The organism is Deinococcus ficus, from assembly GCF_003444775.1.
Taxonomy (GTDB): domain Bacteria; phylum Deinococcota; class Deinococci; order Deinococcales; family Deinococcaceae; genus Deinococcus; species Deinococcus ficus.
The window spans coordinates 1809310-1863323 of record NZ_CP021081.1; the positions used below are offsets into that span (position 1 = coordinate 1809310).

A 54014-nucleotide genomic window follows, 5' to 3' on the forward strand; every position below is an offset into this window, starting at 1 on the left:
CCTCTGCCCCTCTCTCCGCTTCTCGCGGCCGACCCGCATCACGGGTTCAGGCGCGATTTCCGCCCGGCTGGAGGCGGGGCCCGCTTCACCCCCGGTCAGAACTGGAGGGCGTACTTCACGCCGGTCTGGTCGGTGCACTCGCCGATGCCGCGCCCGGCGGAGTCCACGGTCAGGGTGCAGGTGAGCGTGCGGGTGGGCATGCTGGCGGTGCGGGCAATCAGGTTCCCGGTCTTGAGGGTGGCCTGAGGCGGGGCGGGTTTGGGGCCGTAACCGACGTTCCAGCCGACGCCGCTGCCCTGCGTGCCGGTGCTGCCGCCGAACGCGACGCTGAAGCCGTAGGGTTGCGGGGCGGTGCTGCCCGCGTCCAGCAGGACGGTGCGGCCGGTGTACGTGTCGGCGCCGATGGTGATGACGACGTTGTCCGGGCCGGTGGCGCCGGCGGCCTGGGGGGTGAGGCTGCCGGGGAGGAACTGCACGGTGCCTTCCTGGCCGGTGGTGGTGTTCACGATGCGGCCGGGGTGAGACGCGGTAAGGGTGGGGGCGCAGGCGCTGAGGAGGGCGAGGAGCGCCGTGCCGAGCAGCAGCGGGGCGGGTTTCATGGTGGGGTCAGTGTACGCGCGCGGGGCGGCGGGCAGATGGGAGGCGCGGTGCGGGTCGCTTTATGCGGGCCGGGCCCGGCGGGCTGGTAGGCTGCCGGGCATGACGGTGTTGCCGGTGGTCGGGGTGTACAGGGGGGCGTTCGTGCGGATGCAGCAGGTGTCCATGGTGGTGCTGCTGGGCCTGACGGTGGTGGCACTGTGGCTGTCCCTGTCCGGGCAGACGGAGGGCCTGGTGAGCTGGGTGGTGCTGGGCGCGGCGCTGTACCTGCCGTACGTGGTGTGGGTGGGCCGGGCCATGCTGGGCACGCCGCCGCTGGTGCGGGCGGAAGGGCTGCGCTTTTTCCATTCGGACCCGCAGGTGTTCTCGGGCCGGGAGATGCAGCTGGCCTGGGAGGAGATCCGGGAGATCGAGGCGGAGGACGGCACGGCGGACCGGCGGCGGGGGCTGGCCTTCACGCTGGTGAACGGGAAGAAGGCGCTGCTGCTCACGGCCCCGCTGGAGAACGAGGCGGAGGTCGTGGGGGCGATCCGGGCGGCGTGGGGAGCGCGGGCAGGTGCCGGTGGGCCCACGGCCATGCTGAACTGACGTCCGGTACAGGAACGGGCCCCGCCGGAGCGGGGCCTTCTTCGTTTCCGGGTGGGCTCAGGGGAGGTTGCGCAGGTAGTTGACGGTGTCCACGAAGCGCGGGTTGCCGGACTTGGCCTTGTAGTCCGCGGGCCAGGCCTGCGGCTCGACCTTGATGCCGGCGGCGGTCATGGCGTCGAGCACGGTGAAGTAGGCGGTGTGGGCCTGTTTCACGGCGCCGGCGTAGTTCATGCCGGCGTACGCGCTGAGGGCGCTGGCGGCGGCGGTGTCGGCGGTGGTCAGGGCGGCGGTGAGGCTGCCGGCCTTGCTGCTGCTGGCCAGCTTGGCGAGCAGGTTGTTCGCCTGGTTCAGGTACACGCTGGTCAGGTAGCGGTTCATGTTGTCGCGGTCGAACTGGCTGAAGTCCCAGTTCAGGTCGATGTAGCTCATCATGCTGTTGGATTCGTCGGCGACGTTCGCGTAGGTGAATTCGTCGTACCCACCGTAGTCGAGGCCGGTCTCGCTGTCGTAGCCGTCGTGGGGGTGGGACATGCCGAGGTGGTGGCCGACCTCGTGGATCAGGGTGGTGGTCAGGCCGTAGCGCTGACGGGTGGCGGCGTTGTCAGCGCCCCACACATAACTCTGGGTGCCGTCGGCGTAGTTGTCGTCCGCGATGCCCAGGAAGGGGATGTCCAGCTCACCGGCGTGGTAGGCGAAGATGGGCAGTTCGTAGTCGCCGTCGCCTTCGAGGTACTGCGTGATGCGGCTATTGTGGTACTTGAACAGGTCCCCGTACCCGGCCTTGCTGATGGCGTTCCCGTAGCAGGAGCTGCCTTCCAGGTAGCACTTGTACACCTCCAGCAGCCGGCCGTCGAAGGGGGCACTGTCCACGTCCACGCTGAACTGCGTGTTCGGCTGGAGGTCCTGCAGTTCGGCCCTGAACAGGTCCGGTTTGAGCAGGGTGGTGGCGTCGAATCCGGCCTCGCCCTGGAAGATGGTCACGTCCAGGTCGATGTGGCGGGGCAGGGCGGGCGGGGAGATGGCGGGGCTGTACAGGGGGCTGGCGGTGAACAGCAGGTTGATGGCGGCGTAGCGGGTGACCTTGCCCAGGTCGCCGGACAGGTCGGTGAAGGGCCGGTAGGTGGCCTTGGTGCTGCCGTACTCCCACACGGGCGGCAGGCGGTAGTCGGCGACGTCGTTGACGTCCACGTCAGTGTTCGTGATGTCCCAGTTGCTGGTCCAGCTTTCGGGCCCGGCGGAGAGGTCGTGGAACCACACGCGGGCGTTCGCTTTCTGCCCGGCTCCGGTTTCCTCGTCGTCGCTGGGCGTGCCGCCCCAGGCGATCAGCTTGCGGGAGTTCAGCAGCCCGAAGTCGAAGCCGGTGTCCGGGTCGGGTTCGCCGGTCTTGGTGTACACGTGGTCCTGGTAGTCGCTGCGGCCGTACCAGTTGATGAAGTACACGGTGTACTGGGTGGTGTCCACGCCGGCCGGGGCGTTGTTCGCCAGCCATTTCTCGGTGCTGGGCGCGTCGATGGCGACCGTGTCGGTGATGGTGCGGGCGATGTTCGTGGCGTCCGGATCGGTGGCTTCGGGGGGGTAGACCTGTTTGTTGTACGCCTCCTGGAAGAGGGTCAGGGGAGCGGGCGTGGCGCTGGTCTTCAGGAAGTCGAAGAAGCGGTCCTCGTAGGTCTGGTCGGCGTACACGACGTTGTAGTCGTACGTGAAGTTGATGCCCATGTCGGCCGGCAGGCCGTAGAAGGCCGGGTAGCGGCGCACGGTGCGGTAACTCTGGGGGAGCTGCGTCTTGAAGGTGTCGGTGTTGATCTGCTGGGGGCCGCTGCCCTGCTCGTACCCGACGAACACGACGTTCACCCTGAGGTTCTGGTTCAGCTCCTGGCGTTTGCCGGGGGCCAGGGTGCCCAGCGTGGGGAGGGTGCTGCCCCGCGCCTGGGCGGTCATGGTCTCGGTGGGCGCGGCGGGCTGGCCGCAGGCGGCGAGGGTGAGGCCCAGACCGATCAGAAGGGTGAAGCGGGCATGGTGCTGTTTCATGCGTGACCTCTCGGAACAGGAGAAGGGCGGGCCACGGGCCATCCCGTGGCAGGAAACAGGCCGCTGCCCGGAGCGCAGGTGCCGGGGGCAGGCGGGAATGTCTGGTGGTTTGAACCTAACAGTTTTCTTACAGGCCTTCAATTAAAGGAGGGCCGCCTGTGAGCGGGGAGGTGAGAACCCGCGTTCCAGGGACAAAAAAAGACCCACCCCCCTGAATGGGGGGCAGGCCCGGCCAGCGTTCAGCGGCGGGTCAGGCGGTCCTCGAAGTCGTGCAGGAACTGTACCTGAGCCGCGTTCTCCAGGGCGCTGGGGTGCCGCGTGGCGCGCACGAGGTCGGTGGCGGCGTCGGCCGGCATCCCCGCCTGCACCAGCAGGCACGCGGCGACCAGACCGGCGCGGCCCACCCCGCCCCGGCAGTGCAGGACCAGGTTCCGGCCGTCGAGCAGCTGGTCCATCAGTTCGTCCACATAGGCGGCGAAGGCGGTCTGGTCGTCGGGGACGCTGCCGTTCTGGATGGGGCAGGGGGCGACGGTCAGGGAGCGCGCCTCTGCCTGGGCGTGGTAGTCGTTCATGCCCAGCCGGCTGAATTCCTCGTCCAGAAGCAGCGGGGCCAGGATGTTCGTGCCCTCGCGGGCCAGGGCGGCCATGTCGGCCGCCATGTCCCGGCCGGGCTGTCCGGGCGCCTGCGTGAGGCCCAGCCGGCCGGGCCACAGCGCGGTGGGAATCCAGTCGATGTGCAGGGGGTCGGGCACGGTGCTCATGCGCGGTCCTCCCGGAGCCAGCGGGCGGCGTCCAGCGCGTGGTAGGTGATGATCGCGTCCGCGCCGGCCCGGCGGATGCTGGTCAGGGTTTCCAGGACGGTGCGGCGCTCGTCCATGAACCCGAGCTGCGCGGCGGCCTTGATCAGGCTGTACTCGCCGCTGACGTTGTACGCGATGACGGGCAGGTCGAACTCGTCGCGCAGGACCTTCAGGACGTCCAGGTAGGCCAGCGCGGGTTTGACCATCAGGGTGTCGGCGCCCTGCTGCACGTCCAGGCGCGCTTCTCTCAGGGCTTCGCGGTGCCCGCCGGCGGGGTCCATCTGGTAGGTGGCGCGGTTGCCGACGCTGGGGGTGCTGCCGGCGGCGTCGCGGAAGGGGCCGTAGTAGGCGCTGGCATACTTCACGGCGTAGCTCATGATCGGCGTGTGCGTGAAACCGGCCTCGTCCAGCGCGGCGCGGATGGCGCCGACCATGCCGTCCATCATGGTGCTGGGGGCGACCACGTCGGCGCCCGCGCGGGCCTGGGAGACCGCGGTGCGCGCCAGGAGGTCCAGGGTGGGGTCGTTGTCCACGGTCCAGGCGTCCGGGCCCTGCACGTGCGGGATCTCGCACAGGGGGCCGCAGTGGCCGTGGTCGGTGTACTCGCACAGGCAGGTGTCGGTGATGACGGTCACGCCGGGCACCTCGGCCTTGATGGCGCGGGTGGCGCGCTGGATGATTCCGTCGTCGGCGTAGGCCTGGGTGCCCAGGGCGTCCTTGTGGTCGGGAATGCCGAAGAGGATCACGCTGGGAATGCCCAGTGCGAGTGCCGTGCGGGCCTGCTGCACGGCCCCGGCGATGCTGTGGCGGCTCACGCCGGGCATGGTGGCGATCGGGGTCTCCCCTTCCTGCTCGTGCACGAAGATGGGGTGGATGAACTGTTCGGGGTGGAGCCGGACCTCGCGGGTCAGGGCGCGCAGGGCGGGCGTGCGGCGCAGGCGACGGGGGCGGTCTTGCATGGGGAGTACGCTAGCCCATCTGCGGCCGGGGATGGTCCCGGCGGGCACGAATGCGGCACGCCCCCAGGTCAGGAGCGCGCCGGGGAGCCGGAGGGGCTTCAGTCTTCGCCGAGCTGTTTGCGGGCGGTGAAGCGCACGCGGCCCAGGTTGCTGACCTCGTCGAACGCCACGAGCAGCACCTGATCGCCGTGCGGGAGCAGCAGCATGGGCCCGCTTTCGAGGTCGAGGAGCAGTTCGTTCCAGCGTTCGCCGCCCACGGCGGTTTTCAGGCTGCCGATCACGGCCCGCGCGGCAGACACCAGGCCCTGCACGTCCGGGTCGCTGAGAACGCCGTTGCCGCTGCTGGTCAGCACCTCGCCGCTGGCGCTGACCAGGGCGACGTGGTGCACGCCGCGCACGGCCAGGAGGGGCGCGATCACGCGTCGTTCCTGGGCAGGTCGCGCAGGTCGAGGGCGATGCGCGCCAGGGCCTGCTGGGTGGCGCGGGTGTCGCTGCCGCGCAGCATGGCGGCGCCGAGCAGGAACTGCCCGCTGGTCACGGCGACGACCTCCACACGTTCGCTGGTGAAAGCGATGCGGGTGACCTCGCCGGCGCCGAGGCGGCGGCCGGTGCGGTCCAGGGTGGTGCGCAGGCTGGCGAGTTCGGCGGCGAGCACGTCGCCCCCCTCACCGTGGCTGTCGAGGGCGAGGCCGTCGGGGCCGACGAGGGCGGCGGCGATGACGCCGGGCAAGGAGCGCAGGGCGTCGATTCTCACAGGAACGCCTCCAGTTTGCGGGCGGCGGCGCGGCCGTACAGCCTGGCCTGCCCGAGGTTGCTGCGGGCGTCCAGGGCGATCAGGATGAAGAAGTTGGGGTTGATGGGCTGCAGGTACACGCTGAGGCGTTCGCCGCGCAGGTACAGTTCACGCGTGTCGCCGCCGGTGAGGGTGTGGGTGTAGGCGTGCTGGGCGGCGCGCAGGAGCCCGGCGTGCTCGGCGACGAGGAGGTTGAGGTCCTCGCCGGTCTGGGTGTGGCCTTCGACAAGCAGGCCGTCGACGCCGCCGATGGCGGTGGCCCAGGCGCCGTCGACGTCCGCGAGGAGTTGGGTCAGGTGTTCCAGCATCAGGTCTGATGATACGGCGCGCCGGGGGCCTTGGGGGGGCGGATGCACCCGTCGGGTGTGGCGGCCGGGGGCCGGGGGCCGTGTGCGGGCAGGCAAATGGCGTGCTGGGGCGGGATTTGAGGTATACTGTACGGGTTGAGCAGAGCGTACCCATTACGCTAGGAACATAATTTGTGATAGGCTGAAGGCCACCCTGGCACCCCTGCCAGACGCCCGCGAAAACCTCTCACAGACTGGAGCCATATGACCGGAATCCATCCCGTTGACATCACCAGCGAAGTCAAGACCAACTTCATCAATTACGCCATGAACGTGATCGTGGACCGGGCCCTGCCCGACGTCCGCGACGGCCTGAAACCCGTGCAGCGCCGCATCATGTACGCCATGCAGCTCGAAGGGCTGTACAGCAACCAGAAACACGCCAAGTCGGCTTCCGTCGTCGGCGAGGTCATGAAGAAGTACCACCCGCACGGCGACAGCAGCATCTACGACGCCATGGTCCGGCTCGGGCAGTGGTGGAACATGCGCTACCCGATGGTGCATCCCCAGGGGAACTTCGGCAGCATCGACGGCGACCCGCCCGCCGCCATGCGCTACACCGAAGCGCGCATGACCAAGGTCGCCGAGGAAGTCCTCGCCGACCTGGAAAAAGAAACGGTGGACCTCAAGCCCAACTACGACGAGACCACCGTGGAACCCAGCGTGCTGCCCTCGGCCGTGCCGAACCTGCTGATCAACGGCGCCTCGGGCATCGCAGTGGGCATGGCGACCAACATCCCGCCCCACAACCTCACGGAGATCTGCAACGGCCTGCTGGCCGTGATCGACAAGCCCGACATCACGCTGGACGAGATGCTCGTGCACGTGCAGGGCCCGGACTTCCCCACCGGGGGCCGCATCAGCAAGGCCGGCATCCGCGAGGCGTACGCGACCGGGCACGGCGGCCTGAAGGTGCGCGGCAAGGCCCGCATCGAGGAGAAGAACGGCCGCAACCAGATCATCATCAGCGAGATCCCGTATCAGGTGAACAAGACCAACCTGATCCAGACCATCAGCGCGATGTACAAGGCCGGGAAGATCCCCGACATCAGCGCCCTGCGTGACGAGTCCGACCGCAAGGACCCGGTACGCATCGTGGTGGAACTCAAGCGCGGCGCGATTCCCACCCTGGTCCTGAACCAGCTGTACAAGTACACCCAGCTGCAGGGCACCTTCACGATCATCAACCTCAGCATCGTGAACGGCGAGCCGCGCGTGCTGCCCCTGATCGACACCATGCGCTACTTCCTGGATCACCGCCAGGACGTGGTGACCCGCCGCACCCGCTACGACCTGCGCAAGGCCGAGGAACGCGCCCACGTCCTGGAAGGTCTGCTCAAGGCGCTGGACTACATCGACGAGGTCATCGCCCTGATCCGCGCCAGCAACACCGGCGCCGAGGCCCGCGACGGCCTGATGGCCCGCTTCGGGCTGTCGGAGATTCAGGCGCAGGCGATCCTGGACATGCGCCTGCAGCGCCTGGTGGGCCTGGAACGCGACCGCCTGCAGAGCGAGTACGACGAGCTGCAGAAGCAGATCAGCTTCCTGCGCAGCATCCTCGGGGACGAGAACCTGCTGTGGAAGGAGATCAAGAAGGAAATCCGCCACATCCGCGACCAGTACGGCGACGAGCGCCGCAGCCAGATCAGCGTGCTGGAAGAGGACATCGGCAAGGAAGACCTGATCGCCGTGGAGGACATGGTGATCACCATGACCAAGGCCGGGTACCTCAAGCGCACCAACCTGGACGCCTACCGCGCGCAGTCGCGCGGCGGCCGGGGCGCGTCGGGCGGGAAACTGCGCGAGGAGGACATCAACACCCGCGTGTTCGTCGGATCCACGCACGACTACCTGCTGTTCTTCACGGACGGCGGCCGGGTCTTTCACGAGAAGATCTACGACCTGCCGGAAGCGGGCCGGGACGCCAAGGGCACGCACATCCGCAACCTGCTGCCCAGCCTGCGTGAGCAGGAGAACATTGCCAGCGTGCTGAGCGTGAAGGGCTTCGAGGAGGAGGGCTGCTTCATCTTCGCCACGAAGAACGGCGTGGTGAAAAAGACCCTGATCACCGAGTACGGCAACATCACGTCCGCCGGCCTGATCGCCATCAACCTGCAGGACGGCGACGAGCTGATCGGCGTCGGGATCGTGCAGGACGGGGACCACGTGGTCCTGGCGACCCGCAACGGCAAGGCCATGCGCTTCGAGTCGCAGGAGGTCCGCGCGACCGGCCGCGCCACGCAGGGCGTGATCGGCATCCGCCTGCGCGAGAACGAGGGGGACGAGGTCGTGAGCATGGCGCTGGTGCCCGGCAGCGACGCGGACAGTGAGCTGCTGGCCGTGAGCGAGTGCGGGCTGGGCAAGCGCACGCCCGTGAGCGACTACCCCGCCAAGGGCCGCGGCGGCATGGGCGTGATCACGCTGGACGTGACCGAGAAGACCGGGAAGCTGGTGACGCTGGCCCGCGTGGCCGGAAATGAGGAGCTGATGGTCCTGACCGAGAAGGGCACTGTGATCCGCACCCGCGTGGAGGAGGTCCGTGTGACGGGCCGCAACGCGCAGGGCGTGAAGGTGATCAACATTGCCGACCGTGACAGCGTGATCGACGCCTTCCCGATCCGCCGTGAGGACGAACTCTGAGCGTGACCGAACAGTAAGATCGCTGACAGTTCGGACGTGAAAGAACGGTGGCGCCTCTCTCCGGGGAGGCGCCTTCGCCTATCGTTTGAGGTTGAACGATCAGGGACCGGTAATGAGGCAGCAGTGAGGTGCATGGAGGCCCGAAAGGATGAGATTTCAGCGTCCCCAAGGCCATTTCCACGCCGGATTGCCCAGGCCGCCCTTTGTGATCTAAACGGTTATTAAAGAAACAAAACTGTTTACAAAAAACGCCATCTCCGTTACACTGTGATTCAAGTCAGGAACTCCCTGACCCCCTCTTCACCAGCACCCGCCCCTCCATTCCAAACGCCAGGAGGCGACCCAAATGACCCAGCCCATCACCGCTCCGGCCCGCACCTACGTGGACACCGTGACCTACCGCCCCGGCGCCGTCATCCTCTACCCCGGCAAGAGCGACATGCTCTACCGCGTGAACACCGGCCTGATCCGCGTTCACACCATGGACGACGACGGCAACGGCCTCACCCTGCGCTACGTCAAACCCGGCGAGTACTTCGGGGAAGAAGCCCTGGCCGGCGTGAACCGCGCCTACTTCGCCGAGGCCGTCACCGACAGCGCCGTGGACGTCATCAACCCCGCCCTGATGACCAGCGAGGACAACCTCGTCGTCACCACGCACCTCGTGCGCACCCTTGAGCGCGCCTACGAGAGCATCTACCGCCTGGTCGGCAAGCGCCTGCGCGCCCGCATCGCCGCCGAACTGCTGGAACTCAAGGACACCGCCCTGGCCACCCAGCTCGACAGCGGCGAGACCATGATCTACGCCACCCACGACGAACTGGCCGCCGCGGTCGGCAGCGTCCGCGAGACCGTCACCAAGGTCGTCGGGGAACTGAGCCGCGAAGGCGTGATCAGCGCCGGCTACGGCAAGATCACCCTGAAGAACGAACGCGCCCTGACCGACATCGCCGCCGCGTAACCCAAGCCGCGCCGCACTGCCCGCCCCCACCCGGGGCGGGTTTTTTTGACCCCGTCCCCGTCCAGTCCACATGTCCGCCGCGCGCCGGCACTCGGTAGACTGCAGGGATGACGAGCCCCACCTCCACCGACAGCAGCACCGAACCGCGGCCCCTGCGGGTCGCCGTGATCGGCAGCGGCCCCAGCGGCATCTACGCCGCCGAAGCCATCCTCAAAGGCGACCTGCCCGCCGAGATCGACGTGTTCGACCGCCTGCCCACGCCCTACGGGCTGGTGCGCTACGGCGTGGCGCCCGACCACCTCACCATCAAGAGCGTCACCAAGGGCTTCGAAAAGACCTTCCAGGACCCCCGGGTGCGCTTCCTGGGCAACGTGGAATTCGGCACGGACCTCACCCACGCCGACGTGAAGGCCCACTACGACGCCGTGGTGTACACCGTCGGCGCCAGCAGCGACCGCCGGCTGGGCATTCCCGGCGAGGACCTGCGCGGCAGCATGAGCGCCACCGAGTTCGTCGCCTGGTACAACGGCCACCCGGACGCCGCCGCCCGTGAGATGGTCCTGACCGCCCAGGGCGTCGCCGTGGTCGGGGTGGGGAACGTGGCCCTGGACGTCGCCCGGATCCTGGTCAAGACGCCGGAGGAACTGCACGGGTCCGACATCGCCGCGCACGCCCTGAGCGCCCTGGAACACAGCCCCGTGAAGGACGTGTGGATCCTGGGCCGCCGCGGCCCCGCGCAGGCGGCCTTCACCACCAAGGAACTGCGCGAGTTCGGTGAACTGGACGCCAGCGAACCGGTCGTGAACTCCGCCGAGATCGCCCTGACCGAGGCCGAGGAAGCCGCCATCACCGACAACGTGAAGAAGAAGAACGTGGAGGTCCTGCGCGATTTCGCCGCCCGCGAGCCGGAGGGCAAGGACCGGCGCGTGCACCTGCGCTTCCTGGTCTCCCCCGTGGAGATCCTGGACGACGGGCAGGGCAACGTGGCCGGCGTGCGCGTGGAACGCAACCGCCTGGACGACCGGGGCAACGCGGTCGGCACCGGCGAGTACGAGACGCTGCCGGTGCAGATGGTGCTGCGCAGCGTCGGGTACCGCGGCGTGGCCCTGCCGGACGTGCCCTTCGACGAGAAGCGCGGCGTGATCGCGAACACTGACGGCCGCGTGGACGGCCGGCCCGGCGAGTACACCGCCGGCTGGATCAAGCGCGGCCCCAGCGGCGTGGTTGGCACGAACCGCAAGTGCGCGGCCGACACCGTGGCCCTGCTGCTCCAGGACGCCCGGGACGGCAGGCTGCCGACCGCGCCGCACGGAACCCGCGCGGAAGTGGACGCCCTGCTCCGCGCCCGGGGTGTGGACGTGTACACCTTCGCCGACTGGCAGGCCATGGACGCCCACGAGGTGAGCACCGGGCAGGCACAGGGCCGCCCCCGAGCGAAGGTCGTGCACCGCGAGGAGATGCTGACCCACCGCGCGAAGTAAGGACAGGAAGGAGGCCCCGGCAGTGCACTGCCGGGGCCTCCTCTATTGCATGGCGGAACTCAGGCGCGGCCGCGCGCCTCCACCACCCCGGCCAGCACCCGGGCGATCTCGTGGATCTCGGCCTCGTCCTGGCCCTCCACCATCACGCGGATCAGGTTCTCGGTGCCGCTGGGGCGCAGGTTCACGCGGCCCCGCCCGGACAGTTCCAGCTCGGCGTTCGCCACGGCCTCCTGCACCTGCGGGTCGGCGGCGATGGCCTTCTTGTCGTTCACGCGGACGTTCACGAGCGTCTGCGGGTACATGGCCAGGTCGTCGTGCAGCTCGTCCAGGGTGGTGCTCAGCTTCTTCATGCTGGCCAGGGTGAGGAGTGCGGTCAGCACGCCGTCCCCGGTGGGCGACACGTCCAGGAACAGCACGTGCCCGCTCTGCTCGCCGCCCAGCGCCAGGCCCTGCTCGTGCAGGCGCTCGTGCACGTAGCGGTCCCCGACCTGGGTGCGTTCCAGCGGGATGCCGGCCTCGCCAAGTTTGGCTTCCAGGGCCATGTTGGTCATGATCGTGGCGACCACGCGCGTCTCGCCGCGGGCGCGGGCGTTGAGCAGCAGCATGTGGTCCCCGTGCACCACGTTCCCGCGGGAGTCCACGAACAGGGCGCGGTCGGCGTCCCCGTCGAAGGCCACGCCCAGGTCGTACTCGCCCTCGCGGACGATCAGGCGCAGGTGGTCCATGTGCGTGCTGCCGCACCCGCGGTTGATGTTCCGGCCGTCCGGGGTGGTGTACACCGCGAAGACGTCCGCGCCCGCCGCCTGGAACACCTTCGGGGCGATGCGGTACGCGGCCCCGTTGGCGCAGTCCAGCGCGATCTTCAGACCCGTCAGGTCCGGCGCGTGCGCCTTGAGGAAGTTCAGGTACACCCGCTCGGCTTCCTGGTAGTTCGTGACGTTGCCCATGTCGGTGCCCGTGACCGGGGGGAGGTTCGGCACGTCATCGATGGCGGCCTCGATCTGCAACTCGGTGGTGTCGCTGAGTTTCTGGCCGTCGGCGCCGAAGAACTTGATGCCGTTGTCCTCGTACGGGTTGTGCGAGGCGCTGATCACCACGCCGGCATCGGCCTTCAGCTGCCGGGTCAGGTAACTCACGCCCGGGGTGGGCAGCACGCCCAGGTGGATGACGTTCACGCCGCGGCTGGTGAGGCCGGCGGCCAGGGCCGCTTCGAGCATGTCGCCGCTCTGGCGGGTGTCCTTGCCGATCACGACGCTGGCGCGGGGGTTGGCGCGTTTGAGGACCTCGCCGGCTGCCGCCCCGAGGTGCATCACCCAGGCGGCCGTGAGGGGAAACTGGCCGGCCACCGAACGGACGCCGTCGGTGCCGAAGTACTTGCGTTCACTCATGATGGCCGCATCATACGCTGCGGCCTCAGGTGAGTACATGACGGTTCGCCCGCCCCCGGTCGGGTGGGAACGGCCCGGCCCCGGGTCGCGTACCCTGGGGCATGAGTGGATTTTCCGGTGGCGGGTTCTCCTTCAGTCGCAGCGGCCGTGGGCACGGCGGGTTCATGGGGCACAGCCGCAGCAGCGGCCGGGGCTTCGGGCTGGGCGGCCTGATGGGCCACAGCCACAGCAGCGGGCACCGCGGCCATTACGCCAGGCGCGGGCATTACCGGCAGGTGCGGCGCCGCAGCGGGTGCCTGGGTGCGGTGGTGGTCGCCGCGGGCCTGGCGGGCGGCAGCGTGGTCGGCCTGGTGAGCCTGTTCGCCTGAACCGGGCCCGGGTGCTGGCCGCCGATCTGCGCGCCGCCGCGCAGGGGCGCGGCCCGGCCGTGTCCTCCCGCGCGTGGCCGCGGGAGCTGCGCGCCGCGTTTCCCGGCCGGCAGCGGCGGCTGGAAGCCTGGGTGGGTGAGGGCGCCGCCTTCGCCCGGTACGGCGGCCCGCAGGGGCCGCTGTTCCTGAAGTACCTGCCGGCCGGCTGGGCGGACGCCCGCGCGTACCGGCGGCTGGCGCGGGAGGTCGCGTTCCTGCGGGACCTGGCGCCGCACATGCCGGTGCCGCACGCTCCGCTGCTGCACGCCGGCCTGGACGCCTCGCGGGTCAAGGCGCACCTGCTCACCCGCGACCTGACCGACTGCACGAGCGGGTGGGGTGCCTTCACCACCGACGAGCAGCGCGAGCGGGCGCTGCACGACCTGCTGCGTCTTGCCGCGCGGTTCCACGCCTTCTGGCACGGCCAGGGGCGGCGGCGGCTGACCCCCGAGTGGACCTGGGACCCGGCAGTGATGGTGCAGCAGGCCGAGGCACTGACTGCAAGGCGGCCGCAGCACGCCCCCCACCGGGACGCCGTGGCGGATGCCGCCCGGCAGCTCCCGGACCTGCTGGCCCGCGCGCACCGGCCCACGGTGGTGCACGGGGACCTGCATTCCGGGCAGGTGCTGTGGGGCGCGGACGGGCAGGGCATCCTGATCGATTACGGGCAGACGCACGCGTCCATTCCCGGCGAGGACCTCGCGCACGTGCTCGCCGTGCGGCTGGCCGCGCCGGACCGCGCCCGGCTTCAGGCTGAACTGCTGGAGAGTTACCGGGACGCGCTCGGGCAGGCCGGGCTGGTCCTGAGTGCCGCCGAGGTGCAGGCGCAGTACCGGGCGGGCGTGGCGATCAACCTGCTTTCCACGGCGCGGCAGGCGGCCCGCACGCCCGGCAGCGGCGTGCAGGAGGCGCTGGACTCCGTGGCGACCGCCTGGGCCGAGGAAAACTGAGCCCTCAGGCCTCCAGCCCAAGGAAAGCGCGGTAACGGTCCAGTTCAGCGTTCATGGCGCGGTCCAGCGCCGCAGTGCGCCGCACCCCTGGGAGGAAGCCCAGGTCGGCCTTCAGCTCGCCGTCCTGCACGCTGAGGTTCGCCCAGCCGACCGCCCGCTCCGCCTGAAAGACCGGCAGCGCGTAATAGCCCAGGGTGCGCTTTGCGGGCGGGGTGTACGCCTCGAACCGGTACGTCCAGCCGTGCAGGTGCGTAAAGCGGCGGCGGTCCCACACCAGCGGATCGAAAGGCCCCACGATCCGCACACCGCGCGGTATGGGCGCCTCCAGGGCCCAGCCGGCGGGCCACACGTACCGCACGCCGTCCACCCGGGCGCTGCCCAGTTCCTCATTCAGCGCCTGCCGGAATGCCGCGCGCAGGGGCCCGTGCAGGTGAGGAAAGCCGAACCGCGACAGGCTGATCAGGTACCCCAGGCTCGCCTCCGGCAGCGGCCCGTACAGCCCGGCCAGCAGCTGCACCGCGCCGCGCAGCCGCTCCGCCTCCGGCAGCGGGGCCGCCCGCATTGCGGCGAGGTGCGGGGCCGGGCCGTACAACCGCACGCCCTTCTCCCGGCGGCTCACACGCGCCTCCCCGCGGTAGTGCAGGGCGTCCAGGGCGCGGGTGGTGGCGCTGCTCTGCCCGCCCCAGGCGTTCCCCACGCGGCCCCGCCCGATCAGGCGAGTGGCGTCCCGCGGGTGCAGTTCCCCGGTCTCGTGCAGCAGGGCCCGCACCTCCGCGAGGATCTCCGGGTGCTCCCGCTCGATCCGGGCGGGCGGGGCCTCGCGGGGGTGCAGCAGGGCCTGCACGCGCCGCGGCACGAACCCATAGTTGGGAATGATGTCCTCCTCGGCGTCCAGCGCCGCGTACCGGCGTTCCAGGTCCCCGGCACGGTACCCCCGCACGCGCTGCATCAGCGTGAGGTCCTGCGCGCGGGCGGGCGCGCGGATCGGGTCGGCCTGCACGAACCCAAGGGTGTTCAGCGCCGCCTGCAGGTCCGTGCGGGCACCGAAGGTCCGGAAGGCCAGGGCGCGCAGCTGCGCCGGAGAAAGGGAGGCGGACGTCATCGTGCCCCCAGCGTACAGGCGGCCCCCGGCGGGCAGGCTCTAGAGTGACGGCATGACCCAGCCCACCCTGTTCGAGCGGATCATCGCCCGGGAGATTCCCAGCGACATCGTGTACGAGGACGAGCGGTATATCGCCATCCGCGACATCGCGCCCAAGGCGCCGGTGCACGTGCTGGTGATTCCCAAGCAGGTCAGCACCCGCGTGGACGAGATCACAGGCGCCGCCGAGATGGGCGAACTGTGGCTGACCGCCGTGAAGGTCGCCCGCGGCCTCGCTCAGGACTACCGCCTGCTCGTGAACGTCGGACCGGGCGGCGGTCAGGTCGTGATGCACACGCACGTGCACATCCTCGCCGGGTGGGAGAACGGCCCGGACAGCGACACGTGAATACGCATAAAGAAAGCTCTTGGAACTTAGACGATCTCAGAGGTCGGTTGGCTGGACTTCAAGGAAGAAGTGTCCCAGGCCGGAGCGGTTACGAGAAGGCAGTGGCGCATATCTTAAATGGCACCCATGCAGGACAACGCGATTACGACATTGTAGTGGATGGATGGCAGATAGAGCTGAAGAAAACTAAACACGGTCACTACTGGATAGATGCGTCACGACTGCCAGAACAATTCGCAGTTCCGCATGTCCATGTCTTCCTAAAGACAGATTCCTCTGATGTCATCAAGAGTATGATTGTGATTGACTCGGAAGTACTAATTCACTTTCTCAAGGAGCAAGTAAACCTAAAAGCGTTAAGAGATATCAGAAACTCTTGTCAAACAGGTGGACTAATCCGATCTTGGAACATTCAGGCAAGGCTCCTACACTCCGAGTTAGCCCTACTGGAAGCAAATTATGCTCGTTAGTGGCGTGCTGTTCGACCTGGACGGCGTGCTGGTGGACACCGAGTCCCTGATCACCGAACTCTGGGCGGACATCTTCGAGGGGCACGGACTGGCCCTGACGCCCGCCGAGATCACGCGCCTCACCGCCGGGCAGCGGTTCGAGGGGGTGCTGCACGCCCTGGAGGAGCAGCGCGGGTGGAAGGCGCCGGAGGACTTCCTGCCCATGCTGGACGACCGCTTCAACGCCGCGTTCGGGCACGTGCCTCTGATCGAGGGGGCCGTGGAGACGCTGGAGGCCCTGAGTGCGGCTGGGATTCCGTTCGCGCTGGCCAGCAACAGCCAGCGCAACCGCCTGTTCATGAAACTGGACGGCGCCGGGCTCACCCACTGGTTCGGGCCGCACGCCTACGACCCCTCCTGCACCGGCGGGCGCGGCAAACCCGCCCCGGACCTGTACCTGCACGCCGCCGCGCAGCTGGGCGTGCCGGCTGCCGAGTGCGTGGTCGTGGAGGACAGTCTGCCCGGCGCCCAGGCCGGCATCCGCGCCGGGGCCAGCGTGTACGGCCTGCTGGCCGGCAGCCACCACCTTCCAGACGACGAGGCGAACCTGCTCGACCTGGGCGTGAAGCGCGTGGTGCACAGCCACGCGGATCTGAGGTCCGCGCTGGGCCTGCCCGGCTGATGAGATTCCGGTGGCTGCCTCCTGCGGCAGTCATCATGCCCACCCCCGTTTTGATGATGGTGACTTCAGCAGCCTGGCACTTTCATTGAGGGTGGGCCTGCTGGACTGTGCGGGCAACAAGGGAAAGGACAGCCGGGGTGCCGAACGGGGCGTGGACCCGCCACGCCCTCACCCTGCCCTGTCTCACCGACCCGACACCGTGGAGGTGTGGAGATGACCCGTTACCGCGACGACCGAAATCAGAACCGTGACTGGAACGACCGCCAGGGCCGGGACGACCGTGAGATGTTCGACCAGGGCCGGCCGCGGGACGACCGCAGCGGCATGGGGCGCTCATTCATGTCCGACGACATGCAGCGCGGCCAGTGGGACGACCGTTCCATGGGCCGCTCCGACATGGGACGCGGCGACCGCGGCCGGATGGGCGGAGGAGGCGACCGCTCCATGGACCGGGGTCCTGAGGGCGGCTGGTCATCCCCCGGCCCGGGGTACGGCATGGCGTCTGACGGACCATACGAGACCTCTGGGCGCGGACCGTCCTGGGACGACAGGTCCGGCAGGGGCCGTCAGGGCTGGGGCTCCGGCATGGGGCAGGGCCAGTCCTGGGGCGGCATGGGCCAATCAGGGATGGGCCGGGGCGACTCCGAGTGGGGCGGGATGCGCCACTCCGGCCAGGATGGCCAGGGCTACGGCATGGGTCAGATGGGCCAGGGTGCCGGGTCGCTGGGGTACGGCGCCCAGGGCTACGGCGGCCAGGGCTACGGCGGCCAGAGCTACGGCTCTCAGGGGTACGGCGGCCAGTGGAACGGGCAGGGCATGGGCGGCCAGCCCGGGGGATCAAGGGAGAGTTACCGGGGCCGCGGCCCGAGCGGGTACCGGCGCAGCGACGAGCGCATTCAGGAGCAGGTGAACGAGGCGCTGGAGGACGACGACCGCGTGGACGCCGAGCACATCAGCGTGCAGGTGCAGGGCGGCGAGGTGACCCTGACGGGCACCGTCCGTGACCGGTATCAGAAGCGCTGCGCCGAGGACTGCGTGGAGGCCGTGCGCGGCGTGAAGGACGTGCACAACCAGCTGCGCGTGCAGAGCGGCCAGGGCACGTCTGGAGAGATGTCGGGTCAGGCGGGCCGGCAGTCTGGAACAGGCAGCGTGAGCCTGGGCAGCACCGGTAGGTCGGAGATGGGCAGTACAACCAGCACCACGTCGGGAACGGGCGGGTCCTCCGCGACCGGCGCCCAGGGCACGACCGGCCGCACCGGCAACAGCTGACTTTAGGGACAGAGAGGGCACCCACCCGGCCGGAGCGCGGGTGGGTGCCCTGTGCTTCTCTGTACGGTCAGGCCATGGGGAGTTCGACCATGCCGCCGGGCAGGTCGCCGTCCTGTTTGCCTTCCATGCGGGCGGTGACGGCGAGGCCGGTGGGCGTCTGGGCGAGGCCGCCTTCGGCGGTTTCGCGCAGGGCAGCGGGCATCATGCGGCCCACGGAGGCCATGGCGCCGATCACCTCATCCGGGGGAATGAAGGATTCGAGTTGCGCCAGGGCGAGCTGGGCGGCGCTGACGGCGTGCACGGCGTAGAAGGCGTTGCGGCTGACACAGGGGACTTCCACGTACCCGCCGACGGGGTCGCAGACGAGGCCGATGGTGTTCATGAGGGCCATGCTGGCGGCGTGCACGGCGGCGCGGGGGGTGCCGCCCATGAGTTCGACGATGGCGGCGGCAGCCATGGCGGCGCTGCTGCCGATCTCGGCCTGGCAGCCGCCGGCGGCGCCGCTGATGAACATGCGCTTGGAGATGGCCTTGCCGATGCCCGCGGCGAGGATCATGGGGCCGACGAGCTGGTCGTCGGGGCGGCCGAGGTGGTCGGCGACGCCGATCAGGGCGCCGGGGATGGTGCCGGCGGACCCGGCGGTGGGGGCGGCGACGATGCGGCCCATGCGGGCGTTTTCCTCGTTGACGGCCATGGCGTAGGCCTGGACGCGCTTCAGGAGGGGGCTCTGGAGGGTGTCCGGGGCGTCCCAGAGGCCCTTGGCGTTCCAGCCGACCATGCCGGTGATGCTTTTGGCGTCGCTTTCCAGGCCGCGGCGGATGCTCTGGCGCATCTCGCCGATGCGGCGGAGCATCTCGGCGCGGATGTCGTCGGGGTTCAGGCCGGTTTCCTGGCAGTCCTGGTCGAGCACCCAGGCGCTGGCGGGAGCGGGGGCCTGCATCAGTTCTTCCAGGGTCATGGCCTTGTCCTCATGGGTTGGGGGAGTGTACCGCGTGGGGGTGTGCGCGCCCGGACCTGGTTCACGTTTTGTCCGGGGAGGGCAGACGGGAACGCCAGGGGCAGGACTGGCGTATCTGAGTTCAAAGTGATATCACTTTGATAGGAAACAGGAGGCACCATGAGCGAACTCAGCAAACGTCCCCCCACCGTCGGCCCCCAGGGCGGCATCTCCCCCGACCCCCGCGTCGCCAGCGTGGAAAGCCGCGCCTTCGGGCTGCCCGGCATCCCCTTCTTCCTCGTGTGCGTCGCCCTGGCCCTGCTGGCCGTGTGGCTGCTCATCGCCGAGCGCTTCTCGCTGGGCACGCCGCTGGCCGTGATCACCGCCTTCCTGGCCGGCGGGTTCTACATCGTCCAGCCCAACCAGGCGAAGATTCTCACCCTGTTCGGCCGGTACGTGGGCACCGAGCGGCGCAACGGCGTGTACTGGACCAACCCCCTGACCATCCGCAAGAACGTCTCCCTGCGTATCCGCAACTTCAACAGCGAACGCCTCAAGGTGAACGACCAGATGGGCAACCCCATCGAGATCGCCGCCGTGATCGTGTGGCGCGTCGTGGACACCGCCCGCGCCGTGTTCGACGTCGAGGACTACGCACAGTTCGTGGCGATCCAGTCCGAAACCGCCCTGCGTCACCTCGCCGCGCAGTACCCGTACGACGACTACCACGAGGGCACCCTGAGCCTGCGCGGCAACCCGGACGAGGTTGCCGAGGCGCTTGGCCGCGAACTGGCCGCCCGGCTCGGCCACGCGGGGGTGGAGGTCCTGGAAGCGCGCCTCTCGCACCTGGCGTACAGCCCGGAGATCGCCGGCGCGATGCTGCAGCGCCAGCAGGCGAGTGCCATCATCGCCGCGCGGCAGCAGATCGTGCAGGGCGCGGTGGGCATGGTGGACATGGCCCTGCGGGAGCTCAGCGAGAACAACATCGTTCAGCTGGACGAGGAACGCAAGGCGCAGATGGTCAGCAACCTGCTGGTCGTCCTGACCAGCGAGCGGGGCACGCAGCCGGTCGTGAACGCGGGAAGCCTGTACTGACCGTGAAGGTCCGGAGGCCCGTCCATGCCGCCCCGTAAGAACTACCCCCTGCGCCTGAACCCGGAGCTGTACGCCGCGCTGGAACGCTGGGCCGCCGACGACCTGCGCAGCGTGAACGCCCAGATCGAGTACCTGCTGGCCCAGGCGGTGAAACAGGCCGGGCGCCTGAAAGCCAAAGACCCCCCACCCCAGGAAGAACCCAAGGAATAACGGGAGGCCGGAGCAGTCGCTCCGGCCTCCTGGCGTGCGGCGCCTGCGCGATTAAGCGTCCTGCGCCACGCGCAGCAGCTCGCCGGACTTCACCATCTCCACGATCCGGATCAGGTCCGGGCGGTAGTAGCGGTCCTGCGTCATGTTCGGAATGTGGCGGCGCAGGTACTCCCAGGCGGCCTGCACGCCCCGCCCGGCGCGCAGCTGCTGGAAGTCCAGGGCCTGCGCGGCGCACATCAGCTCGATGCCCAGGACGTTCTGCACGTTCTCCAGCACGGCGCGCAGCTGCCGTGCCCCGTGCGCGCCCATGGACACGTGGTCCTCCTGGTTGGCGCTGGTGGGAATGGTGTCCACGCTGGCCGGGTGCGCCAGGACCTTGTTCTCGCTGACCAGCGCGGCGGCCGTGTACTGCGCGATCATGAACCCGCTGTTCAGCCCGCCCTGCGGCGTCAGGAACCCCGGCAGGCCGCTCAGGGACGGGTTGAGCAGCTGCTCGCAGCGCCGTTCACTGATGCTGCCCAGTTCCGCCACCGCGACCTTCAGCGCGTCGATGGTCACCGCGAGCGGCTGCCCGTGAAAGTTCCCGCCGGACACCACGTCCCCGGTGTCCGGGAAGATCAGGGGGTTGTCGGTCACGGACGCGAACTCGGTGTCCAGCACCCGCGCGGCGTGCGTCAGGGCGTCGGCCGAGGCGCCGTGCACCTGCGGGGCGGCGCGCAGGCTGTAGGCGTCCTGCACCTTGCCGTCCCCGACGGCGTGGCTGGGCGCGATCTCCGAATCCCGCAGGAACTGCCGCAGCTCGGTCGCCACCGCCACCGCGCCCGGATGCGGGCGCAGGCCCACCACGTCCGGCTGAAAGGGGCGGTGCGAGCCGTACATGGCCTCCACCGTCATGGCCGCCGCGAGGTTCGCGGTGCCCAGCAGGGTCCGCGCGTCGTGCAGGGCCAGGGCCAGCAGGCTGCCCATCAGCTGCGTGCCGTTGATCAGCGCCAGGCCCTCTTTGGCTTGCAGTTGCAGGGGTGCGGCGCCCAGCGCGGCCAGCACGTCCGCGGCCGGCTGCACGCGGCCGCCGTGCTCCACCTCGCCCATCCCGATCAGGGCCAGCGCCAGGTGCGCGAGCGGCGCGAGGTCGCCGGACGCGCCCACGCTGCCCTGCGCCGGCACGACCGGGTGCGCCCCGGCGTTCAGCAGCGTGAGCAGCAGTTCCACGACCTCCACACGCACCCCGGAGTGCCCCAGCGCCAGGGACTGCGCACGCAGCAGCAGCATGCCGCGCACCACCTCCGCCGGGAGGGGTTCGCCCACGCCGATCGCGTGGGACATGATCAGGTTGTGCTGCAGCTGTTCCAGGTCCGCGCGGGGCACCTGCACGTTCGCGAACTTCCCGAAGCCGGTGTTCACGCCGTACACCGGGGTGTCGCCCTCCACGATCCGCTCGATCACGGCCCGCGCCCGCCCGATCCGGGTCCGCGCGGCGTCGGCCAGGGTGACGGCCTCCCCGCCGCGCACGACGGCGATGAACTGCTCCAGGGTGAGGTGCTGATCCAGAATCATGCGGGGGTTCCTCCGGTGAAGACGTCCCGGACGGGGTTGCCGCCGAGCGTGTAGGTCAGGTCGCGCCAGTCGGCGCTGTGCAGGGCCAGGAAGTCCGCCCGCTGGCCGGGTGCCAGGGCGCCGCGGTCCGTGAGGCCCAGGGCGTGCGCGGCGTTCACCGTGCCGGCCGTCAGCGCCTCGGCGGGGGTCAGGCCGTTCAGGCGCACCGCCAGGGCCAGGGCCAGCTGCGCGCTGAACAGCGGCGAGCTGCCCGGGTTCAGGTCGGTGCCGACCGCCAGGAGGGCGCCCGCGTCGATCAGCGCGCGGCCGGGCGCGGCCGGGAGGCCCAGGTGCAGGGTCACGCCCGGCAGGACGGTCGCCACGGTGTCCGAGGCGGCCAGGGCGGCAACCTGCGCCGCGCCGCTGGCTTCCAGGTGGTCCACGCTCAGGGCGCCCAGCTCGCAGGCGAGTTCGGTTCCGCCGAGTGTCTGGAACTGGTCGGCGTGCAGTTTCAGGTGCAGGCCGTGCGCCCGCGCCGCCGTGAAGATCCGGCGGGTTTCGGCCACGGTGAAGGCCTCCTTCTCGCAGAAGACGTCCACCGCCCCGGCCAGCCCCTCACGGGCCACCTGGGGAATCAGGTCCTCGCACACGCCCTGCACGTACTCGGCGCGGGCCTCGGTGGGCGGGACGTGAATGAGCAGGGTGGGCACCAGCCCGAACTCCGGCTGGAGGGCGCGGACGGCGGCCAGCATGCGCCGTTCGGCGCCAAAGTCCAGGCCGTAGCCGCTTTTCACCTCGGCGGTCGTGACGCCCGAGGCGCGCAGGGCCTGAAGGCGCGGGCGGGCCAGGGCGATCAGGTCCTCCACGCTGGCCGCCGCGGTCGCGCGCATGGTGCTGCGGATGCCGCCGCCCCGCGCCAGCATCTCCTCGTACGGCACGCCGGAAATCCGCGCCTCGAAGTCCGCGAGGCGGTCCCCGGCCCACACGGCGTGCGTGTGCGGGTCGGTCAGGCCCGGCACGACCGCCACGCCGCCCAGGTCGTGGGTGCGCGCGGCGGTGGGCGCGGCGGTCCTCTCCCCCACCCAGGCGATCACGCCGTCCCGCACGAGCAGCGCAGCGTCGGGAATCACCTGCAGGTCGCGCATGGCCGCGCCGCGCTGCGGGCCGGGCCGGGCGGTGACCAGCTGGGTGATGTTCGTGTAGAGCGTCTCAGTCACGGCGGCCCCCGTCCAGGCCGGCCTCGCACAGCGTCTCCATGATCAGGCGGGCCATCAGCAGTTCGCTGCGGCCGCTGGGGTCCAGGTTCGGGGCGAGTTCCACAAGGTCCAGGCCCACCACGGTGTTGCGCTGCGCGGCAGCCGCCAGGACCGCCATGGCCTGCGCGTACGTGAAGCCGTCCGGTTCGGGGCTGGACGTGCCGGGCAGCACAGCCGGGTCCAGTCCGTCCACGTCGATGCTGAGGTACACGTTCTTCCCGGTGGGCAGCGCGTCCAGCACCGCCCCCAGATCGCGGGTGACGTCCGTCATGGGAATCAGGGTGTGGCCGCGGGCCCGCGCGGCCGCCACGGCCTCCGGATCGAAGCGCAGGCCGCGCAGACCGACGGTCGTGATGTGGGTGAGGTTCGGCAGGGCCTCGCACGCCCGGCGGAAGGGGCTGCTGTTGCTGTAGCGCGTGTCGTTGCGCACGTCCGTGAAGTCCAGGTGCGCGTCGAGCTGCACGACGTGCAGGTCCGGCACGTCGTGGAAGGCGCGCAGCAGCGGAAAGCTCACGCTGTGGTCGCCGCCCAGGAACACCGGCAGGCGGCAGCGCGCCCGGACCTCCCGGGCGGCGGCGGTGGTGCGGTCGCGCATCAGTTCCGGTTCCAGGCTGGGCAGCACCACGTCCCCGGCGTCGGCGAAGGTCACGCCCGCGAGCCGCACCGTGCCGTCCAGGCCGCTGAAGGGCGGCACGCTGCGCAGGGACGCCTCACGCAGGGCGCGGGGCGCGAACCGTGCGCCCGGCCGGAAGCCCAGCGCGATGTCGAAGGGCACGCCCAGCACGCCCACGTCCGCCTGCCAGTCCCCGCCGGGCTGCACCTGCGGGGCGCGGGCGAACGTGGCGACGCCGCCGTACGGCAGGTGGGCAGGCGTGCTCATGCGTGGTCTTCGATGCCCAGGCTGGGCAGGTCGATGCCGCGCTCCCGGGCGACGTCCAGGGCGAGGTCGTACCCGGCGTCGGCGTGGCGGATGACGCCCATGCCCGGGTCGTTGGTGAGGGCCCGTTCCAGTTTCCGGGCGCTTTCGGGCGTGCCGTCGGCGACGATCACCAGGCCGGCGTGCTGGCTGAAGCCCAGGCCCACGCCGCCGCCGTGGTGGAAGCTCATCCAGCTGGCGCCCGACGCGATGCCGACCCCGAAGTTCAGCAGCGCCCAGTCGCTCACGGCGTCACTGCCGTCCTTCATGGCCTCCGTCTCGCGGTAGGGGCTGGCGACGCTGCCGGCGTCCAGGTGGTCGCGGCCGATCACGATGGGCGCCTTGACGCGGCCGTCGGCGACCATCTGGTTGAACAGCAGCCCCGCCTGGTGGCGTTCCTTGTAGCCCAGCCAGCAGATCCGGGCGGGCAGGCCCTGGAAGGCGATCTGGTCGGCGGCGTAGGTCAACCAGTTCTGCAGGCGTTCGTCGTGCGGGAAGAGTTCGAGCAGCGCCTGGTCGGTGGCGCGGATGTCCTCCGGGTCGCCGGAGAGCGCCACCCAGCGGAACGGCCCGCGGCCCTCGCAGAAGCTGTCGCGGATGAAGGCCGGCACGAACCCGGGGTAGTCGAAGGCGTCCTGCACGCCCCACTCGAAGGCCCGCTGGCGCAGGTTGTTGCCGTAATCGAAGGTCACGGCGCCGCGTTTCTGGAGTTCCAGCATGGCCCGGACGTGCGCGGCCATGGCGTCGTACGCCCGGCGGCGGTACTCGTCCGGGTGGTCGGCGCGGAGGGTGTTCGCGTCCTCGTCAGGGGTGAGCACCGGGATGTAGCCCCACATGGGGTCGTGGGCGCTGGTCTGGTCGGTGAGGAGGTCCGGGGTCCAGTTCAGGCTGACGAGCTGCGGGACCAGTTCGGCGGCATTGCCCTGCACGCCGATGGAGCGGGCCACGCCGGCTTTCTTGTACTGTTCGGCGCGGCGGATGGCGTCTTCCAGGCTGTCGGCGACCTCGTCCAGGTAACGGGTTTCCAGGCGCTTCTGGATGCGGGTGGGGTCGATCTCGATGTTGATGCTCACGCCGCCGGCGAGCTTCACTGCGAGGGGCTGCGCGCCGCCCATGCCGCCCAGGCCGGCGGTGACAGTGATGGTGTGTTTCAGGGTGCCGCCGAAGTGCTTGTTCGCGGCGCCCGCGAAGGTCTCGTAGGTGCCCTGCAGGATGCCCTGCGTGCCGATGTAGATCCAGGACCCGGCGGTCATCTGGCCGTACATCATCAGGCCGGCCTGGTCCAGCTTGTCGAAGGTTTCCCAGTTCGCCCAGTGCGGCACGAGGTTGCTGTTGGCGAGCAGCACGCGCGGCGCCCATTCGTTCGTCTTCAGCACCGCGACGGGCTTGCCGGACTGGATCAGCAGGGTCTCGTCGTCCGCGAGGCGGTCGAGGGTCTCCACGATCTTGTGGAAGGCCTCCCAGCTGCGGGCGGCCTTGCCGCGCCCGCCGTACACGACCAGGGTGTCGGGGTGCTCGGCCACCTCGGGGTCGAGGTTGTTCATCAGCATGCGCTTGGCGGCTTCCTGCACCCAGCCGCGGGCGGTTTTCTGGGCGCCGCGGGGAGCGCGGATCACGGGGGCGGTGTCGGTCTGGGTCATGGGGGTCCTCCCTGAGTGGTGCGGGGTTTGAATGTGCCCCCATGGTCCGGGTTGGCGGGTCGCCCCTCAAGGCATCTTTCCGGAATATTCGAAAAGCCGCTACAGTGCCCGCATGCCTCCCGCGCGCACCCGGTCCACCGTGCAGCACGCCGTGGCCCTGCTGGAACTGTTTGATGCCGACCACACCCAGTGGACGCTCAGTGCCCTGGCCCGACAGCTGAACCAGCCGGTGTCCAGCGTGCACGAACAGCTGCTCACCCTGACCCACAGCGGCCTTCTCACCAAACTGGGGCGCGGGCGCTACGGCCTGGGCTGGCGCCTGCTGAAACTCTCCAGCGCGCTGTACGGCAGCCTGCCCTGGTACCCGCACGCGCACGCCGCCATGGAACGCGTCGCGCGGCGCACCCACCATCTCACCTTCGTGAGCGTGCTGGACGGCCCGCGCGTGCTGTGCGTGGCCCGCAGCGTGCAGGGTCGCGACACGCCCGCCCGGTCCGGCGGGACCGTCATGGGCGAGACGCGGTTCGAGCTGCCCGCGCACGCCACCGCTGGCGGCAAACTGCTGCTCGCGCTGGCCGAGCAGCCTCTCCCCCCGGACGCTGAGGCATTCACGGACCGGACGGTCACCACCCCGGCCGCCTGGACCGCGGCCGCCCGGGAGATCCGCGCGGCCGGGTTCGCGCAGGCGGTGGACGAGTGGGCGCCGGGCACCAGCGCCCTGGCGGTGCCGGTCCGGTCGGACGCGGGCGTCATGGCGGCGCTGGGGGTCAGCCTGCCCACCGCGCGCCTGCGAGGCCGGGACGGCCTGCTGCGCATCCTGCAGGACGAGGCCGACCAGATCGGCTGGGCGCTCGGCAGCCGGCCCTAGGTGGCGGGCGCCGCGGCGCGGGGCTGGCCCCTGAGCAGGGCGCGCAGGACGAGAGGAGCGAGCAGGGTGGTGAGCAGCACCATCAGGATCACCTGGGCGTACTCGGTCTTGCCGATGATCCCGGCCCCGAGGCCGAGGCTGGCGACGATCAATCCGACCTCGCCGCGCGGGACCATGCCCAGGCCCACCAGCAGGGCGTCCCGGCCGCCCATGCTGCGCGCGCCGAGAACCCCGCCGAGCACCTTGCCGATCACGGCCAGGACCGTCAGGACGCTGCCGGCGATCAGCACCTGCACGCTGCCGAGGGCCGCCACGTCCAGTTGCAGGCCTACCACCACGAAGAACACCGGGGCCAGGAACGCCTCGATGGCGTGCACCTTCGACTCGAACTCCACCTGGTCCTTCACCTCGGCCAGAACCATGCCGGCCAGGAACGCGCCGATGATGGGGGCGAGCCCGGCCACGCTGCTCAGGGCGGCCACGCCCAGCCCGACGACGATGGCGACGTTGAAGGCCCGCGCCACGCTGATGCTCTGCAGTCGGCTCTGGAAGCGGCGGATCAGGGGAATGCCCACCGCCAGCACCAGCGCCACGAAACCCACGCTGAGGCCAAGGGTCACGGCGACCTGCGTGCCGGTGAGGCCCTGCCCGGCCCCGAGGCTGGCGACCACGGCCAGCAGGGTGAGGCCCAGGATGTCGTCGATGACGGCCGCGCCGAGGATCACCTGGGCGAAGCGGGCGTCCAGCACGCCGATCTCCTGGAGGACCTTGGCGGTGATGCCCACGGATGTGGCGACCAGGGCCGTGCCGACAAAGAGCGCGCTGACGTTCGACTGGTCCTGCCACAGCCCGAACCCGAAGCCCAGCGCGAGGGGGAACGCGATGCCCAGCACCGCGACCAGCAGCGCTTCCTTGCCCACGGCGAGCAGGTCCTTGAAGCGGGTTTCCAGGCCCACCATGAACAGCAGGAAGATCGCCCCGAGTTCCGCCAGGGTGAGGAAGAAGTCGCCGGGCTGCACGAGGTTCAGCAGGCTGGGGCCGATCACGATACCGGCCAGCACCTGCCCGACCACGGCGGGCACGCCCAGTCTGGAGGCGGCGGCGCCGAGCAGGGAGGCGGCCAGCACCACCCAGAAGAGACCGAACAGCAGCTCCCCGTGGCTGCTGCTGGCGGCCAGCGCGCTGCTGCCACCGAGGAGGGTCAGGGCGGTGAGCTGCCCTGGCGAGATCCTGACTGTTCCGTTCATCGTGTACCTCCAGACGTGTCCACAGCGAAACGGAGACAGGCCGCTTGACCTGTCTCCACCGTGGGCCGCCTGTGGGGGCGGCTCCCAGCCCCGCGTACGGCGGGGCTCAGCTGTCTGTGCTCATTCTACGGTCTGGGCGCTTTCCAGGCCTCCGACATCAAGGGCCGGTGAACGCCCGGGGCGGCTTACCCGGCCAGTTCGGCCAGCGCCTCGCGCATGATGCCCAGGCCCGTCTCGGCGTCCTCGCGGGTCAGGATCAGGGGCGGGCTGATGCGGATCACGGCCTCCCCGCAGTCCAGGTTCAGCAGGCCCTTCTCGAACATCCGCATGCTGGCCCGGTCCCGCAGGGCGCCGTCCGGGGTGCCGTCGGGCTGCACGAACTCCATCCCGATGAACAGGCCCTCGCCGCGCACGTCACCCAGGAAGGGGAACTCGGTCTGCATCTTCTTCAGCTCGGCCATGATGTACGCGCCGACCTGAGCGGCGTTCTCCATCAGGCTCGCGCCGCAGCCGGGGTGCTGCACCCGGCCTTCCAGCAGGTCCAGCGTGGCGTGCGCCGCCGCCGCCGCGACCGGGTTCCCGCCGTACGTGCTGCCGTGCGAGCCCACCGGCCAGGTCATCACGCTTTCCTTGGCGAGCAGCGCACCCAGCGGCATGCCGGAGGCGATGCCCTTGGCGGAGGTGATGATGTCCGGCTGGCAGTCCTGGCCGCCGTTCCCGAAGTGCTGGTAGCTGAACATCTTCCCGGTGCGGCCCATCCCGGCCTGCACCTCGTCGTAGATCAGCAGGATGCCGTGCTTGTCGCACAACTGGCGCAGTTTCGGGAGGAAGTCCGCAGGCGGCACGATGTACCCGCCCTCGCCCTGCATGGGCTCCACGATGATCGCCGCGACCTCGTCGGCCGGGAGGATGCCCACGAACAGCCCCTCGATGTGGTCGATGACGGCCTGACCGCAGGTTTCCGGCGTGCTGCCCAGCGGCGGGCGGAAAGGGTTGGGGTACGGCACGTGGCTCACGGCCGGCAGCAGCGGCCCGAAGCCGCGCTTGTACTTCGTCTTGCTGCCGGTCAGGGTGATCGCGCCGTACGTGCGGCCGTGGAAGGACCCCATGGTGGAGATGATGTGCTGCCGCCCGGTGTGGTTGCGGGCCAGCTTCACGGCCGCTTCCACGGCCTCCGCGCCGCTGTTGCTGAAGAACACGCGCCACTTCTCGGTGCTGCCGTCCGCCAGGGGCCGCTCCACGTGCTTCACGAGCCGCTCCGCGAGGCTGGTGGTGATCTCCTGAGGGTAGTCGGTCAGGCACACGTGCGTGAACTTCCCGATCTGCTCCTGCACGGCCTTCACGACGTGCGGGTGCGCATGCCCGGTGGTGCTCACGGCGATCCCCGCGAAGAAGTCCAGCATGGTGTTCCCGTCCACGTCGGTGAGCCACACGCCCTCGCCGTGGTCCGGCACGAAGGGGTAGGGGCGCATGTAGCTGGTGGACAGGTGCATCTTGTCGCGGGCCATGATGTCCTGCGAGCGGGGGCCGGGCAGGGCGGTCTTCAGTTCAGGCTGACGGGGTTTGGGCAGGGTGGTCATGACTCGGTCTCCATCGGGGTGAGGGCACTCGGGGATTCAGGGCAGGCGGTTCAGTCGCCGCTGACGGGCTGGGGCGTTTCGACCATGCCGTCGGGGGCGGTGTCACTTACGCCCGCGTCCATGTGGCCGGCGTGGTCGGTCTGCGCGCCGATGCCGTGCGCGGCCCACTTGTCCTCGCGGCTGTTCAGGCGGTGCTGCACGGAGCCGGGGCGGTGGCGGGACTCGCTGAACTCCTTGGGTTCGATGCTGATCCGCTCGCCTTCCATCAGGCCGTAGATGCCGCTCTGGCCGGGTTCCTTGCGGACCCAGTCCTCGGGGACGGCCATGTCCGGGCCGGTGTAATCGGTGGGTTCGCTGTACGCGGCGATGTAGCCCTCGAAGTTGCGCAGGATGAGTTTCTCGGGGCTGTGCGACAGGACGTAGTTGGGCGCGACGGGGATCTTGCCGCCGCCGCCGGGGGCGTCCACGACGTAGGTGGGCACGCTGTACCCGCTGGTGTGGCCGCGCAGGCTTTCCATGATCTCCAGGCCCTTGCTGACGGTGGTGCGCAGGTGGCCGGCGCCGTGCACGAGGTCACACTGGTAGATGTAGTAGGGGCGCACGCGGATCTTCACGAGTTCCCGCACGAGTTTCTGCATGATCACGGCGTGGTCGTTCACGCCGCGCAGCAGCACGCTCTGGTTGCCGAGGGGCACGCCGGCGCGGGTGAGGCGGTCGCAGGCGTCGGCGACTTCCGGGGTGATTTCCTTGGGGTGGTTCACGTGGATGTTCATCCACAGCGGGTGGTGTTCGGCCAGGGTGTCGCACAGTTCCTGCGTGACGCGCATGGGCATGAACACCGGGACGCGCGTGCCGATGCGGATGATCTCGATGTGGGGGATCTTGCGCAGTTCGGCGAGCAGGCGGCCCAGAACCTTGGGGGCCAGGGTGAGGGGGTCGCCGCCGGAGAGCAGCACGTCGCGCACCTGGGGGGTGTTGCGCAGGTAGTTCAGCTGCTGCTCGTACTCGGCGGGGTTGAAGGTCTCGGTGGGGTCGCCCACGATGCGGCTGCGGGTGCAGTAGCGGCAGTAGCTGGCGCACTGCGTGGTGACGAGCATCAGCACGCGGTCGGGATAGCGGTGCACCAGACCGGGCACGGGGCTGTGCTTGTCCTCGGCCAGGCTGTCTTCCATCATGGACGTGAACGGCTGGAGTTCTTCCTCGGTGGGAATCACCTGGCGGCGCACGGGGCAGGTGGGGTCCTCGCGGTCCATGAGGCTGGCGAAGTACGGGGTGATGTCCAGGCGGAAGATGCCCTCGGCGCTCGCGCCCTTGCGTTCACTTTCGGTGAGGACCAGCACTTCCTCGAGTTCGGCGACGCTGTTGATGCGGTTTTTCAGCTGCCACTTCCAGTCGTACCACTGCTCGTCGGGCACGTCCGCCCATTTGGCGGCGCGGTGGTTGCGCGGGAGCATCAGCTGACTGCGGATGGTGGCCTGCGGGTGCAGGGCGCGGTCGTCGGATCGGGACATGGTTCCTCCTGAGGCGTGAAACGGACGGGGTGAGAAGACGCGGGTGGACGGGATCTGGGCGCGCCGTGGGCGCCCGGGAGGGGGCGGGCCGCGGCGGGGGTGGGCACATGGGGATACGCCCCTTCAGGGGGAAGCGGCACGTTCGGGGGAAGAGCAGAACGCGGCGCGGAACGTGTGGGTGGAGACGCAGGACGTATCGCCCTTATTTTCCGGGCTGTCCGGGCCGCTTTGGAATGGCCGGAGCGGGTCGGGGGGTGGGGCCGGCGCCACCAGACACACTTCAAATGCCACGTCCCGCCTTTCAATTGATAAGATGCCTTCATTTAAGGGTCAGCCCGGCCCACGCCGCGTGCCCGCCCCCGCCCCCGGAGACGAATGAAACAGAACAGCCACCACCTCGACACCCTGGACCACCGCATCCTTCAGGAACTGCAGCAGGATTCCCGCCTGTCCATGCGGGAACTCGGCCGCCGTGTGGGCCTTTCCGCGCCCGCCGTGACCGAACGCGTGCGCCGCATGGAGGACGCCGGCGTGATTCTCGGGTACGGCGTGCGCGTCGCGCCCCGGCCGCTGGGCCGCAACATCACGGCGTTTATCGGCGTGCAGGACAGCGGCCGCAACGACCCGGCCCTGATCCGCTGGGCCGCGAAGCACGACGGGGTGCTCGAATGCCACAGCGTCACCGGGGACAACAGCTGCATCCTGAAAGTCGCGCTGCCGGACGTGGGCAGCCTGGAAACGCTGCTGGGCGAACTGATCGGCATGGGCTTTACCTGCGACACCAGCATCGTGCTCAGCACGCCGCTGGAAGGCAAGCTGCTGCTGCCCTTCAACTAGGGGGCAGTTGCGGGCCGCCGGGGTCTATGCTGCGGCATGCACCGTGACCTCGCGGCCCTGTTCGACCGAGACCTCACCAGCCTGATGAACGAGCTGCGCGCCTACCCGGACGAGGCGGGCCTGTGGCGGGTGCAGGGGGACATCGTGAACCCGGCGGGCACGCTGGCCCTGCACCTGACCGGCAACCTGCGCGCCCTGATCGGCGACGCGCTGGGCGGCGAGCCTTACCGCCGCGACCGGGACGCGGAGTTCGCCCGGCGGGACGTGCCACGCGCCGAGCTCCTGAGCGAACTGGAGCACACCCGGGACATCGTGGGGCGCACCCTGCGCAGCCTGGACGACGCGCGCCTGACCCTGCCGCACCCGCACCTGCCGCCCTCGTTCGCGCCGGACACCACCACCGGGGCGTTCCTGCTGCACCTGTACGGCCACCTGGGCTGGCACCTGGGGCAGGTGAACTACCACCGCCGGCTCACGGCGGCCCGCCCCGACCAGGGTTAAGCCGGGTCCGCGGCGCGGTGCGTGAAGGCCGCGTACCGCTGCAGCACGTCCCAGCCCTGCCCGCCGCGCATCACCTCGCGGGCCACCTCCACGCCCTCGCGGATGCTGCCCACCTGCCCCACCGTGCGCAGCGCCGCGCCGGCGTTCAGGGCCACGATGTCCTGCTGCGCGGGCGTGCCCTTCCCGGTCAGCAGGTCCCGGGTGATCTGCGCGTTCTCCTCGGGCGTGCCGCCCCGCACGGCGTCTTTCGGGTACACGCGCAGGCCCGCCTCCTCCGGGTGAATCACCCGGTCGATCAGCTCGCCGTCCCGCAGGCCGGTCACGGTGTTCGGGCCGCACACGGTGAACTCGTCCAGGCCGCTGCCGTTCACGACCGTCGCCCCCCGGGCGCCCAGGAGGCGCAGCACGTCCGCGATGGTGTGGGTCAGCTCCGGGCTGTACACGCCCACCAGCAGGTGCGTGGCGCCGGCCGGGTTGGCGAGCGGGCCCAGGATGTTGAACACCGTGCGGGCCGCGAGGTCCCCGCGCACCGCCGCGGCGTGCCGCAGGGCCGGGTGGTAGTTGCGGGCGAACATGAACCCGATGCCCAGCTCGTCGATGGCGTCCCGGACGACCTCGGGCGGGGCGTCCAGGTTCACGCCCAGCATCTCCAGCACGTCGGCACTGCCCGACCGGCTGCTGGCCGCGCGGTTCCCGTGCTTGGCGATGGGCACCCCGGCGCCTGCCAGCACGAACACGGTCGTGGTGCTGACGTTGAAGGTGTTCGCGCCGTCCCCGCCGGTCCCGACGACGTCCAGCAGCACGTCGCGCGGGCGGACGTCCAGGGTCAGGGCGTGCTCGCGCATCACCTGCGCGAAGCCCGCGATCTCCTCGGGCGTCTCCCCCCGAACGCGCAGCGCCGCCAGGGACGCGGCCAGCCGGGCGCTGCTCATCTCGCCGCCCATGACCTCCCGCATGAACTGCGTGGCCTGCTCCCGCGTGAGCACGTCCCCGTTCATCAGCCGGGCGTGAATCATGCTCCCCGCTGCGCTCACGCGGTCCCCGCGGCGCGGAAGGCGCGGACCTCCGCGAGGAAGTTCGCCAGCATGCTCATGCCGGTGGGCGTCTCGATGCTCTCCGGGTGGAACTGCACGCCGAACACCGGGTGCTCGCGGTGACGCAGGGCCATCACGATCACCTCGTCCGGATCGTCCGTCCAGGCGGTCGCCTGCAGTTCCGGCGGCAGGTCCTTCACGATCAGGCTGTGGTACCGCGTGACCTGCACGCCGTCCGGCAGGCCCGCGAACAGGCCCTGCCCGTCGTGCCGCACGGGGCTGGTCTTGCCGTGCACCGGCCGCGCGGCCCGCGTGACCTGCGCGCCGTACGCCTGCCCGATGCTCTGGTGCCCCAGGCACACGCCCAGCAGCGGGTACTCGGGCCCCAACTCGCGGATTACGGGCACGCTCAGGCCCGCCTCGGTGGGCGTGCACGGGCCGGGGGACACCACGATCGCGTCCGGGTTCAGGGCGCGCACGTCGTCCAGGGTGAAGGCGTCGTTGCGCCACACGGTCAGGTCGGCGCCCAGCTCACCGAAGTACTGCACCAGGTTGTACGTGAACGAGTCGTAGTTGTCGATCAGCAGCAGGCGCAGCGGGGCCTGCTCGGCGGGGGGGGTCGTCATGCATGTCCTCGGGAAGTGACGGGAAGGCGGAAACTCAGCCCAGCTGGGCGCGGACGCTCTGCACGTAGCCACGCCATCGCTCCGCGTCCTCGCCGTCCTCCCACAGGTCCGGCAGTTCACTGTCCGGCCCCAGGGTCCGCTCCAGCGCCTCTCTCGCCTGCGGCACCAGCGGTTCCAGGGTCGCCCGGTCGGCGCCCTGCACCCAGGCCCGCAGGCCCGCGTCAGTCAGGCCCGCCGTCTCGCCGCTCAGGGCCGCGGCGAGGATTTCCGCGGCGGCCAGCGCGCGGTGGCCTTCCTCGGCGGCCAGGAAGTCGGTGTCCGGGTCCACGGCCACCTCGAAGGCTTCCACCAGGGCGAATGCACCGTCCTGCACGACTTCCTCAGCGAAGGCTGCGCCCACCTCGTTCTCCAGTCCGCCCACGCCCCACACGTTCATGCGCCCACCATACGCCCGCCGCGCCCGCCCGGCAGGAATTCGTCTGAGCCGCCGGTCCGGCCGTCAGTCCCAGTGGTTGAACAGCACCTCGGCGCGGGTGCGGGGCCGCCAGTAGCGCACGCTGTACGCCTCCCAGCCGCCCCCGGCCGGGCCGCTGAGCAGGGCGACGAGTTCCCCGGGTGTCAGGTCCCCGGTCAGCCAGTCGGCGTCGGGAAGGGTGAGCTGGCCGTCGGCGCTCAGGGCGTCGTGCAGCGGACCGTTCGACGTGAGGTGAAAGGTGGGCGGCAGGCCGAATTCCGGCTCCCGGGTGGATACGGCGGCCACGTGGCCGGTCAGGAGGGTCCAGCCCAGCGGCCCCCCGAACCGGTCCCGCCACGCTGCCGTGGTGTACGAGGTGGCGCCTGACGCCGGGAGCGGCTCGACGCTCCACCCGTGACGGCGGGCCACCCGTTCCAGCGCGGCCTCACCACGGCCGGTCGGGGCGGGACCGCCGCCCCAGCGCTCGTGAACGAGGCGGGTCATCACCGGCAGGTCAGCGCTCAAGGGAGCCGGTCAGCCGGCCACGGGCTGGTCCCGGCCGTAGCGGTCCTGCACGTATTTTTCCAGCAAGGCCTGGAAGTCCTCGGCGATGCGGGGGCCCTTCAGGGTGGTGAGGAGTTTGCCGTCCTGGTAGACGGGCGCGCGGGGGTCCTCGCCGGTGCCGGGCAGGCTGATGCCGATGTTGGCGTGTTTGCTCTCGCCGGGGCCGTTCACGATGCAGCCCATCACGGCGACCTGCATGTCTTCCACGCCTGGGTAGCGGCCTTTCCATTCGGGCATGGCGTCGCGGATGTAGTCCTGGATTTTCTGGGCGAGTTCCTGGAAGAACTGGGAGGTGGTGCGGCCGCAGCCGGGGCAGCTGGTGACCTGCGGGAGGAACTGGCGCAGGCCGAGGCTCTGGAGGATCTGCTGCGCGACTTCCACCTCGAGTTTGCGGCTGGCGCCGGGTTCGGGGGTGAGGCTGACGCGGATGGTGTCGCCGATGCCCTCGGTGAGGAGGGGGGCGAGGGCGACGCTGGTGGCGACCATGCCTTTCATGCCCATGCCGGCTTCGGTGAGGCCGAGGTGCAGGGGGTAGTCGCATTTCGCGGCGAGCTGGCGGTACACCTGCCAGAGTTCCGGGGCGCTGCTGACCTTCACGGAAATGAGGATCTTGTCGTGTGGGAGGCCGAGCTGTTCAGCGTACTGCGCGCTTTCCAGGGCGCTGACGACCATGGCGTCAATCATGACGTCGGTGCCGCTCTTGGGGCTGCCGGCGGCGGTGTTCTCGTCCATCAGGCGGGCGAGGACCTGCTGGTCCAGGCTGCCCCAGTTCACGCCGATGCGCACGGGTTTGTCGTACTCCTTGGCGACCTCGATCATGGTGGCGAAGTTCGCGTCGTGGTGCTGGCCCGCGCCGACGTTGCCGGGGTTGATGCGGTACTTGGCGAGCAGCCGGGCGGTTTCGGGGTACTCGCGCAGCAGGATGTGGCCGTTGTAGTGGAAGTCCCCGACGAGGGGCACGCTGAGGCCCAGGTCTGCGAGGCGCTGGACGATCTCGGGGATGGCGGCGGCGGCCTCGCGGGTGTTCACGGTGACGCGCACGACTTCCGACCCGGCGCGGGCGAGTTGCGCGACCTGCAGGGCGGTCGCCTCGGCGTTGGCGGTGTCGGTGTTGGTCATGCTCTGCACGACGATGGGGTGAGCGGAGCCGATGTTCACGCCTCCCACGTTCACGGTGACGGTCTGACGGCGGGCGATCATGCCTCCAAGTCTACGCGGGGGCTTTCATCTCAACCGTCATCCGGAAGGCGGAGTGGGGCGCCATGGCCCGGCCCGGTTGACGAACGGCGGGCGGGGCCGCACACTGCTCCTCAAATTCGCAGGCAACGCTTGCCGCCTGTCGGCACGACCTCCCGGGATGACGGGGGCAGGTCGTGCCGACAGGCGTTTGGGCGGGCACAGGGGGCAGACATGGGGGAATGGGAACAGGCCACGCAGCACGATCACACGCCGGGGTACACGGAGCGGCTGGGCGCGCCGCTGGGCAGCACGGTGCGGGTGCGGCTGCGGACCACGCTGCCGGTGCAGGGCGTGGCGCTGAAGGTCGTGCAGGTCGGGGAGATCGAGACGTTCCACGCCCACGAGGTAAGTGGCCGGGCGGGGCCGGGCCGCTGGTTCGAGGCGGAGCTGCCGCTGCACGACGCGCGGGTGCGGTACTGCTGGCAGCTGAACGTGCCCGGCGATCACCTGAACCTGACGGCGCTGGGCCTGCACCATGCGCGGCGGGGATTCCGCAGCTGGTTCCAGTACCTGCCGGGGCACGTGGCGCCCGAGTGGGCGTGGAAGGCGGTGTTCTATCAGGTGTTCCCGGACCGCTTCCGCAACGGCGACCCGGGCAACGACGTGGTGACCGGGGAGTACGAGTACGAGGGCCGGCCCGTGGAGCACGTGGCGTGGGACACGCCGGTCTCCAAGGAGGGCGACATTCACGCGCATTACGGCGGGGACCTGAACGGGGTGACGCAGGCGCTGCCGTACCTGCGGGACCTGGGCGTGACGGCCCTGTGGCTCACGCCGATCTTCGTGTCGCCCAGCAACCACCGGTACGACATCAGCGACTACCGCCGCGTGGACCCGCACCTGGGTGGAGAGGCCGCCTGGGACGAGCTGGTGCAGTCGGCTGGCGAGGCAGGCATCCGCATCGTGCTGGACGGGGTGTTCAACCACATGGGCAACGAGAACGCCCTGTTCCGCGCGGCGCTGGAGCGGGAGGACGCCCCGGAACGCCAGCTGTTCACGTGGCGGGACACGCCGGGCAAACCGCCGTACCACTCGTTCTTCGACGTGCCGACCCTGCCGAAGATCGATTACCGCAACGAGTACGCGGTGCAGGAGTTCTTCAGCGGCGAGGAGAGCGTGGTGCGGCACTGGTTGCGGCGCGGCGCGGCCGGGTGGCGGCTGGACGTGGCGCACATGATCGGCGGCGGCGGGTCAGACGCGGACAACCTGCCGCTGCACCGCGCGCTGAAGGCGGCGGCGCGGGAGGAACGGGCCGATGCGTACGTGTTTGGGGAGCGCTTCTACGACCCGGAGCACGCGCTGGACGGCCAGGGCGAGGACGGCAGCATGAACTACCACGGGTTCGGGCTGCCGGTGATGCAGTGGCTGGCGGGCGCCACGTACTTCGGGGAGCCCAGCCGGATCACCGGCGGGGAGGTCGCGGAGATCCTGTGGGACGCGTACCACGCCCTGCCGCCCGAGGTGGCGCTCAGCATGTTCAACCTGCTCGAGTCGCATGACATCGGCCGGGCGCACTTCCGGGTGGGCGAGGACCGGGTGAAGTTCCGGGCGGCCTTCACGCTGCTGATGGCGTACGCGGGCGTGCCGTGCACGTATTATGGCTCGGAGGTGGGCCTCTCGCAGTCCCGCGCGGGGAACATGCCGTGGTGCCGTGAGCCGATGCCGTGGGACGAGGCGCAGTGGGACCGCGCGCTGCGTGAGCAGGTGAAGGCCTTGATCGCGGTGCGGCGGGCCACGCCGGTCCTGCACTCGGGCGCGCTGCGGTTCCTGCACGCCGAGGACGACGCGCTGGCGTTCCTGCGGGAGGTCACGCACGCGGACGGCCGCGCGGAGCGGGCGGTGGCGCTCGCCAGCCGCCGCGGCGAGCCGCACCCGGTCACGCTGACCCTGCCGGTGGGAACGTGGCGGGACGCGCTGAGCGGCGAGACCCTGCAGGGCGGCGCGGTCACGCTGGACGCCTCAGGCGGGCGGCTGCTGGTGAGCGTCTGAGCTGGGCGCGGGGGACGCGTGGGGCACGCGGGCGAGCCACGCCGCCGCCTCACGCGGGGTCCGCAGACGCACGAGGCGCAGGTGCGGGTAGGCGGCGGCCTGTGCGGGCGTGTCCCGGCGCCGCCGCCAGTGCGTGCGGAAAAACCAGCGCACGGGCCCCTCGGGCGAGAGGGCGCCGCGCACCGTTTCGCGGTTGCCGTTCCAGAGTTCCTGCCGGCCCAGCACGCGCCGCAGCGTGCGGGTCAGGACGCGCCAGAACACCACCTGCCCCGGGTAGTCCAGCCAGACCAGCGTGTCGGCGTGCGCCCAGCCGATGTCGCGGGCCTTGCTGTAGTTGCCGTCCATCACCCAGGCGGGCCCGGCGGTAAAGGCCGCAACCCGGGCGCGGAACGAGGCCAGCGGGGCGGGCACCCAGCCGGGCTGGTGGTACCAGGCGTCCTGCTCGCCGTGCGGCACGGCGAGGGTTCCGGCGAGGGTGCGGGCAAAGGTGGTCTTACCGCTGCCGGTCGTTCCGATTACGATCACGCGTTTCACAGCCGGTCAGCAGACCATGGCCGCGCCGGGCGCGCATCCGCGTGATGGCCGAGGGGGCGGCGGGCGCGTTCAGGGTTTCAGGCTCTTGATGTACAGCTGCAGGCTCCGGATCTGGTCGTCGGTGGGGGCCTTGCCGGTCTTGGGCGCGAAGCCCTTGGTGAAGCGCGGCATCATGGGTTTGAGGGTCACGCCCTTGGGCGTCTTGCCGATCACCAGGGCGGTCTTGAACTGCGCGGGCGTCCAGGTGGCGGCGAGTTTGAGGCTGGGGCCGACCACGCCCTTGGCGTTGGCGCCGTGGCAGCCGGCGCAGTTGGCGGTGTAGATGGCTTTCCCCGCGGCGGCGCTGGGGGCCGCGCTGGCCACGGTCAGGAGGCTCAGTCCGAGGGCCGTCAGGGTCAGGAGACGCATGGGCCCAGCATACCTGACCGACCGGTCAGAGGCCAGCGAACCTGACCGCGCCAGCCCCGGGACGCGCCGCCCGGACGCAGCCGCTTTGGCGGTACACTGGCGGGCGACATGGCACACGGATCAGATGCTCAGTTGTACGCGCAGTGGCTGGAACTCCTCGGCTGGCTGGACGCCGAGGCGCAGGCCCGGGGCCTGGCGTTCGAGAAGGTCGCGGATTTCCCGGACTACATCTACCGCATGGAGCGGCCCTACGACCTGCCCACGACCGTGATGACCGTGCGCCTGAACCACGACGGCCAGCCGCTGCTGATCGCCGGCGTCAGCCCCCGCCACGCCGACCTCAAGGGCGTCAGCCTGCGCCTGATGGGCGGCAGCAAGCACTGGCACCTGCACGCCGGTGAGACCACCCTGCTGGAAGGCAAGCGGCCCTTCACCCGCGAGCGCCTCGCCGTCCTGATCGAGGGCGCGCTGCGCGGCGTGGGCGCCCAGGCCGTCTGACCGAAGTCAACCTCAGGCGGGCGGAAGGGAGAGTCCCCTTCCGCCCGCCCTCTTCCGTTTCCTTTTCAGGCCAGCACGGCGAAGGCCAGCCAGCCGATCAGGATGCCCAGCAGCGATCCCACCAGCACCTCCAGGTAGGTGTGGCCCATCAGCACCCGCAGCGGCATGGGCGCGAAGCCCTCGCGGACCACCGCGCGCAGTTCCTCGATCAGTTCGTTCAGCAGCCGCGCCTGCTGGCCGCTGCTGTGCCGCACGCCGGTCGCGTCGTACATCACGATCAGGGCGAACACGGCGGTCGCCGCGAACAGCGGGCTGGAAAAGCCCTGCGTGAGGCCCACGCCGGTCGCGAGGGCGGTGACCATGGCGCTGTGGCTGCTGGGCATGCCGCCCGTCTCGGCAAACACCTCGGGCCGCCAGCGGCGGGTGATCAGCAGCACCAGCAGCACCTTGATGACCTGCGCGGACGTCGAGGCGATCACGGCCGTCCACAGCCAGCGGTTGTTCAGAAGGTCCAGAAGGTTCGTCATAGGGTCAGTGGAGGGGAGGCGGGGCGCCCCCGGGGGTCCGGTCAGTGTAGCGGCCGTCCGGCCCCGGAGGTGCGGGCCGGACGGGTGGGGGGGCGGGACGTCAGCTCAGGCGCGCTGCCGCTCGGCGGCCGCCACGGTGTTTCCGAGCAGCTGCGCGATGGTCATGGGGCCCACGCCGCCCGGCACAGGCGTCAGGGCACTCGCCACACTGGCGACGTCCGGGTGAACGTCGCCCAGCAGGCGGGGTTTCTTCCCGGGGCGTTCCACGCGGTTGATACCCACGTCGACGACCACCGCGCCGGGTTTTACCATGTCGGGCGTCACGAAGTGCGCCCGGCCGACCGCGGCGATCAGGATGTCGGCCTCGCGGGTGACCGCGGGCAGGTCCTGCGTGCGGCTGTGCGCGACGGTCACGGTGGCGTGCGCGTTCACCAGCAGCCCGGCCATGGGGCGGCCCACGATGTTGCTGCGGCCGATCATCACCACCCGCCTGCCCGCCACTTCGATGCCGTAGTGCCGCAGCAGGAACATCACGCCCTGGGGCGTGCAGGGCACGTTCCCGGGCGTGTTCGTCCACAGCCGCCCCACGTTCACGGGGTGAAAGCCGTCCACGTCCTTGTCCGGGTCGATGGCGTTCAGGACGCGTTCCTCGTTGATGTGCGCCGGCAGGGGCAGCTGCACCAGGATGCCGTTTACGGCCGGGTCGGTGTTCAGCTGCCCGATCAATGCCAGCAGTTCGGCCTCGGTGGTGGCGTCCGGCAGGGCGTGCACGGTGCTGTTCAGGCCGGTTTCCTTCGCCTTGGCGTCCTTGCCCCGCACGTACGACACGCTGGCCGGGTCCTCCCCGAGGCGCACGATGGCGATCTCGGGCGTGAACGGCAGCCGCGCTGCGCGCCGGGCGGTGTCGTCCAGCAGCGCCTGTGCGGCGGGCGGCCCGGCCAGCACCCGGGCGGAGGCGGCAGGGGCGTCAGCGGCGGTCATGGGTCAGGCGTCTCCATCCCGTGGGGTTCAGCGCGGTCCGGCGCGTCCGCGGCCTGCTCGGGGCCGGGGGTGGGCTGTTCGGCGCCGGCAGGCGGACGGGCTTCGGTCTGCAGCGCGCGGCTCAGGGAGCCGAGCACGCCGTTCACGAACCGGCCGGAGTCGTCGCCGCCGAACTTGCGGGCGATGCGCACGGCACTCTCGATCACGGGCGGGTGCGGTTCCCGCGTGTGGGTCATCTCGAAGGCGGCCAGCCGCAGCACGTTCAGGTCCGTCTGGGCCATCTGCTCGAAGCTCCAGCCGCGGATGGTGCGGCGCAGCAGGTCGTCAATCTCGGCCCGGTGCGTGACCAGGCCGCGGGCGAGCTGTCCGGCGAACTCCAGCGCCTCGGGGTTCAGGCGGGGGTAGGTGTCGTCGCCGCTCAGCATGGCGCCCTCGGCGCGGGCGAACACGGCGTCCAGCGGCAGGTCGCCGCGGTCCGCCTCGAACAGCGCGCGGAACACGAACTCGCGGGCGGCGCGGCGGGTGCCGACGGCCTGCGGGGCCTTCTCACGGCGGCGGGTCAAGCGGCGCTCCCTTTGGGCAGGCACACGCCCTGCACGGTGACGTTCACGTTGCGGACCTTCAGGCCGGTCATGAGCTCGATGTTCTCGCACACGGCGCGCTGGGCCTGCTGGGAGACCTTCACGAGGTTCTGGCCGTACTCGATGTTCAGGCCCAGGTCCACGGTGACGTCCTGGCCTTCGCGGGTGACTTTCAGGGCGCGGGGGTTGCGCGCACCTTTCTGGTTGCGGAGCACCTCGCCGACCTTCATGGGGGCGCTGGCGATCTCGGCGCCCTGGATGCCTTCCAGGGTGGTGGCCGCGATGTCCAGCAGGACGTGGCGGCTGATCTCGATCTCGGGGTTGGTCATGAGTCTTCCTTCGGGGGCGCCGGAGCGGGGCGCCGCCGCTGAGTGCGTGACGACAGTCTAGTGGGTCGGGCGGAAAGGGGCAGGGCCCGACCGCGAGGCCCGAGTGTACGGGGTCCGGTGCCCGCGCGTCAGGCGGGAGTCACGCCGCGCTCGGCGAGCAGGGCGGCCAGACCGGGTTCGTCCAGCACGGTCACGCCGAGTTCCTGCGCGCGGGCGAGTTTGCTGCCTGCTTCCTCCCCGGCGATCAGGTAACTGGTCTTCTTGGTGACGCTGCCGGTCACGCGGCCCCCGGCGCCTTCGAGCTGGGCCGTGATCTCGTCGCGGGGGCGGGTCAGGGTGCCGGTGATCACGAAGTTCAGTCCGGCGAGCTGTTCGCCGCGCACGGTCTGTTCCTCCTGCGGACTCAGGCCGGCCTCGCGCAGGCGCGCGATCAGGCCCTGCATGGTGGGGTCCTGCAGCGCGGCGGTCACGCTCTGGGCGATCACGCCGCCCATGCCGGGTACCGCCGCGATCTGCTCGGGTGTGGCGGCCAGCAGGGCGTCCAGCGTGCCGAAGTGCCGGGCGAGGGCCTGGGCGTTGCGTTCGCCGACGTGGTTCATGCCCAGGGCATTGACCAGTCTCCACAGGGGCCGGGTGCGGCTGGCGTCGAGCTGCGCCAGGACGTTCTGCGCTTTTTTCTCCCCGCCGCGTTCCAGCGCGGCGAGCTGCTCGGCGGTCAGGCGGTACAGCCCGGCGGCGTCCTGCACGAGGCCCTGTTCGAGCAGCTGCGTGATGAGTTTCTCCCCGATGCCGCGCACGTCCATGGCGCCGCGGGACACGAAGTAGCGCAGGCGCTCGAACTGCTGCGAGGGGCAGGCGGGGTTGGGGCAGTAGGTGTTGGCGTCGCCCTCGGCGCGGGTGGCGGCGTGCCCGCATTCGGGGCAGGTGGTGGGGAAGGCGTAGGGCTGGGCAGTATCGGGGCGCTTTTCGAGCACCACGCGCATGATCTGCGGGATCACCCCGCCGGACTTGCGCACGACCACGGTGTCCCCGATGCGCAGGTCCATCTCGGCGATGAAGTCCTCGTTGTGCAGGGTGGCCTTGCTGACGGTGCTGCCCTCGATCAGCCGCGGCGAGAGGTGTGCGAGCGGCGCGAGTTTCCCGGTGCGGCCCACGTTCACGGTGATGGCCTCCAGGGTGGTTTCCACCTCCTCCACCGGGAACTTGTACGCGATCGCCCAGCGGGGCGCGCGGCTGGTGAACCCGGCCTCCTCCTGCAGCCGCAGCGGGTCGAGTTTCAGGACGGTGCCGTCCGCGTCGAATTCGAAGCGGCTGCGCCCGGCGATCATGCGGGCGTGGTAGTCGGCGGCGGCCTGCAGGCCGTGCAGGGACTCGGAGTACGCGCTGGTGGGGAAGCCGCGCTCGCGCAGCCAGGCCAGCACCTCGCCCTGGGTGCGGGCGGGCACGCCGTCGCGTTTGCCCAGCGCGTATAGGATGGCCTTGAGGTTGCGGGTGCGGGTGACTTCCGGGTCTTTCTGGCGCAGCGCGCCGGCCGCGCCGTTGCGGGGGTTTTTCAGCAGGGGCGTGCCGAGTTCCTCGGCCTGGGCGTTGAAGGCGGCGAAGTCCGCGCGGCTCATGTACACCTCGCCGCGGACCTCCAGTTCACCGGTCAGGCCCTCAAGTTTCCGGGGGATGCCGGGGATGGTGAGGACCTGGTCGGTGACGATCTCGCCGACCTGCCCGTTGCCGCGGGTGGCGGCCCACTGGAGTTCGCCGTTCAGGTAGTACAGGTTCACGCTCAGGCCGTCGATCTTGAGTTCGCCGGTAAAGGTGAAGTCGTCGTACTCGGGGGGGAGGTTCAGGGAGCGGGCGAGTTTCTCGCCCCACTCGCGCAGTTCTTCGTCGTTGAAGACGTTGTCCAGGCTGGTCATGGGGGTGGGGTGCGTGACCGGCTGGAAGGCGGTGGAGACCGCGCCGCCGACCGTCTGGGCGGGGCTGTGCTCGTCGGCCCAGGCGGGGTGCCGCGCTTCGAGGTCGCGCAGTTCGCGGACCAGGGCGTCGTACTGGTCGTCGGGGATGGTGGGCGCGTCCTGCTCGTAGTAGGCGCGGTTGTGCCCGGCGACCTCGCTGCGCAGCTTCAGGTAATGTGAGTGCAGTTCGTTCAGATCAGGATCAGCGAGCGGCGGCATGTTCAGCAGCGTAGCGTCCATTCCCTCCGGCGTTCACCCCCACCGCCCCCCCAGACAGGGACTTCGCTCACGTCTACACATCTGGTGAACTCGGTATACTCTCCTTCACGGATCTCAGACTCACGGGACTCAACACTCTGGTACTCGCGCAGCCACAGATCCCGCACCACCAACCTAGGAGCAACCATGAAGAAAGTGCTGACCCTCGCCCTGGCCCTGACCACCACCCTCGCCGCCGCGCAGTCCCTGCGCGTGGGCATGGCGTACGACGCCGGCGGCAAGTTCGACAAGAGCTTCAACCAGAGCGCCTACGAAGGCGCCGTGCGCGCCACCAAGAACCTGGGCGTGCAGTTCAAGGACTTCGAACCCAGCGACCCCAGCCAGGTCATCCAGGGCATCCGCAGCTTCGCCGGTGAAGGCTTCGACCTCACCATCGGCGTGGGCTTCGCCAACAACGCCAGCATCAGCCAGGTCGCCAAGGAAAACCCCGACCTCGCCTTCGGCCTGATCGACGACGTCAGCAAGGAAAAGAACGTCGCCAGCCTGGTGTTCCAGGAGCACGAGGGCAGCTACCTCGTCGGCTACCTCGCCGGCCTGAACAGCTCCACCAACACCGTCGGCTTCGTTGGCGGCATGGACATCCCCCTCATCCACAAGTTCGAGGCCGGGTACACCGCGGGCGTCAAGGCCGCCAACCCCAAGGCCAAGGTCATCGCCCAGTACGTCGGCACCACCCCTGACGCCTGGAACAACCCCGGCAAGGCCAAGGAAATCGCGGCCAGCATGCGCGCCAAGGGTGCGGACATCATCTTCGCCGCCGCGGGCGCGTCCGGCAACGGCGTGATCGACTACATCAAGCAGACCCAGTGCATCAAGGGCAGCAACACCGTGAAGTTCTACACCAACAACTTCGCGAAGGTCGCCAAGAGCGCCGCCTACCAGAAGGCCTGCGCGGGCAACACCCGTCCCATGTTCTTCATCGGCGTGGACAGCAACCAGAACTACCTGGGCGACTTCGACAAGAACCCCAAGACCATGAACCACGGCCTGACCAGCATGCTCAAGCGCGTTGACAACGCCGTGTACGCGCTGATCAACGACGTGAAGAGCGGCAAGTTCAAGGGTGGCGAGCGCCGCTTCGGCCTGAAGGAAAACGGCGTCGGCTACGCGATGGACACCTACAACAGCGCCCTGATCAGCAACGCCCAGGTCCAGCGCCTGGAGGCCGTCAAGGCCAAGATCATCAGCGGCGCCATCAAGGTGCCCAGCAAGTAAGCCCCCTTCTCCTGAACAGGGCGGCCCTTCCGGGCCGCCTTTCTTTTGCTGCCCGGGGATGTGAATTGAAACGAGGGCGACAATTCCTGCGGTACACTGGGGCATGCGGCCCAACCCAGAGCTGGCGCTCGCCCTGCTGCGCGTCACCACCGGCCTCCTGTTCGCCTGGGAGGGCGCTCAGGCCATCTTCCTGACCGGCCTGAACGCCGAGACGGCGCAGTTCACGCGCCTGGGGGTGCCCCTGCCCCTGCTCACCGCGCCGCTGTGCGCCACCCTGAACCTGGTCGCCGGGGTCCTGCTGGCCCTGGGCCTCGCGCCGCGCCTGCAGGCCGCGGTCCTGACCTTGCTGGGAACGGCCCTGCTGGCCTTCCAGGTGCAGCAGGGCGGGCTCACCTCTCCCCTGCTGGAAACCGCCGCGCCCCTGCTGGTGGGCGGGCTGGCCGTGGCGGTCGGCGGGGGCGGGCAGCCGTCGCTGGATCACCTGGACCGTCTGGGCGCCCGGCCGCTGGCGGCGCGGCCCACTCCGGCCCGGCCTGCGCCCCGCCGGACCCGCTGAGCCAGCAGTCAGGGCCGCCGACCAAGCCCAGGTCGGCGGCCCTGCGGTGGTCCTCCGGTCAGCGGTCGCTGCCGACGCCGCCCCTCTGCAGCGGCCGGCCGTCCTGGTCGAGCACCTGCACGGCCGTGAAGGCCACGGCCACGCTCACGATCGTCCAGGGGGACGTGATGGCCTGCGTGGTGATGCTGCCCGGCCCGGGCGCCGTGACCTGCACGCGCAGGGTCAGGACGCCGCCGCTGACGGCCGCGCTGCGGACGCGCACGCTGTACCCGCCGGTGGAGCGCTGGCCCAGGAACACGCCCACCAGCAGGCGCCCATTCAGGGCCGGGGCAGCGGGCGGGCTGGACTGGTTGCCGTAGGCGGCGCGGTACAGGGCGGCCGCTTCCGTCTGGGTGCGGGCGACCTGCACGCCGGCGGCGGTGATGGTCGCGTTGGTGCCGCTGGCGAGTTCGGTGAAGGTCACGGTGGCTCCTGTGGCGGGGGGCGTGGGGGTGGGCACCGGGTTCAGGGTGCTGCTGGTGGGCACGTTGGGCAGCACGTACAGCGCGGTGCGCTTGCGTTCCAGCGGGGCGGGTTCGGCGCTCACGGCGCCGTCGGGCAGCAGCACGGTGTCCAGCACGGCCACGGCCAGGGGGCCCTGGTTGCCCAGGGCGCGGCCCAGGCTGGCGGCCTCGTCGTCGGTGAGTTCCCCGGCGCCTTCCAGGCCGCGGACGGGCACGGAGTTCACGGTGCCGTTCACGCCGTTCAGTTTTCGCCAGGTGGTGCCGTCCGTGAAGTACACGGCCTGCACGGCGGGGTCCAGGCGCGTGACGTTGAACAGCCCCGCGCCGACGCGCGCCACCGCGAGCTGCTGCGCGATGCGGCGGGTGGGGGTGCGGTAGGTGGCGGCGCTGTTCACGCTGAGGCTGCCGGGCACCGCCGAGGCGTCGGACTGCGCGCGGAGTTCCACGGTCTGGCCGTCGAGTTTCAGGCTGCTCTGCCCGCCGCTGAGGCTGCCGTACACCCACACCACGCGTTCCTGCGCGCCGCCGTACAGCAGCGCCTCGTGAATGCGCAGGCCGCTGGGGCCGTTCGCGGCGCAGCCGGTCAGCGTGGCGAGGCCCAGCAGCAGGGCCGGAGTCAGGATTGTTCTCATGCTGTCAGAGTACGGGCCGGGTCTGATGACTCCCTGAAGGAAACCCTGAGGCTTGTAAAGGCGCCGCGCGGCCGCCTTCAGGAGGTCAGCAGTTCGCGCGCGTGCTTCAGGGCCGCTTCGGAGGTGTTGCCGCTGAGCATGCGGGCGATCTCCTCCAGGCGCTCCTCGGCACCGAGCAGACGCACGCGGCTGACGGTGCGGCCGCCCTCGACGCTCTTCTCCACCTTGTAGTGGTGGTCGGCCCGCGCGGCGATCTGCGCGAGGTGCGTCACCACGAACACCTGCCGCTCGCGGGCCAGCCGGCCCAGCTGCGCGGCCACGGCCAGGGCGGCGCTGCCACCGATCCCGGCGTCCACCTCGTCGAACACCACGGCCGGCGTCTCGGCGCCCAGCACGGTGCTGATCGCCAGCATCACGCGCGAAAGTTCCCCGCCGGAGGCCACGTCGGCCAGCGGCGCGAGGTCCTCGCCGGGGTTCGCGGTGAAGTGCAGTGTCACGTCGCTCAGGCCGTGCGCGGACGGTTCGGCCAGCGGCGCGAGGTGAAACTCCAGCCGGGCGTGCGGCATCCCGAGTTCACGGATCACGGCGACCAGTTCCTTGGCGAGCGGCCCGCCCCGCTTGCGCCGCGCGGCGTCCAGGGCGGCTCCGGCGCGGTCCACCCCGGCGCGCAGGGCGGCGACCTCCTCGCCGAGCGTGCCGGCGTCCTGCTCGTCACGGGTCAGCTGTGCGAGTTCGGCCTCCACGCCCGCGTGGAACTCCAGCACGTCCTCCAGGGTGGGGCCGTACTTCGCGCGGAGTTTGCCGAGGGCGCCCAGGCGCGCCTCGACCCGCGCGAGTTCCTCCGGGTCGGGGGCGCTCGCGTCGGCCACGCCGCGCAGCTCGCCGGCCACCGCCTGCAGGCTGTCCAGCGCGGTGCGCAGTTCCGTCTGCAGCTGGGCGCTGGCCTCATCGTATTTGGCGCTGGCGTTCAGCGCGCGGATCGCCTCGGCCAGGAAGCCGCCGGCGTTCTCATCCCCGTCGGTGAGCAGCGTCAGGGCGCCGGCCGCGCCCTGCGCGATGGTGTCCAGGTTCGCCAGGCGGTTCAGTTCGGCCTGCAGCGGTTCTTCCTCGCCGGGCTGCGGGGCGACCTGCGCGATCTCCTGCGCCTGGAAGGTCAGCAGGTCCAGCTGCCGCGCCCGTTCCCGCTCGGAGGCCAGCAGCGTCGCGTGCCGCCGGGCGGCGTCCTGCCACGCGGCGTACGCGGCGCTGTACGCGCGGGCGGCGTCCGGCACCTGCCGGTCGAGCAGCTGGCGCTGGTTGGCGGGCGTGAGCAGGCTCACGGCGCTGTGCTGCCAGTGGATGGTCAGGTGCGCCTGCGCCCACTCCTGCAGCTCGCGCACGCTGACCACCTCGCCCTCCAGCCGGGCGACGCTGCGGCCCTGCTGCGTCACGCGGCGGCTGGCGCTGAACTCCTCGCCGCCGGGCCCGCCCTGCCAGAAGCCGGTCACGAGCAGGGCGTCCTCGCCGGTGCGGATCAGGTCGGTGTTCGCGCGGGCGCCCAGCAGCAGGCCCAGCGCGTCCACGATGATGCTCTTGCCGGCGCCCGTCTCGCCCGTGAAGACGCTCAGGCCGCCCTGGAAACCCAGGTCCAGCTCGCGGATAGTGGCTAGGTTCCGGACCTCCAGGCGGTCCAGCCGGCCCAGTCCGGCCGCCGTGGCCGCAGGGCTGCCCGGCCCGGCGGGCGAGGCCTGGGCGGCGGGCCGGTCCTCGGCCGGGGGGGTCAGGGTGGGGGCAGAGCGGGCCTTGCGGGTCACCTGCACAGTGTAAGTCAGCGCCTCAGAAAGTCAGTGCGCGCACGACTATTGTCGGCCGGCGCGCCCAGCGGGCCGGGCCGAGCAGGCGGGACATTGATGAATTCACCGTTACATTCCCCCCACGCGACCACCACGGCCGCGGGGCAAGAATGGCGGCGTGGCCCGGGACGGCCCGGTTCCGCACGGCACGCGGCCGTGCCGGGGCCCGCGGCGGTCCACCCGAGTGATGCCTGCGGCCGGCCCACAGGTCGCCTCCGCAGGACGGAAAGGAGTGAACATGAACGACTACGAACAGACGCAGCCCCTGCCCGCCCGGAAACTGGTGGCCCTGGGCGGCCTGGCGGCCCTGGCCCTGAACCCCGAAGTGCGCCGCAGCCTGGTGGGCGGCACCCGCAGCGGCTGGGCTGGCGCCCGCCACACGGTCAAGGACACGGTGGTGCCCGCGCTGGCCGGCGCCGCGCATCAGGTGACGGAGGTGGCCTCCAGCGCCGCCCAGCACACGCAGCAGGTGGCGCACGAGGCCACCCGACTGGGCGGCGCGGCCCTGAGTTCCACGCTGAGCACCCTGCGGGAGGAAGCGCCCGGCCGCGCCGAGGAGCTGCGCCGCCGCGCCGCGACCGCCGCGACCGAACTGGCCGGCGCCGCGCAGGACCGCGCCGCCACCCTGACGCAGGAGGCGCAGAAGGCCACGGCGCACGCCGCGAAGATGGCCGAGCAGCGCCGGAAGCAGGCGCAGAAGCAGGCCCGCCGGCAGGCGCGGCACCTGGGCCGCCGCGCGCACCAGGACAAGAGCGGCGCGCTGCACGCCCTGGCCGACGTGAAGGACGCCGGGCTGGGCCTGGCCGGGAACGTGGCCGGGTCGGTCGCGCACAACCTGCACGGCCTGCTGGAAACGGCCGGGCGGGAACTGGACCGGGACCGCCGGGACGCCTACCGGGTGCTGGCCGCGGCCCGCAGGGACGCCGAAAGGGATTTGCGCCGCCGCCGGAAGAACTGGGACCCGGCGAAGCTGGAGCGAATGGTGCAGAAGCGCGTGGCACCCGTGCAGAAGCGGGTGGACCGCGAGTTCGCGCGGCTGGACCGGCAGGTGGCGCGGCAGAAGCAGCAGGCCCGCGCGCAGGACCAGGGGGGCGGGCTGGGCGGCCTGACCACGCTGGCCCTGCTGGGCACGGGCGCGGTGGTGCTGGCGCGTGTGCCGGCGGCGCGGCGCGGCCTGATCAGCGCGGTGGAGGCCGTGAGCCCGGAATCCGCGCAGACGCTGCACCGCCTGAGCCGTCAGGCCCGGAACCTGATCGGGGAGTTCTGGCTGGAGGACCTGGAAGCGCCGGGCGGCAGCCTGGCCCTGGTGAAGCGGGAGGATGGGGCGGCGGTGCCCGGGGATTCGCGGACCGGGCAGCCGGGCGCGCATGCCGGGGCTCCTGTAACGGCCGAGATGCCCGAACAGCAGGACGCGGAAACGGAGAAGGCCGGCAAGCGCTCGCTGGACGCCTGAGTGCCCGAATCCTGCCCGTAGTCTGCACTACATTTTAGATTCATTGCGTCGGGCGCCCTTCTGTTGGGCGCCCGTTGCGTTTGTGGGCCTTTCGTTGTTCCCAGGGGTGTGACAAACGCCCGTTTGCTTCCTGGCGGCTGACACGGCACAATCGGCCTTGTCTGCTTGTACCCCGTCCGCCGCCCCCGGCCCCGCGGACCACCTGCCCCACCACGACCGGCCTGCCCCGCGGCCCCGGTCCGCTCCCAGGAGGAACTTCATGACGATCCAGAACCCCGTCAACCCGGTCGCCGATCTCGGCATCCAGAACGCCAACATCCACCTCAATCCCGGCGTGGACGCGCTGTACGCCCACGCCATCCGCCTGGGCGAGGGCGTGCAGGCCGCCACCGGCCCCCTGACCGTCCGCACCAACAAGGCCGGCCGCAGCCCCAAGGACCGCTTCATCGTCGAGGACGAGAAGACCAGGGGCAGCGTGTGGTGGGAAGGCTTCAACGTGCCGATCCAGGCCAGCGTGTTCGACAACCTGCTGGCGAAGATGGTCCAGTACGCCGAGGGCAAGGAACTGTTCGTGCAGCAGGTCTACGCCGGCACCGACCCCGAGTACCGCATCCCCGTGCGCATGATCACGGAAATGGCGTACCACTCGCTGTTCATCCGCAACATGTTCGTGCGCCCCACCGCCGAGGAACTGAAGACCTTCGAAGCCGACTGGACGGTCCTGAACATCCCCAGCTTCAAGGCCGACCCGGCCGTGGACGGCACCCGCACCGACACCTTCATCATCGTGAACTTCACGAAGAAGATGATCATCGCGGGCGGCACGCAGTACGCCGGCGAGAACAAGAAGGGCATCTTCGGCGTGCTGAACTACCTCCTGCCGGAAAAAGGCGTCATGCCCATGCACTGCTCCGCGAACGTGGGCGAGGGCGGCGACGTGGCCCTGTTCTTCGGCCTGAGCGGCACCGGCAAGACCACCCTCTCCGCGGACCCCGGCCGCAAGCTCATCGGGGACGACGAGCACGGCTGGACCGACACCGGCGTGTTCAACTTCGAGGGCGGCTGCTACGCCAAGGTCATCAACCTCAACGCCGACGCCGAACCCGCCATCTACCAGACCACCCGCAACTACGGCACCGTGCTGGAAAACGTGGTGCTGGACGCGGACGGCAACCCGGACCTGAACGACGGCAGCCTCACCGAGAACACCCGCAGCGCCTACCCCATCGACCAGATTCCCAACATTCAGCCCGGCAGCGTGGGCGGCATTCCCAAGAACGTGGTGTTCCTGACCGCCGACGCGTACGGCGTGCTCCCGCCCATCTCCCGCCTGAGCCCCGAGCAGATGATGTACCAGTTCATCAGCGGCTTCACCGCGAAGATCCCCGGCACGGAAGAAGGCGTGAAGGAACCCAGCCCCACCTTCAGCACCTGCTTCGGCGCGCCCTTCATGCCCCGCCACCCCGGCGAGTACGCCAAGCTCCTGGCGCAGAAGGTGCAGGAGTCCGGCGCGAAGGTGTGGCTGGTGAACACCGGCTGGACCGGCGGCAAGTACGGCGAGGGCCACCGCATGAGCATCAAGCACACCCGCGCCCTGTTGAACGCCGCGCTGAACGGTGAACTGGACGACGTGGAGTTCGTGCGTGACCCCTTCTTCAACCTGGAGATTCCCACCAGCGTGCCCGGCGTGCCGCAGGACGTCCTGAACCCCCGCGACGCCTGGGCCGACAAGGCCGCCTACGACGAGACCGCGAAGAAACTCGCGCGGATGTTCCGCGAGAACTTCAAGCGCTTCGAGGCCGGCGTGGACCAGAAGGTCACCGACAGCATGCCCAACCCCGACGCGTAAGCCCCCCTGCCCCACGCCCCCACCCCTTGCGGTGGGGGTTTCTTCATGCCGGGCTGACCGGCGGCTGACATGGGCGCTCCACAGTGAACGCAGCACCACACAACCACACGAACAGCGCGCAGCACGGCGTTTCACCCACCGCACCCGCCCACGAAGGGCCCCGAGGAGGCAACGATGACCGTCCCCACCCCCACCGAACGTCACGCCGATGTCAGCCCAGGCCTGGACCCGCACACCCGCGAGGTCATCCTGGCGTGGCCCTTCCCGCCCGCCATGCTCGACCGGCTCGCGCAGGAGCACCGCTGGACGCCCGACTTCACAGGGCGCGCCCTGACCGAGTACCGCCGCTTCCTGGTGCTCGCCCTGACCAGCCCCACCCCGGTCACGCCGTCCCGGACGGTGGACGAGGTCTGGCACACCCACCTGACCTTCACCCGCGACTACTGGGAGGCCCTGACGCCCCAGTTGCCCCGCCCGCTGCACCACGACCCGGGCAGCGGAGACCCCGGCGACCCGCAGCGGTACGCCGCTCAGTACACCGCCACCCTGGTCCTGTACGAGGAGACCTTCGGCGCCCCGCCCCCTGCGGACCTGTGGCCGACCGCCTCCCCTGCCCCGGCCAGCCAGCCCAGCCCACCACCGGTTCGCCCGGAACGCCGTCCCCTCGCCCCGCCCCTGCGCGCCGGCCTGGCCGCCGGCACCGCGCTCATCGCCCTGCTGCTGTTCGGCCTGCCGCTCGCCGCATCTGCCGTACTCGGCGGGGTCGTGTTCGCGGTGAGCGGGCTCCTCCCGGCCAGTGGCGGCGTGGCCCGCGGGCGTCAGGACCCGGCGCTGGCGGGCGCAGGGGGCAGCAGCGGCACGTTCTGGGGCAGCGACCCGGACAGCTGCGACCCCTCAGGATCAGACGGCGGCTGCGGCGACGGGGGGAGTTCGTGCGGCAGTTCCTGCGGCGGGGGCGGCTGCTCCAGTTGAATATTCGAAATGCTCAGGCCGAGTCGCTCTGATCCCCGCCGGTGTCCAACAGCAGTTTCGGCCGGAAGCGCAGCCCGTCCGCCGCCACCAGGTGCGCGGGAATGCCGTTCACGTGCGTCATGGCCCGCTCGGGCGGCACGCCGTGCAGGTGCCCGTACACGACCAGGTCCGGTCTGGCGTCCATGATCACGCCCATCAGCGGGTTCATCAGGTACGGCGGGGACGCCGGCGGGTAGTGCGTCATCAGCAGGACGTGGTCGCCGGGCTGCCGCAGCCGCCGGGCCGCCTGCACGCTCAGGGAAAGCCGCTCGGCCTCGCGGGCGAGCAGGCGGTCATCCTCGGCGCCCAGCGGCTCGTAACCGGGCGTGACCCACCCGCGCGAGCCGCACACGACCACGTTGCCCACCCGCACCGCGTCGTTCTGCACGGCCAGCATCCCGGGCGGAAGGGCCGCGCGGAGTTTGGACACGGTGGGCCACCAGTAGTCGTGGTTGCCGCGCAGCAGCACCTTCGTGCCCGGCAGGGCCGCGACCGGCGCGAGGTCCACCATCGCGTCCGGGAGGCGCATCGCCCAGGACAGGTCGCCGGGCAGCAGCACCAGGTCCTCCGGGCGCACGGTCTGGCGCCACTGGTCGAAGATCGCCTGCGGGTGCCCGGCCCACTGCGGCCCGAAGACCGTCATGGGCTTCGGGGTGACGGTCGCGAGGTGCAGGTCGGCGATGGCATACACGCGCATGGAGACTCCAGGGGCTGGCGGGAAGCGGAAATGGAAAGAACCTCCCTTGCGGGAGGCCCTGTTCTCGTGGTCGGGGCGAGAGGATTCGAACCTCCGACCCCGTCGTCCCGAACGACGTGCGCTACCAGGCTGCGCTACGCCCCGCCAACCACGACACGCCGCGGGCCCCAGGGGCCAGTTTTTCGGCGCGACGGGTAGTTTACGCGCCGCCCCTCACCCGCGTCAAGGCGACGGCGCCGCTCACGGGTTCAGGGTTCCAGGTCCTCGTCGAAGCTGGGGGCGTCCTCCGGTTCCGGCAGTTCTCCCTGCGCGTG

Annotated in this window: 55 protein-coding genes and 1 tRNA gene (2 of these 56 only partly in view); 21 read left to right on the forward strand and 35 right to left on the reverse strand. The window is 70.4% G+C overall.

Annotated elements, in window-relative coordinates; all coding sequences use genetic code 11:
* On the reverse strand, nt 1-39 hold the beginning of the coding sequence (locus tag DFI_RS08805) for a hypothetical protein (protein ID WP_051307437.1). The gene continues 333 nt to the left of window position 1, outside the view; the window shows 39 of its 372 coding nt (coding positions 1-39); the start codon lies at nt 37-39; its stop codon lies beyond the left edge, outside the window.
* 56 nt (nt 40-95) lie between these two features.
* Complete coding sequence (locus tag DFI_RS08810; RefSeq protein ID WP_027461824.1) at nt 96-599, reverse strand: hypothetical protein; 504 nt, start codon at nt 597-599, stop codon at nt 96-98.
* A gap of 100 nt (nt 600-699) precedes the next feature.
* On the opposite strand from DFI_RS08810, the gene DFI_RS08815 reads away from it, so the two are divergent.
* A complete protein-coding gene (locus DFI_RS08815; RefSeq protein ID WP_027461825.1) occupies nt 700-1185 on the forward strand; it encodes a hypothetical protein in 486 nt (161 codons plus the stop codon).
* Between the two features lie 57 nt (nt 1186-1242).
* On the opposite strand, the gene DFI_RS08820 is transcribed toward DFI_RS08815, so the two are convergent.
* The 6 genes from DFI_RS08820 to DFI_RS08845 form a co-directional block, all read right to left on the reverse strand.
* On the reverse strand, nt 1243-3213 hold the full coding sequence (locus DFI_RS08820) for a zinc metalloprotease (RefSeq protein WP_051307416.1): 1971 nt from the start codon (nt 3211-3213) through the stop codon (nt 1243-1245).
* Between the two features lie 239 nt (nt 3214-3452).
* A complete protein-coding gene (locus DFI_RS08825; protein WP_027461826.1) occupies nt 3453-3974 on the reverse strand; it encodes a phosphatase domain-containing protein in 522 nt (173 codons plus the stop codon).
* A complete protein-coding gene (gene hemB / locus DFI_RS08830) occupies nt 3971-4972 on the reverse strand; it encodes a porphobilinogen synthase (RefSeq protein ID WP_027461827.1) in 1002 nt (333 codons plus the stop codon). The genes DFI_RS08825 and hemB overlap by 4 nt, the downstream gene beginning before the upstream one ends.
* A gap of 98 nt (nt 4973-5070) precedes the next feature.
* On the reverse strand, nt 5071-5391 hold the full coding sequence (locus tag DFI_RS08835) for a roadblock/LC7 domain-containing protein (RefSeq protein WP_022801663.1): 321 nt from the start codon (nt 5389-5391) through the stop codon (nt 5071-5073).
* Nucleotides 5388-5726, reverse strand: a complete 339-nt coding sequence (locus tag DFI_RS08840) for a roadblock/LC7 domain-containing protein (RefSeq protein ID WP_022801662.1) — start codon at nt 5724-5726, stop codon at nt 5388-5390. Before DFI_RS08840 ends, DFI_RS08835 begins: the two co-directional genes overlap by 4 nt.
* Entirely contained in the window at nt 5723-6073 is a 351-nt protein-coding gene (locus tag DFI_RS08845; protein ID WP_022801661.1) for a roadblock/LC7 domain-containing protein, read from the reverse strand. Before DFI_RS08845 ends, DFI_RS08840 begins: the two co-directional genes overlap by 4 nt.
* A 243-nt stretch (nt 6074-6316) precedes the next feature.
* On the opposite strand from DFI_RS08845, the gene gyrA reads away from it, so the two are divergent.
* The 3 genes from gyrA (at nt 6317) to DFI_RS08860 (ending at nt 11194) form a co-directional block, all read left to right on the forward strand.
* Nucleotides 6317-8752 carry a DNA gyrase subunit A gene (gene gyrA, locus DFI_RS08850; RefSeq protein WP_022801660.1) on the forward strand — a complete coding sequence of 812 codons (2436 nt, stop codon included), beginning with the start codon at nt 6317-6319 and terminating at the stop codon, nt 8750-8752.
* Nucleotides 8753-9098: 346 nt separating this feature from the next.
* Nucleotides 9099-9713, forward strand: a complete 615-nt coding sequence (locus tag DFI_RS08855; RefSeq protein WP_022801659.1) for a helix-turn-helix domain-containing protein — start codon at nt 9099-9101, stop codon at nt 9711-9713.
* Nucleotides 9714-9820: 107 nt separating this feature from the next.
* A complete protein-coding gene (locus tag DFI_RS08860; protein ID WP_027461828.1) occupies nt 9821-11194 on the forward strand; it encodes an FAD-dependent oxidoreductase in 1374 nt (457 codons plus the stop codon).
* Between the two features lie 59 nt (nt 11195-11253).
* Here DFI_RS08860 and glmM read toward each other — a convergent pair whose 3' ends face one another.
* A complete protein-coding gene (glmM, locus tag DFI_RS08865) occupies nt 11254-12582 on the reverse strand; it encodes a phosphoglucosamine mutase (RefSeq protein WP_027461829.1) in 1329 nt (442 codons plus the stop codon).
* 101 nt (nt 12583-12683) lie between these two features.
* Here glmM and DFI_RS08870 point away from each other — a divergent pair, with 101 nt between their 5' ends.
* Together DFI_RS08870 and DFI_RS08875 are read left to right on the forward strand one after the other, a co-directional pair.
* Complete coding sequence (locus tag DFI_RS08870) at nt 12684-12950, forward strand: hypothetical protein (protein ID WP_027461830.1); 267 nt, start codon at nt 12684-12686, stop codon at nt 12948-12950.
* An 11-nt stretch (nt 12951-12961) separates the two neighbouring features.
* Nucleotides 12962-13939 carry a phosphotransferase family protein gene (locus DFI_RS08875; protein ID WP_027461831.1) on the forward strand — a complete coding sequence of 326 codons (978 nt, stop codon included), beginning with the start codon at nt 12962-12964 and terminating at the stop codon, nt 13937-13939.
* A 4-nt stretch (nt 13940-13943) separates the two neighbouring features.
* Here the strand turns inward: DFI_RS08875 and DFI_RS08880 are convergent, their stop codons facing one another.
* On the reverse strand, nt 13944-15041 hold the full coding sequence (locus DFI_RS08880; protein WP_051307417.1) for a DNA glycosylase AlkZ-like family protein: 1098 nt from the start codon (nt 15039-15041) through the stop codon (nt 13944-13946).
* Between the two features lie 52 nt (nt 15042-15093).
* Here DFI_RS08880 and DFI_RS08885 point away from each other — a divergent pair, with 52 nt between their 5' ends.
* The 3 genes from DFI_RS08885 to DFI_RS08895 all read left to right on the forward strand — a co-directional run bounded on the left by DFI_RS08885 (nt 15094) and on the right by DFI_RS08895 (nt 17829).
* Nucleotides 15094-15429, forward strand: a complete 336-nt coding sequence (locus tag DFI_RS08885; RefSeq protein WP_022801653.1) for a histidine triad nucleotide-binding protein — start codon at nt 15094-15096, stop codon at nt 15427-15429.
* 459 nt (nt 15430-15888) lie between these two features.
* Nucleotides 15889-16560, forward strand: coding sequence for an HAD family hydrolase (locus tag DFI_RS08890; protein ID WP_043776720.1), 672 nt, complete (start codon nt 15889-15891; stop codon nt 16558-16560).
* A 213-nt stretch (nt 16561-16773) separates the two neighbouring features.
* The gene (locus DFI_RS08895; RefSeq protein WP_081425688.1) at nt 16774-17829 is read left to right on the forward strand and encodes a BON domain-containing protein; all 1056 of its coding nucleotides are present in this window, start codon (nt 16774-16776) and stop codon (nt 17827-17829) included.
* 67 nt (nt 17830-17896) lie between these two features.
* Here the strand turns inward: DFI_RS08895 and sdaAA are convergent, their stop codons facing one another.
* Entirely contained in the window at nt 17897-18787 is an 891-nt protein-coding gene (gene sdaAA, locus DFI_RS08900) for an L-serine ammonia-lyase, iron-sulfur-dependent, subunit alpha (protein ID WP_027461834.1), read from the reverse strand.
* Nucleotides 18788-18946: 159 nt separating this feature from the next.
* Here sdaAA and DFI_RS08905 point away from each other — a divergent pair, with 159 nt between their 5' ends.
* Together DFI_RS08905 and DFI_RS08910 are read left to right on the forward strand one after the other, a co-directional pair.
* Nucleotides 18947-19861: an SPFH domain-containing protein gene (locus tag DFI_RS08905; RefSeq protein WP_027461835.1), complete on the forward strand. Its 915-nt coding sequence runs from the start codon at nt 18947-18949 to the stop codon at nt 19859-19861.
* 24 nt (nt 19862-19885) lie between these two features.
* Nucleotides 19886-20071 carry a type II toxin-antitoxin system antitoxin gene (locus DFI_RS08910; RefSeq protein ID WP_027461836.1) on the forward strand — a complete coding sequence of 62 codons (186 nt, stop codon included), beginning with the start codon at nt 19886-19888 and terminating at the stop codon, nt 20069-20071.
* 51 nt (nt 20072-20122) lie between these two features.
* On the opposite strand, the gene hutH is transcribed toward DFI_RS08910, so the two are convergent.
* Genes hutH through hutU form a run of 4 tightly spaced genes read right to left on the reverse strand, consistent with a single transcriptional unit; the run spans nt 20123 to nt 25416 of the window.
* A complete protein-coding gene (gene hutH / locus DFI_RS08915; RefSeq protein ID WP_027461837.1) occupies nt 20123-21625 on the reverse strand; it encodes a histidine ammonia-lyase in 1503 nt (500 codons plus the stop codon).
* Entirely contained in the window at nt 21622-22821 is a 1200-nt protein-coding gene (gene hutI, locus DFI_RS08920) for an imidazolonepropionase (protein ID WP_027461838.1), read from the reverse strand. The genes hutH and hutI overlap by 4 nt, the downstream gene beginning before the upstream one ends.
* On the reverse strand, nt 22814-23740 hold the full coding sequence (locus tag DFI_RS08925) for an arginase family protein (RefSeq protein ID WP_027461839.1): 927 nt from the start codon (nt 23738-23740) through the stop codon (nt 22814-22816). The genes hutI and DFI_RS08925 overlap by 8 nt, the downstream gene beginning before the upstream one ends.
* Entirely contained in the window at nt 23737-25416 is a 1680-nt protein-coding gene (hutU, locus tag DFI_RS08930; RefSeq protein WP_027461840.1) for a urocanate hydratase, read from the reverse strand. Before hutU ends, DFI_RS08925 begins: the two co-directional genes overlap by 4 nt.
* A gap of 112 nt (nt 25417-25528) precedes the next feature.
* Between hutU and DFI_RS08935 the strand changes: the two genes are divergently transcribed.
* The gene (locus DFI_RS08935; protein ID WP_027461841.1) at nt 25529-26284 is read left to right on the forward strand and encodes an IclR family transcriptional regulator; all 756 of its coding nucleotides are present in this window, start codon (nt 25529-25531) and stop codon (nt 26282-26284) included.
* Here the strand turns inward: DFI_RS08935 and DFI_RS08940 are convergent.
* From DFI_RS08940 to DFI_RS08950, 3 genes are all read right to left on the reverse strand, one after another.
* Nucleotides 26281-27531, reverse strand: coding sequence for a cation:proton antiporter (locus tag DFI_RS08940; RefSeq protein ID WP_081425673.1), 1251 nt, complete (start codon nt 27529-27531; stop codon nt 26281-26283). The genes DFI_RS08935 and DFI_RS08940 overlap by 4 nt on opposite strands.
* Nucleotides 27532-27716: 185 nt before the next feature.
* Complete coding sequence (locus DFI_RS08945) at nt 27717-29111, reverse strand: acetyl ornithine aminotransferase family protein (protein ID WP_027461842.1); 1395 nt, start codon at nt 29109-29111, stop codon at nt 27717-27719.
* 50 nt (nt 29112-29161) lie between these two features.
* On the reverse strand, nt 29162-30622 hold the full coding sequence (locus DFI_RS08950) for a KamA family radical SAM protein (protein WP_027461843.1): 1461 nt from the start codon (nt 30620-30622) through the stop codon (nt 29162-29164).
* A gap of 375 nt (nt 30623-30997) precedes the next feature.
* On the opposite strand from DFI_RS08950, the gene DFI_RS08955 reads away from it, so the two are divergent.
* Both DFI_RS08955 and DFI_RS08960 read left to right on the forward strand, forming a co-directional pair.
* Nucleotides 30998-31459 carry an Lrp/AsnC family transcriptional regulator gene (locus DFI_RS08955; protein ID WP_022801639.1) on the forward strand — a complete coding sequence of 154 codons (462 nt, stop codon included), beginning with the start codon at nt 30998-31000 and terminating at the stop codon, nt 31457-31459.
* Between the two features lie 36 nt (nt 31460-31495).
* Nucleotides 31496-31960: a DinB family protein gene (locus tag DFI_RS08960; RefSeq protein ID WP_027461844.1), complete on the forward strand. Its 465-nt coding sequence runs from the start codon at nt 31496-31498 to the stop codon at nt 31958-31960.
* Here DFI_RS08960 and trpD read toward each other — a convergent pair.
* The 5 genes from trpD to ispG form a co-directional block, all read right to left on the reverse strand.
* Entirely contained in the window at nt 31957-32976 is a 1020-nt protein-coding gene (gene trpD, locus DFI_RS08965) for an anthranilate phosphoribosyltransferase (RefSeq protein ID WP_027461845.1), read from the reverse strand. The genes DFI_RS08960 and trpD overlap by 4 nt on opposite strands.
* A gap of 14 nt (nt 32977-32990) precedes the next feature.
* Entirely contained in the window at nt 32991-33620 is a 630-nt protein-coding gene (locus DFI_RS08970) for an anthranilate synthase component II (RefSeq protein ID WP_027461846.1), read from the reverse strand.
* 34 nt (nt 33621-33654) lie between these two features.
* Nucleotides 33655-34056, reverse strand: a complete 402-nt coding sequence (locus DFI_RS08975) for a DUF4259 domain-containing protein (protein WP_027461847.1) — start codon at nt 34054-34056, stop codon at nt 33655-33657.
* Nucleotides 34057-34119: 63 nt separating this feature from the next.
* On the reverse strand, nt 34120-34578 hold the full coding sequence (locus DFI_RS08980) for a hypothetical protein (RefSeq protein WP_027461848.1): 459 nt from the start codon (nt 34576-34578) through the stop codon (nt 34120-34122).
* A gap of 30 nt (nt 34579-34608) precedes the next feature.
* On the reverse strand, nt 34609-35838 hold the full coding sequence (ispG, locus tag DFI_RS08985) for a flavodoxin-dependent (E)-4-hydroxy-3-methylbut-2-enyl-diphosphate synthase (protein ID WP_027461849.1): 1230 nt from the start codon (nt 35836-35838) through the stop codon (nt 34609-34611).
* Nucleotides 35839-36048: 210 nt separating this feature from the next.
* On the opposite strand from ispG, the gene DFI_RS08990 reads away from it, so the two are divergent.
* Nucleotides 36049-37866 carry an alpha-amylase family glycosyl hydrolase gene (locus DFI_RS08990; RefSeq protein WP_027461850.1) on the forward strand — a complete coding sequence of 606 codons (1818 nt, stop codon included), beginning with the start codon at nt 36049-36051 and terminating at the stop codon, nt 37864-37866.
* Here DFI_RS08990 and DFI_RS08995 read toward each other — a convergent pair.
* Nucleotides 37837-38400, reverse strand: a complete 564-nt coding sequence (locus DFI_RS08995) for a P-loop NTPase family protein (RefSeq protein WP_051307419.1) — start codon at nt 38398-38400, stop codon at nt 37837-37839. The genes DFI_RS08990 and DFI_RS08995 overlap by 30 nt on opposite strands.
* 69 nt (nt 38401-38469) lie before the next feature.
* On the reverse strand, nt 38470-38808 hold the full coding sequence (locus DFI_RS09000; protein WP_051307420.1) for a c-type cytochrome: 339 nt from the start codon (nt 38806-38808) through the stop codon (nt 38470-38472).
* 108 nt (nt 38809-38916) lie between these two features.
* Between DFI_RS09000 and DFI_RS09005 the strand changes: the two genes are divergently transcribed.
* Nucleotides 38917-39306, forward strand: a complete 390-nt coding sequence (locus DFI_RS09005; protein ID WP_027461851.1) for an NADH-quinone oxidoreductase subunit 15 — start codon at nt 38917-38919, stop codon at nt 39304-39306.
* A 65-nt stretch (nt 39307-39371) separates the two neighbouring features.
* Here the strand turns inward: DFI_RS09005 and DFI_RS09010 are convergent, their stop codons facing one another.
* The 5 genes from DFI_RS09010 to ligA all read right to left on the reverse strand — a co-directional run bounded on the left by DFI_RS09010 (nt 39372) and on the right by ligA (nt 43892).
* Nucleotides 39372-39833 (reverse strand): divergent PAP2 family protein, encoded by a 462-nt coding sequence (locus DFI_RS09010; RefSeq protein WP_022801628.1) that lies wholly within the window; start codon nt 39831-39833, stop codon nt 39372-39374.
* Between the two features lie 105 nt (nt 39834-39938).
* The gene (locus DFI_RS09015; RefSeq protein WP_027461852.1) at nt 39939-40814 is read right to left on the reverse strand and encodes a bifunctional 5,10-methylenetetrahydrofolate dehydrogenase/5,10-methenyltetrahydrofolate cyclohydrolase; all 876 of its coding nucleotides are present in this window, start codon (nt 40812-40814) and stop codon (nt 39939-39941) included.
* A complete protein-coding gene (gene nusB, locus DFI_RS09020; RefSeq protein WP_051307421.1) occupies nt 40811-41377 on the reverse strand; it encodes a transcription antitermination factor NusB in 567 nt (188 codons plus the stop codon). Before nusB ends, DFI_RS09015 begins: the two co-directional genes overlap by 4 nt.
* Complete coding sequence (locus DFI_RS09025; RefSeq protein WP_027461853.1) at nt 41374-41724, reverse strand: Asp23/Gls24 family envelope stress response protein; 351 nt, start codon at nt 41722-41724, stop codon at nt 41374-41376. The genes nusB and DFI_RS09025 overlap by 4 nt, the downstream gene beginning before the upstream one ends.
* 128 nt (nt 41725-41852) lie before the next feature.
* On the reverse strand, nt 41853-43892 hold the full coding sequence (gene ligA / locus DFI_RS09030) for an NAD-dependent DNA ligase LigA (RefSeq protein ID WP_027461854.1): 2040 nt from the start codon (nt 43890-43892) through the stop codon (nt 41853-41855).
* Nucleotides 43893-44078: 186 nt separating this feature from the next.
* On the opposite strand from ligA, the gene DFI_RS09035 reads away from it, so the two are divergent.
* The gene (locus DFI_RS09035) at nt 44079-45167 is read left to right on the forward strand and encodes a BMP family lipoprotein (RefSeq protein ID WP_027461855.1); all 1089 of its coding nucleotides are present in this window, start codon (nt 44079-44081) and stop codon (nt 45165-45167) included.
* Nucleotides 45168-45270: 103 nt separating this feature from the next.
* A complete protein-coding gene (locus DFI_RS09040) occupies nt 45271-45723 on the forward strand; it encodes a DoxX family protein (RefSeq protein ID WP_051307422.1) in 453 nt (150 codons plus the stop codon).
* Nucleotides 45724-45781: 58 nt separating this feature from the next.
* Here DFI_RS09040 and DFI_RS09045 read toward each other — a convergent pair whose 3' ends face one another.
* Together DFI_RS09045 and recN are read right to left on the reverse strand one after the other, a co-directional pair.
* Nucleotides 45782-46858 carry a protease complex subunit PrcB family protein gene (locus DFI_RS09045; protein WP_027461856.1) on the reverse strand — a complete coding sequence of 359 codons (1077 nt, stop codon included), beginning with the start codon at nt 46856-46858 and terminating at the stop codon, nt 45782-45784.
* 77 nt (nt 46859-46935) lie between these two features.
* A complete protein-coding gene (gene recN, locus DFI_RS09050) occupies nt 46936-48651 on the reverse strand; it encodes a DNA repair protein RecN (RefSeq protein WP_027461857.1) in 1716 nt (571 codons plus the stop codon).
* Between the two features lie 277 nt (nt 48652-48928).
* Here recN and DFI_RS09055 point away from each other — a divergent pair, with 277 nt between their 5' ends.
* From DFI_RS09055 to DFI_RS09065, 3 genes are all read left to right on the forward strand, one after another.
* Complete coding sequence (locus DFI_RS09055) at nt 48929-50143, forward strand: hypothetical protein (protein ID WP_155864496.1); 1215 nt, start codon at nt 48929-48931, stop codon at nt 50141-50143.
* A gap of 259 nt (nt 50144-50402) precedes the next feature.
* Nucleotides 50403-51992: a phosphoenolpyruvate carboxykinase (ATP) gene (gene pckA / locus DFI_RS09060; protein ID WP_027461859.1), complete on the forward strand. Its 1590-nt coding sequence runs from the start codon at nt 50403-50405 to the stop codon at nt 51990-51992.
* Nucleotides 51993-52166: 174 nt separating this feature from the next.
* On the forward strand, nt 52167-52964 hold the full coding sequence (locus DFI_RS09065) for a glycine-rich domain-containing protein (RefSeq protein ID WP_051307423.1): 798 nt from the start codon (nt 52167-52169) through the stop codon (nt 52962-52964).
* A gap of 13 nt (nt 52965-52977) precedes the next feature.
* Here the strand turns inward: DFI_RS09065 and DFI_RS09070 are convergent, their stop codons facing one another.
* From DFI_RS09070 to DFI_RS09080, 3 genes are all read right to left on the reverse strand, one after another.
* On the reverse strand, nt 52978-53700 hold the full coding sequence (locus DFI_RS09070; protein ID WP_027461860.1) for a metallophosphoesterase: 723 nt from the start codon (nt 53698-53700) through the stop codon (nt 52978-52980).
* Between the two features lie 67 nt (nt 53701-53767).
* Nucleotides 53768-53844: transfer RNA gene (locus tag DFI_RS09075), tRNA-Pro, on the reverse strand.
* Nucleotides 53845-53948: 104 nt separating this feature from the next.
* Nucleotides 53949-54014, reverse strand: the final stretch of a protein-coding gene (locus DFI_RS09080) for a regulatory protein RecX (protein WP_027461861.1). It continues 516 nt past the right edge of the window; only the last 66 of its 582 coding nucleotides appear in the window; its start codon lies beyond the right edge, outside the window; its stop codon occupies nt 53949-53951.

Excerpts from the sequence above, each read along its gene's own strand:
- hutH (WP_027461837.1), bottom strand. The coding sequence starts at position 21,625 with ATGATTCTGGATCAGCACCTCACCCTGGAGCAGTTCATCGCCGTCGTG.
- DFI_RS08950 (WP_027461843.1), bottom strand. The coding sequence starts at position 30,622 with ATGTCCCGATCCGACGACCGCGCCCTGCACCCGCAGGCCACCATCCGC.
- DFI_RS08925 (WP_027461839.1), bottom strand. The coding sequence starts at position 23,740 with ATGAGCACGCCTGCCCACCTGCCGTACGGCGGCGTCGCCACGTTCGCC.
- DFI_RS08935 (WP_027461841.1), top strand. The coding sequence starts at position 25,529 with ATGCCTCCCGCGCGCACCCGGTCCACCGTGCAGCACGCCGTGGCCCTG.
- DFI_RS08815 (WP_027461825.1), top strand. The coding sequence starts at position 700 with ATGACGGTGTTGCCGGTGGTCGGGGTGTACAGGGGGGCGTTCGTGCGG.
- DFI_RS09035 (WP_027461855.1), top strand. The coding sequence starts at position 44,079 with ATGAAGAAAGTGCTGACCCTCGCCCTGGCCCTGACCACCACCCTCGCC.
- trpD (WP_027461845.1), bottom strand. The coding sequence starts at position 32,976 with ATGATTCACGCCCGGCTGATGAACGGGGACGTGCTCACGCGGGAGCAG.
- DFI_RS08940 (WP_081425673.1), bottom strand. The coding sequence starts at position 27,531 with ATGAACGGAACAGTCAGGATCTCGCCAGGGCAGCTCACCGCCCTGACC.
- DFI_RS08880 (WP_051307417.1), bottom strand. The coding sequence starts at position 15,041 with ATGACGTCCGCCTCCCTTTCTCCGGCGCAGCTGCGCGCCCTGGCCTTC.
- DFI_RS08845 (WP_022801661.1), bottom strand. The coding sequence starts at position 6,073 with ATGCTGGAACACCTGACCCAACTCCTCGCGGACGTCGACGGCGCCTGG.
- DFI_RS08975 (WP_027461847.1), bottom strand. The coding sequence starts at position 34,056 with ATGAACGTGTGGGGCGTGGGCGGACTGGAGAACGAGGTGGGCGCAGCC.
- hutU (WP_027461840.1), bottom strand. The coding sequence starts at position 25,416 with ATGACCCAGACCGACACCGCCCCCGTGATCCGCGCTCCCCGCGGCGCC.
- DFI_RS08810 (WP_027461824.1), bottom strand. The coding sequence starts at position 599 with ATGAAACCCGCCCCGCTGCTGCTCGGCACGGCGCTCCTCGCCCTCCTC.
- DFI_RS08945 (WP_027461842.1), bottom strand. The coding sequence starts at position 29,111 with ATGACCACCCTGCCCAAACCCCGTCAGCCTGAACTGAAGACCGCCCTG.
- glmM (WP_027461829.1), bottom strand. The coding sequence starts at position 12,582 with ATGAGTGAACGCAAGTACTTCGGCACCGACGGCGTCCGTTCGGTGGCC.
- DFI_RS09045 (WP_027461856.1), bottom strand. The coding sequence starts at position 46,858 with ATGAGAACAATCCTGACTCCGGCCCTGCTGCTGGGCCTCGCCACGCTG.
- ispG (WP_027461849.1), bottom strand. The coding sequence starts at position 35,838 with ATGATCGCCCGCCGTCAGACCGTCACCGTGAACGTGGGAGGCGTGAAC.
- DFI_RS08855 (WP_022801659.1), top strand. The coding sequence starts at position 9,099 with ATGACCCAGCCCATCACCGCTCCGGCCCGCACCTACGTGGACACCGTG.
- DFI_RS09055 (WP_155864496.1), top strand. The coding sequence starts at position 48,929 with ATGAACGACTACGAACAGACGCAGCCCCTGCCCGCCCGGAAACTGGTG.
- DFI_RS08885 (WP_022801653.1), top strand. The coding sequence starts at position 15,094 with ATGACCCAGCCCACCCTGTTCGAGCGGATCATCGCCCGGGAGATTCCC.
- DFI_RS09000 (WP_051307420.1), bottom strand. The coding sequence starts at position 38,808 with ATGCGTCTCCTGACCCTGACGGCCCTCGGACTGAGCCTCCTGACCGTG.
- DFI_RS08820 (WP_051307416.1), bottom strand. The coding sequence starts at position 3,213 with ATGAAACAGCACCATGCCCGCTTCACCCTTCTGATCGGTCTGGGCCTC.
- DFI_RS08980 (WP_027461848.1), bottom strand. The coding sequence starts at position 34,578 with ATGACCCGCCTCGTTCACGAGCGCTGGGGCGGCGGTCCCGCCCCGACC.
- DFI_RS09015 (WP_027461852.1), bottom strand. The coding sequence starts at position 40,814 with ATGACCGCCGCTGACGCCCCTGCCGCCTCCGCCCGGGTGCTGGCCGGG.
- DFI_RS08990 (WP_027461850.1), top strand. The coding sequence starts at position 36,049 with ATGGGGGAATGGGAACAGGCCACGCAGCACGATCACACGCCGGGGTAC.
- DFI_RS08905 (WP_027461835.1), top strand. The coding sequence starts at position 18,947 with ATGAGCGAACTCAGCAAACGTCCCCCCACCGTCGGCCCCCAGGGCGGC.
- DFI_RS08825 (WP_027461826.1), bottom strand. The coding sequence starts at position 3,974 with ATGAGCACCGTGCCCGACCCCCTGCACATCGACTGGATTCCCACCGCG.
- DFI_RS09010 (WP_022801628.1), bottom strand. The coding sequence starts at position 39,833 with ATGACGAACCTTCTGGACCTTCTGAACAACCGCTGGCTGTGGACGGCC.
- DFI_RS08970 (WP_027461846.1), bottom strand. The coding sequence starts at position 33,620 with ATGACGACCCCCCCCGCCGAGCAGGCCCCGCTGCGCCTGCTGCTGATC.
- sdaAA (WP_027461834.1), bottom strand. The coding sequence starts at position 18,787 with ATGACCCTGGAAGAACTGATGCAGGCCCCCGCTCCCGCCAGCGCCTGG.
- DFI_RS09040 (WP_051307422.1), top strand. The coding sequence starts at position 45,271 with ATGCGGCCCAACCCAGAGCTGGCGCTCGCCCTGCTGCGCGTCACCACC.
- DFI_RS09005 (WP_027461851.1), top strand. The coding sequence starts at position 38,917 with ATGGCACACGGATCAGATGCTCAGTTGTACGCGCAGTGGCTGGAACTC.
- DFI_RS08890 (WP_043776720.1), top strand. The coding sequence starts at position 15,889 with ATGCTCGTTAGTGGCGTGCTGTTCGACCTGGACGGCGTGCTGGTGGAC.
- DFI_RS09025 (WP_027461853.1), bottom strand. The coding sequence starts at position 41,724 with ATGACCAACCCCGAGATCGAGATCAGCCGCCACGTCCTGCTGGACATC.
- DFI_RS09065 (WP_051307423.1), top strand. The coding sequence starts at position 52,167 with ATGACCGTCCCCACCCCCACCGAACGTCACGCCGATGTCAGCCCAGGC.
- DFI_RS09070 (WP_027461860.1), bottom strand. The coding sequence starts at position 53,700 with ATGCGCGTGTATGCCATCGCCGACCTGCACCTCGCGACCGTCACCCCG.
- DFI_RS08960 (WP_027461844.1), top strand. The coding sequence starts at position 31,496 with ATGCACCGTGACCTCGCGGCCCTGTTCGACCGAGACCTCACCAGCCTG.
- ligA (WP_027461854.1), bottom strand. The coding sequence starts at position 43,892 with ATGCCGCCGCTCGCTGATCCTGATCTGAACGAACTGCACTCACATTAC.
- hemB (WP_027461827.1), bottom strand. The coding sequence starts at position 4,972 with ATGCAAGACCGCCCCCGTCGCCTGCGCCGCACGCCCGCCCTGCGCGCC.
- gyrA (WP_022801660.1), top strand. The coding sequence starts at position 6,317 with ATGACCGGAATCCATCCCGTTGACATCACCAGCGAAGTCAAGACCAAC.
- DFI_RS08870 (WP_027461830.1), top strand. The coding sequence starts at position 12,684 with ATGAGTGGATTTTCCGGTGGCGGGTTCTCCTTCAGTCGCAGCGGCCGT.
- DFI_RS08860 (WP_027461828.1), top strand. The coding sequence starts at position 9,821 with ATGACGAGCCCCACCTCCACCGACAGCAGCACCGAACCGCGGCCCCTG.
- DFI_RS08955 (WP_022801639.1), top strand. The coding sequence starts at position 30,998 with ATGAAACAGAACAGCCACCACCTCGACACCCTGGACCACCGCATCCTT.
- pckA (WP_027461859.1), top strand. The coding sequence starts at position 50,403 with ATGACGATCCAGAACCCCGTCAACCCGGTCGCCGATCTCGGCATCCAG.
- DFI_RS08910 (WP_027461836.1), top strand. The coding sequence starts at position 19,886 with ATGCCGCCCCGTAAGAACTACCCCCTGCGCCTGAACCCGGAGCTGTAC.
- DFI_RS08895 (WP_081425688.1), top strand. The coding sequence starts at position 16,774 with ATGACCCGTTACCGCGACGACCGAAATCAGAACCGTGACTGGAACGAC.